Consider the following 55,971-nt stretch of genomic DNA (forward strand, 5'->3'; position numbering starts at 1 on the left):
TGTGCATGCGTGACGGGCAGCGACGCCCATCGCGGGCCTTGCGGGTGCTGACGGCGCTGCTGCTGTGCGCGATCGGCGCGGCCAGCCTGGCGCTGCAGCCGGCACTGGCGTGGGCCGTGGCAGCCACGCCGGCAGCTGCGCTTACTGGGCCGGCGACGGCGCCAGCTACCTGGCGCAATCCTTTGGGCAGCATGCGCGTGACCGGCTTTTTTGGCGTGGTGCGCCAGCTGACGCCGCAAGGCCATAGCGGCATCGATCTGGGTGCCAGGCGCGGCACGCCCGTGCATGCGGCGGCCGACGGCATCGCCAGCGTCAGCGAAGATGCGCGCCTTGGCAAGGCCGTGCGCATCGACCATGGCGGCGGCATCGAGTCGCTGTATGCCCATCTCGACCGGGTCACGCTCACGACCGGCATGGCCGTCACGGCAGGGCAGACCATCGGCACCGTCGGCGCCACCGGTCTGGCGACGGGGCCGCATTTGCATTTCGAGGTCACCCGCGACGGGCGCTTGCAGGATCCGCGACAGTGGCTGGCCGGCCTCGATGCCACCGCCACCGCGCGCGCCCTGCGCCTGCGCAAGGAACAATTCGGCCATTAGCGTGAGCTGGCCGCAGGTCGGCTGAGCGCGGGGACGCGCAAGCCGACCGCAAGCCGACACCACCACAGACCTTTCAGGATTTCCCATGCGATTGAGTATTCTATTGTGCAGCCTTGCGCTGCCGTTGACGGCGCACGTCCATGCCGAAGACGTCCTCCCTTCCGTGACGGTCAATGCCGGCAAAGTGGATCAGCGCCGCAACGACACCGTCGCCGCCATCGTCGTCGGTCACGAGGAACTGATACGCCAGGGCGACCGCGTCCTGGCCGATGCCTTGAAGCGCCTGCCCGGCATTTCCATCGGCGCGCCCGCCGGCACGGCTTCGGGCACGACTGGCGGGCAAATCCAGCTGCGCGGGCTGGGCCAGGGTTATACCCTCGTCATGCTCGACGGCGTACCCGTGCCGCCCGGTTTTTCGCTCGACTCCCTGGACCCGGAACTGGTCGAGCGCGTGGAAATCATGCGCGCCGCCACGGCGCAATTTTCCGCCCAGGCGATCGCCGGTTCCATCAACATCGTGCTGAAAAAATCGGGCAAGCGGCGCGAGCGCACCTTCAAGCTGGGGGCGTCCGGCAGTCATGGCATGCCCGCCGGCAGCGCCACCGTGCAGTGGGCGGACAAGGACGGCCGCCTGTCGTATGCGCTGGCCGGCACGCTCGCGCACACGGGGCGCCGGGGCTTGTTCGATGAATGGAACCGCGCATACGATGCGGATGGCAGACCCACGGTGGTGCGCCATATGCCGCTGACGGAACGCGTGACGAGCGATACGTTGGAGCTGGCGCCCCGTTTGCAATGGGCGCTGGCGGGCGAAGACAGCCTGGCCTGGCAAAGCCTGGTCACCTGGCGCCGCCTGGCCAGCCGCCGCCAGGTGGTGGAAACGTCTTACCTGGGCGGCCATTCCGACTATCCGGACAATGACGCCGCCTTCAGTCAGGACAGCGGCACCGTGCGCAGCGATCTGCACTGGCTGCGCAAGCTCGGACAGGGGGGGCGCCTCGATATGAAACTGGGCCTCGATGCCAATCACCGTGGCAGCGATTATCTGTTCCAGGGCGTCAGTGCCGCGCCCGGGCCGGCGAATGTGCGCAGGGTCGATGCGGGCGTGGACGATGTGGGCGTGCAGACCAGCGGTGCCTATCGCCGGACGCTGGGCGAGGGCCACGCACTGGCGGCGGGCTGGGATGCGGGTCACCGGCGGCGCACGGAGTTTCGACGCGAACGCCAGCTGTCGCCGGGCGGGCCACCCGTGCTGCCGGACGAAGACTATGCGGCCACGGTGCGGCGCCTGGCCCTGTTCGCGCAGGATGAATGGGAAGTCTCCGCGCGCTGGTCGCTGTATCTGGGGCTGCGCTGGGAAACCTGGCGCACGGCCAGCGCCACCGGTGGCGCCGGCCCCGTCGACGTGCGCGCGCAGGTATGGAGTCCCGTGCTGCAAAGCTTGTGGAAGCTGGCCGGCAAGGATCAGCTGCGCCTGGCCGTCACGCGCACTTACAAGGCGCCGCAGATTTTCCAGCTGATCCCGCGCCCCTACCTCAACGACAACGGCAATAGCCCCGTGAACCCCGACAACCAGGGCAACCCGGCGCTGCGTCCGGAACTGGCGTGGGGCCTGGACGCGGCCTACGAATACTATCCTGCGGAAGGCGCCATGCTGGGCGCCAGCGCTTCGCTGCGGCGCATCGGCGACGTGATGCTGGACCGGCTGTACCAGGACAAGGGGCGCTGGGTGGCCACGCCCGTCAATCAGGGCAGGGCGCAGGTGCGCGGCATCGAACTGGAGGCGAAGCTGCCGCTGTCGGCGCTGTGGGCGGGCGCCCCCGCGCTGGACCTGCGGGCGAACGTGGCGCGCAACTGGTCGACGGTGGACGCCATCGCCGGCCCGGACAACCGCCTCGATGGCCAGCTGCCGTGGAGCGCCAACCTGGGTGCGGATTACCGCCTGGCCACCAAGCCGTTGACCCTGGGCGGCAATCTGCATTACCAGGGCGGTGGACTGTCGCGCGCATCGAAGCAGCTGCTGGCCTGGCAGGGCGCCCGGCGCGAACTGGATCTGTACGCGTTGTGGAAGTTCAGCGACCAACTGCGCCTGCGCCTGTCGGGCGCCAATCTGCTGCGGCAGCTTGAGCGCACGCGCAGCCTGTATGCGGATGGCGCCGGCAGCCTGCTGCGCACGGTCGATACGCGCAGCTACCGCACGTTGCGCGTCATGCTCGAAGGCTCCCTGTAGGTTCTTAGTCGTCGATTTCCGCGACGACGTAATCCACGCCCTGCGCATCGAGCCAGGCGCGCAGGGCGGCCAGGCCGTGCCACGGGTCCGGGCGCAGGTGCTGGCAGACATACAGGCCGGCGTCCGTCAGCCTGGCTTCGGTATCGGGCCTGGCGCTGCCGGGCGGGCGCGGCGCCGGCGCCGCCAACTCTGGCAACTGCGCGAGGTGCTGGCGCTGTTCCTGCGTCAGGCTGGCCGTGATCCTGAATTCAAATCCCATGTTTTCTCCTTGAGGTGTGGGTTGCTGTTGCGTTTATTTCGTATCATCGAAAAAATTGCATATAGCTTGGCATTCTTTCCGTTTTTGTTTTCAAAATATCTCGTTCATACTGCATAGCACTGGCTCGGCACACACAGCGTGGCGCAAGGGCAGGAGCAGAAGCACCGTACAACGACATCCCTCTTCATATTCAATTATTTTCACTAAGGAAAACATCATGCCTGTCGCCACCGCCCAAGCCGCACAAAAACTGCTGACCCCGAACGATCATACCCTGATCATGATCGACCACCAGTCGCAGATGGCGTTCGCCACCCGTTCCATCGACCTGGCCCTGCTGCGCAACAATGCGGCCCTGGTGGCCAAGGCGGCGGCTGAATTCAAGGTGCCGACGATTTTGACGACGGTGGCCGCGAAATCGTTCTCCGGCCCGATCTTCGATGAAATCCAGTCCGTCTTCCCCGAACAGACGCCGATCGACCGCACCAGCATGAACACCTGGGAAGATGCGCGCATCGCCGACAAGGTGAATGGCTACGGCAAGGGCAAGATCGTGCTGGCCGGCCTGTGGACATCCGTCTGTATCGTCGGCCCCGCGCTGTCGGCGCTGGAGCAGGGCTTTGAAGTCTACGTGATTGCCGACGCCAGCGGCGACGTCTCCGATGAAGCCCATGCGATGGCCATGCAGCGCATGATACAGGCGGGCGCGCAGCCGATGACGTCCGTGCAATACTTGCTGGAACTGCAGCGCGACTGGGCCCGCGGCGAGACCTACGACGCGACGGTGGCGACGGCCGTGGCGCACGGCGGCGGCTATGGCCTGGGCCTGATCTACGCCAAATCCATGTTCAACGCCAGCGAAGGCCACTGAGATTTTATTGATATCGCGCCACCGCCGCCCGCCGGCGGGGCTGTGTTTTCACCTGATTCGGGAGTTCCCATGCACGCAAGCACGATTTTGCTCAATGGCCGTTTTCACACGGTCGACCGGACGCAGCCGCTGGCGTCCGCCGTTGCCATCGCCGATGGCAAATTCCTCGCCGTGGGCGACGTTGAAGACGTGATGCGCCATCGCGGCCCGGCCACGCAGGTGATCGACCTGGCTGGCCGCACGGTGATTCCCGGCCTGAACGACTCGCACCTGCACCTGATCCGGGGCGGCTTGAACTACAACCTGGAATTGCGCTGGGAAGGCGTGCCCTCGCTGGCCGACGCCTTGCGCATGCTGAAAGAACAGGCGCTGCGCACGCCGAATCCGCAATGGGTGCGCGTGGTGGGCGGCTGGACGGAGTTCCAGTTTGCGGAAAAACGCATGCCCACGCTCGATGAAATCAACGCGGCCGCTCCCGACACGCCCGTCTTCATCCTGCACCTGTACGACCGCGCCCTGCTGAACCGCGCCGCCCTGCGCGCCGTCGGCTACGATAAAAATACGCCGAACCCGCCCGGCGGCGAAATCGTGCGCGACGCTGCCGGCAACCCCACCGGCTTGCTGATCGCCCGGCCGAACGCCATGATCCTGTATGCGACCCTGGCGAGAGGCCCGAAGCTGCCTCTCGACTTGCAAGTGAATTCCACGCGCCAGTTCATGCGCGAACTGAACCGGCTCGGCATCACCAGCGCCATCGACGCGGGCGGCGGTTTCCAGAATTATCCGGAAGACTACGCCGTCGTCGACGAGCTGGCGCAAAAAGAGCAGCTGACCATCCGCATCGCCTACAACCTGTTCACGCAAAACAAGGGCGCGGAACTGCAGGACTTCCAGAAGTGGACCGGCATGGTCAAACCGGGCGACGGCACGGATTACTATCGCCATAACGGCGCCGGCGAAATGCTGGTGTTTTCCGCCGCCGACTTCGAGGACTTCCTCGAACCGCGCCCCGAGCTGGCGGCCGGCATGGAAGACGAGCTGGAAAAGGTCGTGCGCCACCTGGTCGAGCAGCGCTGGCCGTTTCGCCTGCACGCCACCTATGACGAATCGATCAGCCGCATGCTCGACGTGTTCGAAAAGGTCAACCGCGACACGCCGTTCGCCGGCTTGCACTGGCTGTTCGACCACGCGGAAACCATCAGTCCGAAAAATATCGACCGCGTCAGGGCGCTGGGCGGCGGCATCGCCATCCAGCACCGCATGGCTTTCCAGGGCGAATATTTTGTCGAGCGTTATGGTGCCGATGCAGCCAAGGCCACGCCGCCCGTGCAGCGCATGCTGGACGCGGGTGTACCCGTGGGCGGCGGCACGGATGCCACGCGTGTCGCCAGCTACAACCCGTGGACGGCGCTGTACTGGCTGGTCTCGGGACGCACCGTGGGCGGCCTGGCCCTGACGGAGGCGGCGGGCAGATTGTCGCGCGATACGGCGCTGGAACTGTGGACGGCGGGCAGCGCCTGGTTTTCCAGCGAGCAAGGCAAGAAGGGCCGCATCCGCGCGGGCATGCTGGCCGACTTGTCCGTGCTGTCGGCCGATTACTTTACAGTGCCGGAAGAGGCGATCAAGTCCATCGACTCCGTGCTGACCATGGTGGGCGGCAAGATCGTCTACGGTCAGGCGGAATTTGCGACCCTGGCGCCGCCCCCGATACCCGTATTGCCCGAATGGTCGCCCGTGCGCGCGGTGCCCGGTCATTACCGGCCCGCGGCCAGGCCGGCGCAAGCCTTGCTGCCGCACCAGTGCGCGGGCGCCTGCGGCGTGCATGCGCATGCCCACGACCGGGCGCGCAAGTCGGCCGTGCCGATCAGCGATTTTTCCGACTTCTGGGGCGCCTTGGGCTGCAGCTGCTTCGCCTTCTAGCCGGTGGTCAGGCGCTATTTGGAAATGCGCAGGATGGCTGAGGCGAGCCGCGTGAAGCAGGGGCTCAAGTCACTTTCGGTGGCCGCATAGCAGTACAGGCCCATGGGTTCGGCCGGCTTGCGGCAACGCGTAGGCGCATCGCTCGTGTTGGCCATGCAGCGCAGCAAGTCTGCGCCCAGTTCGCTGTCCGGCCCCTCCGGCGTGATCAGCGATGCGCCCATGCCCAAGGTGAAGACGAAAATGCCTTCCTGGCGCGCCTTTGCGGCCATCGCTTCGGCCAGGTTGCGCGAGGCGCGGTGTACATTTGTCCATTGCACCTGCGCCGAGGCGATGGAAGCGGTCACGACGCGTGGCGTGTTGGTCACGATGGGAAATTCGCGTGCATTCGGATCGTTGGGCAGGGTGTCCGGGTTATTCGCGTTATACCAGAGAGGGAGGGAAGTAATCGTGCCGGAGTCGCAGTCACCCTTCAACAGAGTGTTGGTCGTGCGCATCTTGTACAGGCCGGCCAGGGCGTCCGATTGAAATTTGGTGTAGGTGGCGAGTCCACCGGCGTCCTTGCATTTATTGCCCGAGTTCGGAAAGTACCCGGAAAAGGCGGCCGGCGAACCATCGGAAAAAAACACGATGACGCGCAGGCTGGAACGGTTGATCTGGTCGATACCTTTCAGCTGCTTGCGCGCCTGCCACATGCCTTCGGCCGAATTGGTGCCGCCTTCAAAGGAAAAATTCTTGATCGCCGCCGTGGTCGTGGTGCGGTTGAAGCCGCGCGTGATGGGATTGATGGCCAGATCGGTTTGCGCATCCGAGGCGAAATGCAGCAAGCCTACGCGGTCCACGGTGGAATTGAATTTATTCAGAAAGGAAATGCCCGCCGCCCGTACGGCAGCGGCATTGGGTTCCAGCGACCCCGAGGTATCCATCACCAGCACCATGTCGAGATCCTTGCGGATGGTTTGCGCGGCGGCTGCCACGTTCAGGGTCTTGAAGCCGAGTATGCCCATCAGCGAGACGGGCATCGAGGCGGTGGCGGAGACGTCGATGGTGACGGTGCCCTTGTCGAAGGTCACACCGACGGGGTTGAGTACGGGCGTGGAGAGCAGGAATTTGTCGGGATAGTTGATGTCAAAAAACTCCTTGGCCGATTGGCGCGCGTTGGCCGCCTGCACCGCCTGCGTATCGCCCAGGGTCACGCCGCGCGCCGCCGCCAGGCTGGCCGAGTCGACGGCCGCATTGAGCTTGGCCTTGACGAAATAGCCGAGCGCCGAATCGATGGCCAGGCCCGCCGAGGCGATCAGGACGACGGCCGACAGCGCCACCATGATCAGCACTTGGCCGCTTTGCCGCTTGTGTGGAATGCGCATCAGAATACCGTCATCGAATAAAGGTTGGGGCCGAGGACAGGGGTTGTGCTGTCGCCAATTTTCAATGTGCCAAACAGCATGTCGAAATTATAGAAAGTCTCGACGGCATAAATCAGTTCGCCATCGGACAACTGGCCCGACATCAGTGACACTGCGGGGGCACTTTCGGCCTGGGCGATATTGGTGCACGTGCCATTGCTCCAGCTACCGCATTGCCACACCTGGCTGGCGGGCAGGTAGCCGCTCACTTTCGCGCCGGCGTCCCAGCGGTACTGTTCCAGCACGATATTGCGCAAGCCGCTTTTCGCCGTGTAGCCCATGATCTTGGTAATGTAGATCATGCCGCGCTTGTTCATGTCCAGCGGCGGCGTGCTGGCGGCCAGCGCATTCATAATGGTCTGGCTCGATCCATTCAGGTCGGTGGTCGAGCGCGAGGCCAGGTTGGCGCCTTCGCGGCTGATGTTGAGCAGGATGATCTTGGCCTGAATGGCGCGCGACAGGTCGACCACCATGAACAGCAGCAGGGCCAGCAGTGGCAGCACGATGGCAAATTCCACGGCGGCGATGCCGCGCGCGGCGCGCCGCGCAGGAGAGTGGAAACGCATCATAGACCGCCAAAGCTTTCATTGCGCATGGTGGCGGCCACCACGTAGGGCGCCTTGCCGTCCTTGTAGAAGGCGGCCATCATCGGCGTGGCGAATGTCCAGTTGTATGCGACGGAGATCACGACTATATCGCCCGCGTTGCCGAACATGCCGGCACTGGTGCCGCTGACGCCGTTCACCGTGATGACGGGATTGACCTTGTCGTAGATGCCCATCGAACTATCCTTCATTTTTTGAATGACGGCCTGGTAGCGCTGCTGGTTGCTGCTGGCGGGATCAAGATCGCTGTTGCCAGTCACGGCATAGCGCGCCCCTTCACGCACCGCATGCTGCATGGTGAGATTGGCGAAATATGCCATGCTCAGTTCGATGATGCCTATCATGAACAGCAGGAAGACCGGTGCGATGATGGCGAACTCTACGATGGCGGAGCCGCATTGCCTGAATCTGCCTTGTGGGGACCGGAAGGGTGTGGCCTGGTTGAGCATCATGTCTGGTATCCGTATCAAGGCTCGCGCCGGCATCGGTGTGATGGCGGGCCTGTTGCCCATGGGCCACTCTTCATTGTATCTCGCTTCGAGCGCGCAAGGTTGGCATTAAAGTGCATATAAATCAAGTTTCTTGTAATTAATGTAGTTAATTGAATACGCCATACCCCTGACTAACGTTCCTGAGAGTAAGATGCGGAGGCTTGAGAAATTAAAAAATAATTAACCATTGTCCTGTCGATCCAGGCGAAGGTGTTTTTGAAAAGTGAATAAATCAGCATGCTGCAACAGCAACAACTGCAAGAGGAACCGAATGCCGATACGGCATTGCCAATGGTCGATCATGCAGATTTGATCATGATCTCTGGCATGCGCCTGCTGCTGTCGGTGACGGCCTTATTAACGCTGATCATCAACCCGGGCAAGCTGGGTGTGCCGAATCAGCTGGCCTGGTTGATCCTGTGTTCATACGTTCTGCATAGCGCAGTGCTGTTTGTTTTTCTTTATTTCAAGCATCCGGTAGTGCATGGCAAGGTGATATGCTGGCTCGACGTGCTGTGGTGCGGCCTGATCGTGTATGGTACCGGCGGCGTCGAAAGCTATTTTTTCCCTTTCTTTTTCTTCGTCATCCTGGCGGCATCGTTTCAGCGCGGACTCGATGAAGGCGCGCGCATCACGCTTGCCTCCTGTGTTCTGCTGGTGCTGGCATCGGTGGCGTCGACCCCTGAGCTGATTATTTCGCACCTGTTGCTGCGCACGACTTTTGTCATGGCGCTCGGCTACATGATTGCGTACTGGGGTGGCCTGGGGCTGTTGCAGAAGCGCCGCCTGGCGTTGTTGCGCGAGGTCAGCCAGCAATCGAATCCCCGCTTTGGCGTCGACCACACTGTGGCGTCGGTCTTGCAGAAAGCGCGTGCCTTTTTTGACGCCAGCAGCTGTATCCTGGTCATGCGCGAGGGCGATGCAGCGCAGTGGCAGTTGCGTACGGCGCTCGAAGAGAGAGGCGGACACGCGGGGCGTGTTAGCCAGCTGAGCGAAGCCGCGGTGGCGCCGCTGATGGTGTTCGATGCCAGCCAGAGCGTGCTGTACGCGCCGTCGTTGCGCGCGCGCCTGGGACTGGCGAGCGTGCTCACGGGAGTCGAACGCGGCAGTGCGAAGTGGCAGCGGCTCGATGCGCATGGGCCGCAGGGCGCGGCGCTGGCCGAACTGCTCGATGCGCGCTCCTTCATCAGCGTGCCCCTGCCTTTGCATAAGGGACTGGGCCGCATCTACGTGATCTCCGCGAAGAACCGGCTGACCCGGGCCGACGCCAGATTCCTGCTGCATATCGTGGCGCAAGTGTTCCCCCTGATTGAAAACATCGCCATTCTCGACAAGCTGGCCTCCGGCGCGGCGTACCGCGAGCGGCAAAAGATTGCGCGCGACTTGCACGATTCGACCATCCAGCCGTATATCGGCCTGCGCCATGGCTTGAGCGCCTTGCGCGCCAAGGCGGCCGCCGACAGCCCCTTGCTGGCCGATCTCGACCAGCTGATCGACATGAGTGGCCAGGTGATTGGCGACCTGCGCCGGATGGCGCAGACGGTGCGCGGCGGCGCGGAGCGGGAACAGGTGACCTTGCTGGTGGCGTTGCGGCGCCAGGCGGAGCAGCTCAAGAAGTTTTTTGGCATCACCATCGAGATCGTCTCGGACAGCGCGTTTGATCTCAGCGACCGGCTGGCAGCCGAAGTATTCCAGATCGTCAATGAAGGCATGAGCAATATCCGCAAGCACACCACCGCCCGCGAGGGCCGCGTGACACTCGTCTGCGATGCGCATGCCTTGTCGATCTCGATAGAGAATGCCGGCGAAACGTCGTCCCGCGTCGAGTTCATGCCTGCCTCTATTGCTGAACGCGCCATGGCGCTGGGCGGTCGGGTGCAGGTCAGCCAAGGCGCTGATGGCGCCACCGCCGTGCATATTGAAATTCCAGTCTGACGGCAAGAGCGTCACGGCTGACCCGTTAAAGGCCATCGTATGTCAAGTTTGCATCCCATCCGCGTCATGCTGGTTGATGATCATAAAACCATGTTGTGGGGACTGGAAAAACTGCTGGAAGAGGCGCAACCGGCAATGCAGGTGGTCGCCAGCACCAGCACGATAGGCGGCGCGCTGGAGCTTGCCGAGAGCTTGCGCCCCGATATTGTCGTGCTGGACGTGGACCTCGCCGGCGTGTGTTCCGTCGACTTCGTCCCCGCGCTGTTGGCCAATGGTGTCACGCGGGCGGTGATGTTCAGCGGCACGCGCGACCAGGAGGTGCTGGGCCGCGCCGTGCGCAGCGGCGCGCGCGGCGTGATCGGCAAGGAGGCGGCGGCGGAGCAGGTGATCGATACCATTGCCAGGGTACATCGGGGCGAATTGTGCCTGGACCAGGCCTTGCTGGGCAGTCTGCTGGGAGCGCTGATCAAGCCGGCGCCAGCGCCGGCGCCGCCCGATCCCGAAATGGCGCGCATTGCCCAGCTGACCCTCAAGGAACGCAAGATAGTCGCCATGATGGTCGAAGGCAATGGGGCACTCAACAAGACCATCGCGCAGCGCGCTTTCATTTCCGAGCAAACCTTGCGCAATCACTTGACATCGATTTACAGCAAGCTGGACGTTGCCAACCGCCTGGAACTGTATGTCTACGCGGTGAAGAACGGGATGGCGGCGCCCCAGGAATGCTGATGCCATTACAAATGTACTGATGCCGTGCAGGAAAATAGGCTCTTTTGTACTGGCAATAAAATGACTTTTGTCTGATTAGTATCAATGTGTCTTTCCATACAATACCGTTATCAGCAATCGGTGATTGTCGCTGAGTTAGCCAGACTGAAAATGCGAACGGTGACAGGAGCTGGAAATGCGCTTGAACGATGGTGGGACGGGTGAGCTTGCGTATTTCTTGCAAGATCAAAGTGGTAACTCATTTTTCGAACATGCTTTGCTGCTGTCGCTGATGGCCGTAGTGTTCCTGCTTGCGCTGCTGGCTATATGCAAGGGTTCATAAGTGAGCAATTTACTGCTTGCATCAGCAGTCCCACATGACGTTGTTAACACTTACTCTGAATGGATTAATCATGAATTTCATCAAAAATTTTATCGCTGAAGAAGATGGCGTTACCGCGATCGAATACGGCCTGATCGCTGCGCTGATCGCTGCCGTGATCGTTGTGTCCGTGACCTCGATCGGCACCAACCTCTCGACCGTGTTTACCAATATTGCCAAAAAGATTGCCGGAACTCCTTAAGCATATGGATCAGGGCAAGCCGCACGCCAAGCGTGTACTTGCCACTGTGATGGCCCGGATCATATTGCATGGCGCCGGGCCATTTTTGTTTGTACCGAGTCCTTGTCCTTCCTGTGCCGGATAATTCATGTACACCGATCTTTTCCTGAGCTGGTCGCCGGCAGTCCTGCTGGCCGTTCTGCTGCTGCTGGCCGTGTACCACGACGTGCGCAGCCGCCGCATTCCGAACCGCCTGGTGTTGGCCGGTGCGCTGGCCGGACTCCTGCTCAATACGCTGTTGCCGCCCGGTGCAGGACTGTTGACGGCCGCGCCCGGCGCGCTCGGCTTCTGGCCGGCCCTGGGTGGCTTGGCCCTGGGCCTGGCGCTGCTGATGCCGATGTACGCGATCAAGGCGCTGGGCGCCGGCGACGTGAAACTGATGGCGATGGTGGGCGCTTTTGTCGGCCCGCACAGCATCTTCTTTTGCCTGCTGAGCAGCCTGCTTGCGGGCGGCGTGCTGGCGCTGGCCGTGGCGGCGTTCCACGGCACGCTGCGCCAGGTTGCGAGCAACAGCTATTACCTGGTATTGAATAGCCTGATGCGCGCCATCGCTACGCAACGGCCCGATATCGATGCGCCTGCCAAGCCCAGCGGCCAGTTGCCCTATGCCATCGCCATTGCCAGCGGTACCTTGTTGTATCTGCTGCTGGCTGCCAGCGGCCAGCTGAGAAAGTTCGCATGATCCATGGCGTCTTCTGTACCTGTGCCCATGCCTGCTGATCTGCTTGCCGCGCCAGCGGCCCAGCGTGCCCCGCGCACCGTCGAAGAGACAGGCTTGCCCTTCTTTTTCCTGGTCGAACTGCTGGTGAAGGTGCTGTTCCAGCGGGGACAGCTGCACCTGCCCGAGCTGGCCAGCTATGTCAAGCTGGGCCTGGGCGTACTCGATCCCGTGATCGTTTTCATGCGGCAGGAAAAAATGTGCGAAGTCATGCGCCGTGGCGCCAGCGGCACGGATGCCGATATCCACTACCAGTTGACGGACAGCGGCCGCCAGCGTGCCCTCGAGTGCCTGGCGCGCAATGCCTATGCGGGCCCATGCCCCGTGCCGCTGGCCGCCTACAACGCGCAGGTGGCGGCGCAAAGCGTGGCCAACATGCACGTCACGCGCCCGCAGGTACAGGCCAGCTTCGACGGCGTGGTGGTCAATCCTGCCGTGCTCGACCAACTGGGCGCGGCCATGAATTCCGGGCGCGCCATTTTCATTTATGGCGCCGCCGGCAGTGGCAAGACGTATCTGGCCGAACGCCTGCAAGACTTGTTGCAAGGGGCCATTGCCCTGCCTTACGCCATCATGGTCGATGGCGAAGTCGTGCCCTTTTATGACCCGGTGCTGCATCTGCCGGCGGCGCAGCAGCCGGAAGCGCCGGCCGGCATCGAGCGCGCCGTGCAGCTCGACGCGCGCTGGGTACGCGGCGTGCGCCGTCCGGCCGTGCTCACCGGGGGCGAGCTGACCCTGGAAATGCTGGACCTGCGCTTCGACAACGTGACGCGTTTGTACCGCGCGCCGCCGCACCTGAAGGCCAACAACGGCATCTTCATCATCGACGACCTGGGGCGCCAGCGCTGTTCGCCGCTGGAACTGATGAACCGCTGGATCGTGCCGATGGACCGCGCCATCGACTACCTGTCGCTGCACAACGGGCACACCTTCCAGGTGCCGTTCGACGTGGTGGTGGTGTTTTCCTCGAATTTCCTGCCCGAGCGCCTGTCGGATGCGGCCTTCCTGCGCCGCCTGGGCTACAAGATCGAAGTGCCGGCACTCTGCGCAGCGCATTACGAAACAGTGTTTCGCCAAACCTGTGCCGCCTACGGCGTGGAGTTCGACGCCGCCGCCTTTGCCTTCCTGTTGCAGCGCCATGCGCGCGGTGCGACGCCCTTGCTGGCCTGTTATCCGCGCGACCTGCTGCGCCAGGTACGCGACCTGGCGCGCTACGAGGGCACGGCGGTGCAACTGAACGAGCAGGTGCTGGACTGGGCCTGGAATAACTATTTTGCCGGTGCGAATCAGCGCCATGGCGCCGATGACATGGCCGTGCAAGAGCGGCGTGAACCGAAATCAAGCTGAAGTCAGAGGAAAAACGATGCGAAATACCCGTGCTTTACTCATGTTGCTGCTGGCCCTGGTGCTGGCCGGTGCCGCCGTGCTGACGGCGGCGATCTGGATGGGCGGCCAGAGCACGCCGTCGAACCAGAAGATCGTCGTGGCCCTGGTCGATATCGGCGTGGGCACGAAGATCACTCCGCTCATGTTGCGCAGCATGGACTGGCCCGCAGGGGCGCAGCCGCCCGGTGCCTTTGCCGACAGCAAGGCGCTCGACGGGCGCATCACGCGCACGGCCATCAGCCTGGGCGAACCTGTGCTGGAAAGCAAACTGGCGCCGCCGGGTACGAGTGGCGGCCTGTCGTCCATCGTGGCCGACGGCAAGCGCGCCATGACCGTGCGCGTCAACGATGTGGTCGGGGTGGCGGGCTTTGCCTTGCCTGGCAACTTTGTCGACATCCTCGTCAATACCCAGGATGACCGCGCCAAGGCCAGCGGTGGCGCCGAACTGGCCATTTCCAAGATCGTGCTCGAACGCATCCTGGTGCTGGCCGTGGCGCAGGAATCGAACCGCGACGACAACAAGCCCAAGGTGGTCAATGCCGTCACCCTGGAATTGACGCCGGACCAGGTGGAAAAGCTCGACCTGGCGCGCAGCGTGGGCACCTTGTCGCTGGTGCTGCGCAACCAGATCGATCCGGCGCCCGTCAACACGGGCGGCGCCACCAAGGAATCGCTGCTGGGACTCAAGCCGCTGGTGCCGGTCGCCGCGCCGCGTGCGGCTGCGCCAGCGCCAGCGCGGCAGGCGCCGCGTGCTCCCGCACCACCGGCCGAGAGCGTCAAAGTGATCACGGGCATGGACACGCGTGTCCAGCAATTTTAAAAATTTCAGAACCAGGGATAGTTGATGACCTCATTTCGTACCCGTATCGTCAGGCCCCGCTTGACCTTGGCCCTGGCCCTGAGTGGCTTGACGGCAAGCTTGCTGTGGCAGCCCGGCGCCAGCGCCGCGCCCGCCGTGCGCAAGGTGGACGCCGTCAGTCAGGCAGCCCCGCTGTCGCTGGGGGCCGATATCGCCCGGCTGGGTCCGCCGATCCGCTTGTCTGTTGGCAAGTCGACCTTGCGCAGCCTGACGCGTGCCGTCTCGCAGATCGCCGTGAATGATCCGAAGGTGGCGGGCGCCAGGTTGCTGGGCAGTTCCAGCGAGCTGTATATCTGGGGCCTGGCACCGGGCAGCACCAACCTGATTCTGTGGGACAAGGATCACCGTCCTGTGATCGTCGATATCGAAGTCGGTGTCGATGCCGATGGCTTGCAGGCGCAGCTGGCGCTTGTGTTTCCCCGTGAAACAGATCTCAAGGCCAGCTCGGCCGGCGGCGCGATCGTGCTGACGGGCATGGTCTCGGATGCCGTCAAGGCCAGCCAGATCATGGCCATGGCCACGGCGTTCGCACAGCGTGGCGCCGGCGAAGCGGCGGCGCCCGTTGCGACAGCGGGTGTGATGCCAGCGCCCGCTGCTGCCGGTGCCGCCGGTGCTGGCGCCGCCGGTGTGAGCGTGATCAATATGCTGACCATCGCCGCGCCGCAGCAGGTGATGCTGGAAGTCAAAATTGCCGAGGTCTCGAAAACCCTCGTCGACCAGCTGGGCGCCAGCATCGGCGCGCGCGCCAGCAGCGGCAACTGGACCTACAGTTTCCTGTCGAACTTGTTGAGTGGCAACCCCAGCATGATCGATGGTTTCAATGGTAAAAACGGCAATTTCCTCACGCTCGATGCGCAAAAGCGCGACGGCCTCGTGAAAGTGCTGGCCGAACCGAACATCATGGCCATCAGCGGCCAGGAGGCCAGCTTCCTGGCTGGTGGCAAGATCTACATCCCCGTCTCGCAAGACAGCGCCACCAACAAGATCACCCTGGAAGAAAAGGAATTCGGTATCGCCGTCAAGTTCACGCCCACCGTGCTCGATGGCGGGCGCATCAACCTGAAGGTGGCGCCGGAAGTGTCGGAACTCAACAAGGACGGCATCGGCATCAGCACGGGCGGCACCGCTGGCAGCGCCATCCTGCCGGCGTTTACCACGCGGCGCGCCACCACCACCGTGCAATTGTTCGACGGCCAGAGCTTTGCCATCGGCGGCTTGATCAAGAACAACGTGACCACGAATATCAAGGCGCTGCCGATGCTGGGCGAGATTCCCGTGCTGGGCGCTTTGTTCCGCAGCAGCGATTTCCAGACTGACCGCACCGAACTGGTGTTCATCATCACGCCGCACCTGGTCAAGCCGCTGGCCGGCGACTACGTGCTGCCGACCGATGCCTATGTGGCACCTAGCCGCGCGCAGTTTTTCCTGCAAGGAAAGATGGAAGGCGACGCCAGGCAGCCGCAGCCTGCCGCCGACAAACAACCGGGCGCCGCAGCGGCGACCGGCTTCGACATTCAATAGGAGAGTGAGCATGCAGCGTCCTCCATTCCATTCCCTCCTGTGCGTGCTGCTGGCGTCGTTTGCCGCCAGCGGCTGCACCACCACGCCGCACTTCGACCGCAACTTTGGCCGCAGCGTCGATTTGCTGCGTGCCCAGCAAGTGATCAATCCGCAGGCGGGACTGAACCGTGACCCGGTGACTGGCCTCGATGGCAAGGCGGCAGTGGCGGGCTACAACGAGTACCAGAAGTCGTTCAGCGCGCCGGTGCCGCAATCGGGCGGCATGACGATCAGTCTCGGACGCCAATGAACATGTCACCGTTATCACAGAACAGGCAAGGCATATCGTGAAAATCGCCATCATATCCCGAGATGAAAAAGCATTGGCCGAGCTGGGCCGCCTGGTCGGCAACCGCAATCCGGCGGACGACGTCGACGCCCGCAGCGGACCGCTGGAGCAACTGTATTCGGCGCAAGAGCTGCCCGATGTGCTGATGTTCGACCGGCCCGGCAACGATGGCGCCGATCTGGCCGCCATCGAGCGCCTGAGCAATCAGTTTCCGCGCCTGGCGGTTATCCTGCTGTGTCCGCAGCAGTCGCCGGAATTCCTGCTGCAAGCCATGCGTGCCGGCGTGCGCGAAGTATTGCCGTCGCCGGCCGCAGCCGCCAGCATCTACCCGGCGCTCGAGCGCATCGAGGAAAAACTCGAGCGGCGCGACAATGGCAATGGCAAGGTGCTGGCTTTCATTTCCTGCAAGGGCGGCAGTGGCGCCACCTTCATCGCCACCAACCTCGGCTATGCCCTGGCAGCCAGCGGCCACAAGCGTGTTGCCCTGCTGGACCTGAACCTGCACTTCGGCGATGCCTCGCTGTTTGTCTCCGAGAGCAAGCCGCTGGCCACCCTGGCCGATGTGACGCGCGACATCCACCGCCTGGACCCGTCGTTCCTCGCTTCGAGCATGCTCAATGTGCTGCCCAATTTCAGCGTCCTGGCGGCACCGGAAGACCCGGCCCACGCCAGCGAAGTGCTGCCCGAACATATCGACGCCATCATCAAGCTGGCGCGGCGCCAGTATGATTTCGTGGTGCTCGACGTGGGGCGCAACCTCGATGCGGTCAGCGTGCGCGCGCTCGACCACGCGGACCTGATTTTCCCCATCCTGCAAACGACCTTGCCGTACATCCGCGATGGCAAGCGCCTGCTGGGCATGTTCCGTTCGCTGGAGTACGACAAGGACAAGGTGCGCCTGATCGTCAACCGGCACGACAAGGGCGGTGAAATCCGCCTGCAGGACCTGGAGGCGGCGTATGGCACCACGATCGACCGCACGGTGCCGAATCATTATGCGTCGGCCGCCGCATCGGTCAACCAGGGCATGCCGATCTTGCAGCTCGATAAGAACAGCCCCATCACGCGCTCGCTGCAGGAGTTTGCCGCCAGCCTGACGGGCGTCAGCGCCGAAGCCGTGCCGCAGAGCTGGCTGAGTCGTATGCTGCGGCGCGCCTAACACCACTCGAACAGGAATTCTCATGGCAACTTCTCCCGCCCCCAGTCTGTCGATCCGCGAGCGTCTCGGTAATGGCAAGATCGCTACCCTGACGCCGCAGCGCGCGCCGGCCATCGACAACCGCAGTTACCGCGAGCTGAAACAGCGCATTCACGCGCTGCTGCTCGAGCGCGTCGATCTGGAAAGCATGCAGCGGCTGACGCAGGAACAGATCCGCGACGAGTTGCGCAGCCTGGTCGAGCGCCTGCTCGACGAAGAAGCCGTGGTCATCAATGATGTCGAGCGCAAGAACCTGACGCGCGACATCCGCAACGAGATGCTCGGTTTTGGCCCGCTGGAAACCTTGTTGTCGGACCCGACCGTGTCGGATATCCTCGTCAATGGCCACAAGCAAGTGTATGTCGAGCGGCGCGGCAAGCTGGAATTGACCGATGTCGTGTTCAATGACGATGCGCATCTGATGAAAATCATCGACAAGATCGTCTCGCGCGTGGGTCGCCGCATCGACGAATCGAGCCCCATGGTCGATGCGCGCCTGCCCGATGGGTCGCGCGTCAACGCCATCATCCCGCCGCTGGCCATCGACGGGCCCGTGATGTCGATCCGGCGTTTTTCCGTCGATCCCCTGCGCCTGGCCGACCTGGTCGCCTACACCAGCATGACGGCCGAGATGGCCGAGGTGCTGCAGGGCCTGGGCAAGGCGAAGATGAATATCCTCATTTCCGGCGGCACGGGCAGCGGCAAGACCACCATGCTGAACGTGATTTCCGGCTTTATCGGCCATACCGAACGCATCGTCACGGTGGAAGACGCGGCCGAGCTGCAATTGCAGCAGCCGCACGTGGTGCGCCTGGAAACGCGCCCGCCGAATATCGAAGGCAAGGGGGAAGTGTCGCAGCGCGCGCTGGTGCGCAATGCCCTGCGGATGCGTCCCGACCGCATCATCCTGGGTGAGGTGCGCGGCGCCGAAGCGCTCGACATGCTGGGCGCGATGAACACGGGCCATGAAGGCTCGATGGCCACCATCCACGCCAACACCCCGCGCGATGCCATCACGCGACTGGAAAACATGATCAGCATGGCGGCCGCCAACCTGCCCAGCAAGGCCATCCGCCAGCAGATCAGCTCGGCCATATCGGTGGTGGTGCAAGTGTCGCGCCTGATCGACGGCAAGCGCAAGGTCACGTCGATCCAGGAAATCACGGGCATGGAGGGCGATGTCATCACGATGCAGGAAATCTTCAGTTTCAAGCAGACGGGGGTGGGGGAGAGCGGGGCGGTCGTCGGGTATTTCTCGGCCAGCGGCATCCGTCCCCATTTCCTGGAACGCCTGAAGAGTTTTGGCATCGGCATTTCCAGCGCGGTCTTCGAGCCGACCGGCAGCGGGCGCTGACGCGGCATGGGCTATCTCTCGTATCTGGTGTATCTGCTGATCTTCCTGGCGGTCATGCTGCTGGTCGGCGCCGTTTACTTCAACCTGCAGTCGCGCGGCGCCGGCGCCGGGCGCGTGGCGCGCCGCTTGCTGGCGATGAATACGGCCAGCGACGACGCGCAAAAGACCGTGTCGATCACCAAGAACCGGCAGCTCAGCTCGCATGCGGGCGTACAGGGCTTGCTGGAGGGACTACCCGGCGTGCAATGGCTGGATCGCTTGCTGCTGCAGTCGGGTAAGAACTGGAACGTGGGCAAGCTGCTCGGCTATTGCCTGTTGGGCTTGCTATTCGGGCTGCTGCTGGGCAGCCTCAGCCCCTTGCCCTGGTATCTGCGTCTGCTGCTGAGCCTTGCCTGCGCGGCGCTGCCGTTCTTGCTCGTGACCCGCGCCAAGGCCAGCCGGCTGGTGCGCATCGAGCAACAGTTGCCCGACGCCCTGGACATGATGAGCCGTGCCATGCGTGCCGGCCACGCCTTTCCCACGGCCCTGAAAATGGTCGGCGACGAGATGACGGGTCCCCTGGCCGATGAATTCCGCGCCGTGTTTGACGAAGTCAATTTCGGCGTGGCGATGTCCGATGCCCTGTCGGGCCTGGCGGCGCGCGTGCCCAGTACGGATCTGCGCTATTTCGTCATCGCCGTGCTGATCCAGCGTGAAACGGGCGGCAACCTGACGGAGTTGCTGAACAGTATCAGCGCCATCATCCGCGACCGCCTTAAATTGATGGGCCAGGTGCGCGTGCTGTCGGCTGAAGGGCGCATGTCCGCCTGGGTGCTCGGTTCGCTGCCCTTCGTCGCCGCGCTGATGATGCAGGTGATTAACCCGGAATTCATTTCCGTGCTGTATACGGACAGCGGTGGCCGCAAGATGGTCGGGGGCGCCTTTGGCATGCTGGTAGTGGGCGTCTTTGTGATTCGCAAGATTATCCGCATTCGCGTGTGAGGCCATGAGATGAGGCAGTTGACTATACGGAAGGTGGCGCGATGAGCGGCATGCAGATAGGCTTGTTGGTGGTGCTGTTCCTGATCGTGTTCGGCATCGTCCTGGTGCTGGCGCGTTTGTTTGCGGGCAACGCGGTGCAAATGCGCCTCGATACCCTGGACGTCCAGAAAATAGATACCGGCAAGGCCGGCCGGATGAACCAGCGCTGGCTGGGACACCTGATCAGTCTGACCCGTCCGCTGGTCAAGCTATCCTTGCCTGAAGAGGGTTGGGAAACGTCGCCCATCCGCATCCGCTTCATCAATGCGGGCTGGCGCAAGAGTACCGCACCAGCGCTGTTTTATGCGGCCAAGACGGGGCTGACCCTGCTGTTTCCGCTGCTGGCATATCTGCTGCTGCGCCATGGCGACCACCAGCTGTTCCTGTGGCTGGTGCTGGCCGCAGCCCTGGGCTATTACCTGCCCGACTTCTGGCTCAAGCATTGCCTGCAAGAGCGGCAGCGCGAAATCTTCGAAACCTTTCCCGATGCGCTGGACTTGATGACCGTCTGCGTCGAAGCGGGCCTGGCGATGGATGCGGCACTGGCACGCGTGGCGCAGGAAATCGGCATGAAAAGTGAGATCCTGGCCGAGGAGTTGCAGCTGGTGACGCTGGAGCTGCGCGCCGGCAGCGCCAAGGATAAGGCTTTGCGCAACCTGGCCCTGCGCACGGGCGTGGAAGACGTCGATGCGCTGGTGACCCTGCTGATACAGGCGGAGCGTTTCGGCACCAGCATCGCCGCCTCCTTGCGCGTGCAGTCCGACCAGCTGCGTACCAAGCGGCGCCAGAGGGCCGAGGAAACGGCGGCGAAGATCGCGCTCAAGCTGCTGTTCCCCCTGATTTTCTTCATTTTCCCGTCCTTGCTGGTGGTGCTCATGGGGCCGGCCCTGCTGCAGATCCGCCGCGCCCTGCTGCCAGCGATGGGGGCGGTATGAGGCCGCTATTGAGCAGGTTCGGGATGTCAGGCTTGTATATGCTGGCATTCCTGCTGTTGTCGGGCTGCACAGCCAGCCATGCTCCGTCGCAGTGGCAAGTCCAGGGCGTGCAGCGCATCAGTCATTCCGCCGGCCAGAATGCCGTCACGTATTTTGAACTGGGCAAGTTCTACCAGGCACGCGGCCAGCTGGTGCTTGCCGCGGAAGCCTTTGCCGCCTCGATCGCCCTTGATCCGCAGCAACTGGCGGCGCGCAATGCGCTGGCCGTGCTCGACGCGCGCCAGGGCCGGCTTGAACAGGCTGCCACGGCGCTGCTGGTGCTGGTGCGCGACTTTCCCGAGGCTGCCCAGCCCCTGAATAATCTCGGCTATGTGTATTACCTGCAAGGGGAGCTGGCGCAAGCGTCCAGCTTGCTCGAGCAGGCCATGGCGCGCGATGGCGGCACGGCACTGGCGCGCAATAACTTGCAACTGGTACAGGCGGCGCAGCTGGCGTTGGCGCCGGCCGCGCCAGCCGCGCCAGCCGTGGCCGTCGCGCCGGAGGCGCTGGCCGAGATCGAAATCATCAATGGCAATGGCATACGCGGCATGGCGGCGCAGATGCGCTTGCGCGTGCAGGCGCGGGGCATGGCGGTCAGCCGGCTGCGCAACCAGCCCGGTTTTCGCCAGGAACGCAGCCAGATCCTGTACGCCCCCGGCCACGCACGCCAGGCCGGCGCCTTGCGTCTAGCCCTGGCGCAGCGGGGGGAGGCCATGCAACTGGTGGCCGTCGCCAGCCAGGGGCGCGGCGCCGGCATCCGCCTGATTCTGGGACGCGACCAGGCTTGAACAAGATAGCAGTAACACATGATCAGCAGCAAAATAACAGGGAGAAGTACATGTCTGGATTGATGAGTAGCGGTGTGCCGGCGCGCTGGGCGCTGTGTCTGGCTGCCGGCACGGCAGTGACGTTGCTGGCCGGCTGTGGTGGGGGCGGTTCCGGCAGCAGTGATTGCAGCACCTTGGATCCGAGCCGCAATCCGAACCTGCCCGGCTGCGTGGTGCCACCCGTCACGCCGGTGGTTCCCGTGACACCCGTCGTGCCGGTACCGGCGACCTTGGCGCTGAGCCTGAAAGACGGGGCCGGCAAGGTGACCACCTCGGTCAGCCCGGGCAACAGCGCCACCGTGCAAGCCGTCGTGAAGGATGGCAAGGGTGCCGTGCTGCCGGGCGTCTTGCTGACCTTGAACAGCAGCGACAAGAGCGCCAGCTTCACCCCGGGTGCGGCCAGCGCCTTGACGGACGCGAACGGCGTGGCCAGCATCGTCATCGCAGCCGGCAGCCAGAGCGGCGCTTTTGCGCTGACGGCCAGCGCCACGGTGAACGGCAGCGTGTTGACGTCGAATATCAATTACACGGTGGTCTTCCCGACCCTGACACTGGGCGGCGTGGGCGTCGTGCCGGCGACCCTGTCGGCGGGCGGCACGGCTGGCCTGAGCGTGACGGTGATGAATGGCGCGGCCGTGTATGCGCCGGTACAGTCGGTCGTCTTCAGCTCGCCTTGCGCCGCAGCCGGCAAGGCGGCCATCAGCAGCCCCGTGAATACGGTCAATGGCGTGGCCAGCACGTCATACATCGACAAGGGCTGCGGCGCGCCCGACGTGATCACGGCCAGCACCGTCTTCAATGCCACCACCTTGAGCCAGACGGGCACCCTGACGGTGCAGACGGCCGCTGCCGGCCAGATCGGCTTTGTCTCGGCGCTGCCGCAAAACATCGCCCTGAAAGGCACGGGCGGTGCGGGCCGGCAAGAGTCATCCATCGTCACCTTCAAGGTACTCGACAGGAATGGCAATCCCGTCAGCGGCAAAGCGGTCAATTTCTCGCTCAACACCACGGCCGGCGGCCTGAGCCTCAATCCGGCGCAATCGACCAGCGGCGCCGATGGCAGCGTCAGCACCACGGTGGCTTCCGGCACGGTGAATACGCCGATCCGCGTCACGGCCACCCTGCAAGGCACCAGCCTGTCGACGGTCTCGGACCAGCTGGTGGTGTCCACCGGCGTTCCCGAGCAGGACAGCTTTACTTTGAGCACGTCCATGTTCAATACGGAAGGCCGGGATTATGCCGGCTGCACCGCGCCGACGGGTGCTACCATCACGGCGCGCCTGGGCGACCACTTCCACAATCCCGTGCCCGATGGCACGGCCGTCAGCTTCACGGCCGAAGGCGGCACCGTCGATGCATCTTGCCTGACGGGCTTGGTCAACACCACCCTGACGGACGGTACGGTGATCACGCAGAAGGGCATACCGGGTTCGTGCAGCGTGCGTTTCTGCCCCGGCAACCCCCGTCCGCTTGACGGCCGCGTGACCATCCTGGCGTACGCCTTGGGCGAGGAAAGTTTCGCTGATACGAATGGCAATAATCTGTTCGAGAATGACGAGACGTATGTCGACCTGGGCGAGCCGTTCCGCAATGACCGCGCCATTCTTGGCAGCAATGCCAATTTCAAGGATGACACTTACAGCACGGGCAATGCCGTGCGCGCCGATGGCGAACCGTATATCGACTCGAATGGCAGCGGCAGCTGGAATGCCGTGGGCGACAAGGAGTACAACGGCGTGCTGCGCGCGGCCTCCAGCGTCAACACCACGGCCGCCAACACCGTGCATATACGCCAGGCACTGGTGCAGGTGCTGTCCGGCAGCACGGCGCGTTTCACGCCGCTGGGCGCTGCCACCATTGATCTGGACAAGTGCGTCGATGGCACTGTGTTCGAGAACAAGGTTCACACCTTCCAGCTCGCCATCCGCGACGACAATGACACCGTGTTTGTGATCAATGGCAAGGATGTCACCAAGCGGGCGTTCGACTTGCCTGGCAATCCGCTGCCGGCCGGCACGACGATCAGCTTCTCGGCGAGCAATGGCAGCATCGTCAGCGGTGCCAGCTTTGTCGTGCCGAGCATGGACAGCGCCAGTTCCGCGAACTGGATCTATCCCGTGCAGATGATCAGCGACGTGACCCAGATCGGCACCGCGTGCCAGCCGAACAGCGTGCACAACGGCTTGTTGACCGTGACGGTACGCACGCCGAATGGCATCCTGACGTCGGCATCGTATGCCGTCAGCGACTGATCGCTATACCTATACCTGTAGGCAATAAAAAAGCTGCCGGAGTTTCCTCCGGCAGCTTTTTTTACATCAGTTTGGGTCTGGCAATCAGGCGAAAGGTGTCAGCAGGGTGATCATCTGGCCAAAGATCTTCGGGCTGGCGGCGATGACGTCGCCCTTGTACAGGTAGTCCGATTCGCCGGAAAATTCACCGACGATGCCGCCCGATTCCGTGATCATCAGGGCACCGGCAGCGATATCCCAGGGCTTCAAGCCTTTTTCGTAGAAGCCGTCCAGGCGGCCGCAAGCGACGTAGGCCAGGTCCAGCGCGGCCGAGCCGGCGCGACGCACGCCCTGGCTGCGTTCACCCATGATCGCGTACATCTTCAGGTATTCGTCCAGCGCGCGGGCGCTGCCGGCCACGTAGCCGGTGCCCAGCAGGGCGTTCGAAATGCGGTCCAGCTTGGTGACGCGGATGCGTTTTTCGTTCAGGTAGGCGCCGGCGCCCTTGGTGGCCGTGAACAGGTCGTTGCGTACCGGATCGTAGATGACGGCTTGCGTGACGACGCCGCGATGCGCGAGCGCGATCGAGATGCAGTACTGCGGGAAACCGTGGATAAAGTTGGTGGTGCCATCGATCGGGTCGATGATCCACTGATATTCATTCTCGTCGTGCGAGTTGGCGGAAGCTCCCGATTCCTCAGCCAGGAACGCGTGGTCCGGGTAGGCTTTGGACAGCACCTCGATGATGGCTTGTTCGGCCGCCTGGTCGACGTCGGTGACGAAATCGTTATGTTGTTTTTCCGTGACGACGACGCGGTCGAGGTCAAAAGAGGCGCGATTGATGACGGCGGCGCCGCGGCGGGCGGCTTTGATCGCCGTGTTGAGCATTGGGTGCATGTGAGCTTCCGTTAAAAGCACGCGACCGCCCATGGCCGCCTTGCGGCGCCGGTACGATAGAGTGCAAGAATGAATTAAAGAGCGGAGCGGTGCCGAAGTGGTTAAAATCCCGGCCTGGCGTCAGCGTTTTGTGACTCCGTTTCCCGAAATTTCCTGTATCGATACCGCGCAATAGCGCTATTTTAAATGAATCTGCCCGAAATCAACACGTCTCTTTTCAAACGCCTGCGATTTATTCTTGTCGAAACTAGTCGTCCTGGCAACATTGGCGGCGTCGCGCGCGCCATGAAAACGATGGGTTTTTCCGATCTGGTGCTGGTCAACCCGCGTTTCCCCGATGCCTTGACGGATGCGGAAGCGGTGGCCTTCGCCAGCGGCGCGCAAGATATTTTGTCCGGCGCGCGCATCGTCGGCTCGATTGTCGAAGCACTCGAAGGCTGCAATTACGCGGCGGCCGTGTCGGCCCGATTGCGCGAATTCTCGCCGCCCGTCACCGCCCCGCGCGCCATCGCGGCCCAGCTGGCCGCCAGCGAAGACTTGCACGCGGCCGTCATCTTCGGCAACGAGCGCTTCGGCTTGCCCAACGAGATCGTCGAGCAGTGCAATGTGCTGATCAACATTCCCGCCAATCCCGAATATTCCTCGCTGAACCTGTCGCAGGCGGCGCAGGTCGTCGCTTATGAATGCCGCGTGGCGGCCCTCGGCGATGGGCAGCTCGCCAGTCCCGTCGGTTTCCATGGCGACGCGGCCAGTCTGGCGCAGGTCGACGGCATGTATGCGCATCTTGAGCAGGCGCTGGTGGCCATCGATTTCCTCGATGCCGACAATCCGAAAAAACTGATGCCGCGTCTGAAACGCCTGTTTTCGCGCACGGGGCTGGAGACGGAAGAAGTCAACATCCTGCGCGGCATCGCGCGGCATATCCTGGCGGTAGCCAAAAAAGGCCCATGATCGAGACGCGGCTGCTGCGCCAGTTCATCGCCGTCGCCGAGGAACTGCACTTCCGGCGCGCGGCCGAACGGCTGCACATGGCGCAGCCGCCGCTGTCGCAAGCGATCCTGCGGCTGGAAGACTTGCTGGGCTACCCCGTATTCGAGCGCACGAATCGCAAGGTCAGCCTGACGCCAGCGGGCGATGCTTTCCTGGCCACGGCGCGCCAGGTGCTGGCCAGCCTGGAAGAAGGCGTTGCGTCCACGCGCCGCGTGGCGCAGGGCATCGAGGGGCACTTGCGCCTGAGTTTCATCCACATCACGCCGTATGCCCACGTATTGCATGCCTTGCGCGCTTTCCGCCTCGCCTCACCGGCCGTGCAATTCACCTTGCGCGAAGCGTCGACGCAGCAGCAGGTCGAGTGGCTGGAGCGGGGCGAGGTTGATATCGCCCTGCTGCGCGCGCCGGGGCGCAGCACGCCGGGCTTGCGCTTCGAGCGCCTGTCCGGTGAAGACATCGTCGTGGCGCTGCCATCCGATCACCGCTGCGCGGGCCAGGCGCGGGTAGATCTGGCGGAGCTGGCCGGTGACGATTTCGTCGCCTCGCCGCGCGCGCTGGGCCAGGGTTTTCATGATCAGCTGGCCAGCCTGTGCCTGCATGCGGGTTTCGTGCCGCACGTGGTGCAGCAGGCGCGCCGCTTGCAAACGGTGCTGGGACTGGTGGCGGCCGGTTTCGGCGTGGCCCTGCTGCCGGCCAGCCTGGGTGTCTGCGCGCCAGCGGGCGTGGTCATGCTGCCGCTGGCAAGCAGCGCGCCCGAGCCGCTGCGCCAGCTCGACCTGTACATGGCCTGGGACCCGCAGCGCACGTCTCCCGTGCGCGAGCGTCTGCTGGCGCAACTGCGGCTGTCCGCCACTCAATGAGACTTAAATTGAGACGTCAAGCGTCTCGTTTTAAGATAAATAAGATATTTTACAGATGATGGCCCAGGGGCCAGCATGGCGTTTTTGATTGTCGGGAATTGCCATGTCCATCGTTTCATCGCGCAGCCGTGCGCTGCCTCCCTCTATTTATTGGCTGTCGCTGTGCAGCTTTGCCTTCGGCTTGTGCGAATTCATCGCCGCCGGCTTGTTGTCGCCCATGGCGCGCGACCTGCACGCCAGCGTGGCGGCGACCGGCGGCGCCATCGCCGCGTATGCGCTGGGGGCGGCCATCGGCGCTCCCGTGCTGACGGCCATGCTGGCGCGCCGCCCCACGCGCCAGATTCTGGTGGCTACCATGCTCGTGCTGGCGGCCGGCAGCGTGGCGATGGAGGGGGCGCCGGCACTGGGCGCGCTGCTTTGTGTGCGCTTTGCCGTGGGCCTGGCGCATGGGGTGTTCATGGCCGTCGCTTCGCATGCGGCCACCAGCCTGGTCGACCCGTCCCGCGCGGGCAGGGCGCTATCCATCGTCTGGCTGGGCCTGACCCTGGCGCTGGCCGGCGGCGTGCCGCTGGGGACGTGGCTGGGTGCCGTCGCGTCGTGGCGCTGGGTATTTATGGCCATTGGCGTGCTGGCCCTGTGCGGCGGCGCCGGCTTGCGCTGCGCCATGCCGGCCGCGCGCCAGCAGCTTGCTGCCACGCCGGCCCTGGCCAGCCTGCGCGCCATCCTGCAGCCCCCCCTGCTGCTGACGGCCGGTGTGGCGGCGCTGGTCAGCGTGGCCACCTTCAGCTTTTTCACGTATATCTCGCCCTTCCTGCTGCAGTTGGGCGGACTCGATGCGGGCTGGCTGAGTGCCGCCATGCTGTGCTTTGGCGTGTGCGCCATCGGCGGCAACCTGCTGGGCGGCTGGTGCGCGGATCGCCCTTCCGCGTTGCGCGCCACCGTGCTGGCCCTGGCCGCGCTGGCGCTCAACCTGCTGGGGTTTTATGTGCTGCGCGACCAGCCACTGGCCATGCTGGCCCTGTGCGGCACTTTGGGCATGCTGTTCTTTGCCCTCGTGACCCTGTCGACCATGCGCCTCTTGCTCCTGGCACAACGGCATTGCCCGGGCAGCGACGCCGTGGCGGCGGGCCTGAATATCGCGGCCTTCAATGCGGGCACGGCCGCCGGTGGTGCGCTGGGCGCCACCTTGATCGTCGCTTTCGGCTTGCCCAGCATCGCCATCGGCGGCGCGCTGGCGGCGCTGCTGGCCATGCTGCTGCTGTGGTTCCAGTCGCGCAAACTAGACGCGCCGCTCTAGTTTTTGCGTTCAAACGCCCACTGCCTTTGGCGTACACTGGCTTGCAAAAGGCCGTACAAAACAAGGGGACACATGGGATTGCAACGCAGATCGTTTCTGAAACTGGGCGTGCTGGGCGCCTGTGCGCTGGCCGCCGGCGGCGCCGCCTACCGCGCGTTGCGGGGGCCGGCGGCGCCTGGCCGCTTCGTGCTCGATGGCGCGGCGCGCGCGGCGCTGGCGGCCATCGTGCCGGCCATGCTGGGCGAGGCCTTGCCGCACGGGGGCGATGCGCGCAGCAAGGCCCTCGACGGCGCCATCGCCGGCGTGGACACGGCCATCCATGGCTTGCCCCTGGCGGCGCAGCAGGAAGTGCAGGATTTGTTTGGCCTGCTGGCGCTGGCGCCCGCGCGGCGCTTCGTCGCCGGCGTGAAAGATGGCTGGCCCGAGGCCGACCCGGCCCAGGTGGCCGCCTTCCTGCAGTCGTGGCGTACGCACCGCCTGGCTACCCTGCAGACGGCCTACCTGGCCCTGCACGATTTGATCCTCGGCGCCTGGTACGCCGATGCCGCCCACTGGGCCACCATCGGCTATCCGGGACCGCTGCCCGAGCTGAGTTAAGAGAGCATCCATGAGTACATCCCCCATTCCCGACCCCATCGCCATCGGCGTGGCCGCCGGCTGGAACGTCACCGACGCCAGCACCCTCCGCACCGACCGCACGCTGGAGGCGGATGTCGTCGTCATCGGCAGCGGCGCCGGTGGCGGTGTGACGGCGGAAATCCTCGCGCTGGCCGGCCTGAAAGTGCTGATCGTCGAGGAGGGCGGCTTGAAGTCCTCGAAAGACTTCAAGATGCGCGAAGCGCAGGCCTATCCCACGCTGTACCAGGAATCGGCCGCGCGCAAGACGCGCGACAAGGCGATCAATATTTTGCAGGGCCGTACCGTCGGCGGTTCGACCACCGTCAACTGGACCTCGAGCTTTCGCACGCCGCCCGGCACCCTGGAGTACTGGCGCAAGCATTTTGGTTTGTCCGGCTATTCGGTGGACGCCATGGCGCCGTGGTTCGCCATGATGGAAAAGCGCCTGCACGTGAGCGACTGGGCCGCGCCGCCCAACGAAAACAACGATTTACTGCGCCGCGGCGCCACGGCGCTGGGCATCCCCACCGCCGCCATTCGGCGCAATGTGAACGGCTGCTGGAACCTCGGCTACTGCGGCATGGGCTGTCCGACGAACGCCAAGCAGTCGATGCTGGTGACGACGATCCCCTCGGCGCTGGCGCTGGGCGCGGGTCTGCTCGTGCATGCGCGCGCGGAGCGTTTCACCTTCAAGGGCGAGCGCATCGACAGCCTGCAAGTCACCGCGCTGGACGCCGCCGGGCAAGTGCCGACGGGCGTGCGTCTCACGCTGAAGGCGAAGCATTTTGTGCTGGCCGGCGGCGCCATCAACTCACCGGCGCTGCTGCTGCGCTCGCAGGCGCCCGACCCGCATGGCTTGCTGGGCCAGCGCACCTTTTTGCATCCGACGCTGATCTCGGCCGGCCTGTTCCCCCAGCGCGTTGATGCCTATGCGGGCGCGCCGCAGACGATTTATTCCGACCATTTCCTGCACACAGCGCCCATCGACGGCCCCATCGGCTACAAGCTCGAAGCGCCGCCTTTGCACCCGCTGCTGATGGCCACCACCATGGGCGGTTTCGGCGATGAACATGCGCGCACCATGCGCGAATTCCCCCATGCGCACGGTTTGCTGGCGCTGCTGCGCGACGGCTTTCACCACGACTCGGCGGGCGGCAGCGTGTCCATCGACAGCTTCGGCGCGCCCGTGCTCGACTATCCATTGACGCCTTTTATTTGGGATGGCGCGCGGCGCGCGTTGCTGTCGATGGCGGAAATCCAGTTCGCCGCCGGCGCGAAAAGTGTCTATCCCGTACACGAGCTGGCCCGCCACTACACCAGCTGGGCGCAGGCGAAGCAGGCCATCGGCGCTTTGCCGATGAAGGCGCTGTTGACCAGGGTGGTGTCGGCCCACGTGATGGGCGGCTGCGCCATGTCGGACGATGTGCGTCTGGGCGTGACGGGGTCCGACGGGCGCTACCACGGCGTGCGCAATCTGTCCGTGCACGACGGTTCGCTGTTGCCCACCTCGATCGGCGCCAATCCGCAACTGACGCTGTATGCACTGGCGGCGCGCCTGGCCAGCGGCCTGGCGCTGCAGTTGACGGGCAAGCCGGCCCCGGCGCCCATGCCTATCGCCGCCCCAGCTGCCGCAGCTGCCGCATGATCGCGCGCATCCTCAAGTGGCTGATGCTGCTGCAAGTGCTGGCCGTGCTGGGCGTGGCGTACCTGGCGATGCAGGCGTGGGATGTCGCCTCGCCGGCCATGGCCGTGCTGCTGGCGCTGGCCATGCTGCTGGCCGTGCGCGCGCTGATCGTGGCGCGCAACTTCTGGGAAAGCCGGCGCCTGGGCAGCCCCGTGCCGGCGCCATACCAGCTGGGTGCCCTGGGCGCCGCGCGGCTGTTTTTCGGCGAGCTGCGCGCCACCCTGTGGACCTCATCATGGGGCATGCTGCGTCCGCGCCTGCACGCGGCCGACTGCGTCACGCCTGGCCAGGGTTTGCCGGTGCTGCTGGTGCACGGCTATGTGTGCAACCGCGGCTACTGGACGCAGCTGAGCCGCCAGATGGCGCAGGCGGGCATCGTGCACAAGGCGGTCGACCTGGAGCCGATCGATGCAGACATCGAGGCGTTCGTGCCGCAGGTCGAGCAAGCCATCACCGAGCTGTGTACTCGCACGGGCAGCGACCGCGTGATTCTCGTCGCCCACAGCATGGGCGGCCTGGTGGCGCGCGCCTGGCTGCGCCATTACGGCGCGGCCCGCGTGGCGCGCATCATCACCATCGGCACGCCGCACCACGGCACGGCGCTGGCCAACCTGGCGGCGGGGACGAATGCGCGCCAGATGAGCCGTATCGATGGCGCGCCCAGCGGCTGGCTGGCGCAGCTGGCCGCCAGCGAGACGCCGGAAACGCGCGCACTGATCACGTCGATGTACTCGCATCACGATAATATTGTCGCGCCGCAAACTTCCGCGCACTTGCCCGGCGCGCGCAATCTGGCCTTCGGGGGCATCGGCCATGTGGCGCTGGCCAGCGATGCGCGCATACTGCGCCAGCTGTTAGCGGAAATCACTATCAAGGTCGAAGTCGCCCAGCCCCCTTCTTGCCCCCATTTTTCCTGAATCCTGTTGTGTTTTATCAGCATGGCAAGACTGTCTCTTTTGACTCTGCTATTGCCCAGGTTTAACAGGTGCAGGCCCAGAAAATGCTGTTTTCCTGTGGCGTCCTGTATTAAGCTAGCATCACGAAGGTGACGGTCAGCAATGATTGACGAGACCGTATGCGCCGAGCCATGCGCATCCGCATGCGAGATAGTTGCAGGGATGCATGGCAGGATGTTGTAGTATTGGCATGTTGCTGCGCAAGCGGAAAGATGAGTGCAGGCAAAAAATGAGACTATGCATTTTCATGGGAGGTGCTAATTGTCCGCACGTATCCTGATTATCGAAGATAACGCCACCAATATGGAATTGATGGTGTACCTGTTACGTGCCTTCGGGTACACGCCGCTGGCCGCCTATGACGGCGAAGAGGGCGTGCGCATGGCGCGCAGCGAATTGCCGGACTTGATCATTTGCGACGTGCATTTGCCCAAGCTCGATGGCTATGGCGTGGTGGCCGAGCTGAAGAAAGACCCGCTGCTGCGCAAGATCCCGGCCCTGGCCGTGACGGCGCTGGCCATGGTGGGTGACCGCGAACGCCTGCTCGAAGCGGGTTTCAATGGCTATATCGGCAAGCCGATCGAGCCGGACCTGTTCGTGGCGGAGCTGGAATCTTTTTTACCCGGGGCGCCGTCGACGCCAGTTAAAAACGACATAGCTACCATCTTGATCGTCGACGATCATGTGCTGAACCGCGAATTCCTGACCGCACTGCTGGGCTACGGCGGCCACCGCCTGCTGGAGGCGGCGAATGGCGTCGACGCGCTGGAAGTGCTGCGCACCGAGCGGCCGGACCTGATCATCTCCGACATCCTCATGCCGAACATGGACGGTTACGAATTCGTCACGCGCGTGCATGCCGATCCCGCGCTGGCCGACGTCCCCATCATTTTTTATACGGCCACTTACCGCGAACAGGAAGCGATCTTGCTGGCGCAAGCATGCGGCGTGCGCTGGGTGCTGCCCAAGCCGTCCGACCCTGAAGTCATCGTGCGCACGGTCAACGAGGCGCTGGGACTGATACCGGCGGCCTCCCAGGTGCCCGCCGTGCCGGGCGCGGGGGGGGCTGCTATCCCTCCCGCCACTGGCAAGCTGGCCGGCATCGAGCACCAGGTCAGCGGCTACCTTGACGAAGTCGAGTCCAGCAGCCAGCAAATTTCGCAGCTGGCCGGCCAGCGCGATGGCCATGCCGCCATGCCCGAAGACCTGGGCATCATGACGGAGCGCTTGTCGCGCTCTCTGTCGAGCCTGCAAGCGGTGAGCCTGCGCCTGACGGCCTTGATCGAGCTGGGCATCGAGCTGGGCGCAGAACGTGATCCGCGCGCCTTGATCGAGACGGGCTGCAAGGTGGCGCAGAATATCTGCGTCTCCAGGTACGCCTGCATCGGCGTGCTGGAAGAGGGCGCCGAAAAGCTCAGTTATTTTTCCTCCTGCGGCGCCGAGAAAAACCTCGAACACATCGCCAGCGCGCCGCGCACAGGCATCCTGAACCGTTTGCTGGAACAGCGCCAGCCCTACCGTGTCAATGGCTTGAAGGGCGACCCCGGCGCACTGGGCCTGCCCGACACGCACCCGCCCGTGCACTCCTTCCTGGGCGTCGCCATCGCTTCGCGCGAGCGTAGCCACGGCTGGCTCTACCTGGTGGATAAACTGGGGGCGAACGAGTTTTCCGAAGTCGACGAGCGGGTGGCCGCCACGGTGGCGGCGCAGATCGCCGTTGCCTACGACAACCTGCTGCTGTACGACGAGATCAAGCGCCACCACGAGCAGCTGACCCTGGACATGGCGGCGCGTATCCGCCTCGATGAAGACTTGCGCCGCTTTCGTCTGGCGATGGATGCCACGGCCGACGCGATTTTTCTCGTCGACCGCGCCGGCATGTGCTTCGTCGACGTCAACCAGACTGCCTGCCGCATGCTGGGCTTTGAACGCGAGGATTTTCTGCGCGTGGGGCCGGGGCGCGCGAACGAGGGCGAGATCCAGCTGGAAGAGCTGTACAACAAGCTGCTGGCGGGCGATCAGGGCGGCCCGATGACGGAATTGCAGCTGCAGCGCAAGGATGGCTCGCCGCTGTCGGTGGAAGTGCAGCGGCGTACCCTGCGCTCGGGGCAGAGCTGGATTCTGGTGGCCGTGGCGCGCGACATCACCGAGCGCAAGGATGCCGAGCAGCGCCTGATGAAGCTGGCCCATTTCGATACCCTGACGGGCTTGCCGAACCGCAGCCAGTTTTACGCCTCGCTGACCCATTCGCTGTCCCAGGCGGCCGAACACCAGTGGGCCGTGGCCGTGCTGTTCATGGACATCGACCGCTTCAAGAATATCAACGACACCCTGGGCCACACCATCGGCGACGACCTGCTGCGCCAGTTTTCCAGCCGCCTGGTCGATTGCCTGCGGGTGCGCGATACCATCGGCCGCTTTGGCGGCGATGAATTTGCCACCATCCTGGTGCTGCCAGAAGGCATCCAGCATACCGTGGGCGTGGTCGAGAAGATCCGCGACGCGATGCGCAAGCCCTTCGACTTGCAGGGCCACGAGGTGACGGTGACGGTCAGCATCGGCATTTCCGTGTTCCCCGAAGACGGCGTCGATGCGGACACCCTGATTCAGTATGCCGACACGGCCATGTACCGTGCCAAGGAGGCCGGGCGCGATGCCTTCCGCTTCTTCACGGCGGAAATGAACGCGCAATCGATGGCGCGGCTGGACCTGGAAAATGCCCTGCGGCGTGCCATCGACAACGAGGAATTCGTGCTGTTCTTCCAGCCCAAGGTGAATATCATCTCGGGACGCATCAGCGGCGCCGAGGCGCTGATACGCTGGCGCCGCCCCGGTCACGGCATGGTTTCGCCGGCCCTGTTCATCCCCTTGCTGGAAGAAACGGGGCTGATTGTGCGCGTCGGTAACTGGGTACTGGACGAAGCCTGCAAGAAGATCAGCGAATGGGGCGCCAGCAGCATCGGCCCCGTGCACCTGTCGGTGAATGTGTCGGGCATCCAGTTTTTCGTCGGCGGCCTGGAAGAAGAGGTGCTCAAGGCGATCAGCAAGCACGATATCGCACCCGACCTGCTGGAGCTGGAGCTGACGGAAAGCTCGCTGATGTCGAATGCGGAGGAAACCATCGCCGTGCTGCGCAACCTGAAGGCGCTGGGTATCCAGATTTCCATCGACGATTTCGGCACCGGCTATTCCAGCCTGGCCTACCTGAAGCGCTTCCCCATCGACAAGCTGAAGATCGACATCGCCTTCGTGCGCGAAGTGACCAGCAATCCGGACGACGCGGCCATCGTGCTGGCCATCATCAGCATGGCGCACAGCATGAAGCTGGAAGTGATCGCCGAAGGCGTGGAAAGCGATGCGCAGCTGGCCTATTTGCGGCGCCACGGCTGCGACGAGATGCAGGGCTATTATTTCAGCCGCCCCGTGCCACAGGAAGAATTCGAGCAGATGCTGATGGCGGGCAAGCTGCTGCAGGCGCCGCAGGATGCGGGCAGCGAAGAGCAGCAAACCTTGCTGATCGTCGACGACGATGTCTTCATGCTCGACGTGCTCAGCGACTTCCTGGCGCAGGACGGCTACCGCATCCTGACGGCGCAGACCGCCGCCGAGGGCTTCGACATCCTGGCGCGCCACAAGGTGCAGGTGATCCTGTGCGACCAGTGCATGCCGCTCATGAGCGGCACCGAATTCATGGAGCGGGTCAAGCACCTGTGCCCCGATACTTTCCGCATCATGCTGTCGGCTTTTGCCGACCTGACGCCCATCATGGCGGCCATCAACCGTGGCGCCGTCGACCGCTTCTATACCAAGCCGTGGAAAGGCGCCGTGCTGCGCGAGAACATCCGCGAAGGCTTCCGCCTGCACAAGCTGCTGCATGGCCCGGTGAAAGCGGCCGCCTAGACGCTTGCCACTGCGTGTGCTGGCGCACGTTGAGAAGCAGCTTTGTATCGAATTAGACTCCCGTCTCTAGTTTTGCTCTCTAGAATAAAAAGCATCCATGAAGTGGCATGGCATTTCATATGACGGGAGTGGGCGATGGTGAAGAAATTGAAGGAACTGACGCAAGACAAGGAATTGGCGAGCGCAGTGCGCTCGTCCGCGCAGCAGATCTGGCAAGCGGGCCTCGGTGCCTTCGCCAAGGCGCAGGAAGAGGGCGGGCGCGTGTTTTCCAAGCTGGTCAAGGAAGGCACGGAATTCCAGAAGCGCGCCGAAGACAAGGTGGCCGATGTCAGCGACGGCGTCAGCAAGCTGGCCGATGGCGTGGGCAAGCAGGCCAGCGGCTCCTGGGACAAGCTGGAACAGGTGTTTGAAGAGCGCGTCGCGCGCGCCCTGGCCACCATCGGCGTGCCGATGCAAAACGATATCGCCGCGCTGCACGCCAAGATCGATGCCTTGAGTTTGCAGGTGGCAGCGCTGTCGGGCAAGGCCGCGCCGGCGCCCAAGCCGAAGGCCGTGGCCAAGCCGGCCGTGAAGGCGGCGCCGAAAAGCGTAGCGAAAGCCGCGCCGAAGGCGGCCATCGCCAAGGGCCCGGCCAAGCCGGCAGTCAGGGCCGCACCGCGCACCGCAGCCAAGCCGGTGAGCAAGCCGGTGAGCAAGCCAGTGAGCAAGCCAGTGAGCAAGCCGGCGGCGAAGAAAAAAGCACCGCCGGCCTGAGCTGGCGCAGCGTTCCTCCAGCCTGCTCGCGCAGGCTTTTTTTTTGCCTGCGTTTTTCGCCAGCGCCGTGGGGCACAGTGTTTCATTACGGCTATCTTAGGTGGTATGCTTGCGGCAGAACACAGAGAGATTGCCCGCCATGCTACAAAAAGCACCACGCCGTACCCGCGAACGCATCCTGGAGTTGTCGCTACGCCTGTTCAATGAGTTTGGTGAGCCGAATATCACGACGACCGTGATTGCGGAAGAGATGAACATTTCGCCGGGAAACCTGTATTACCACTTCCGTAACAAGGATGATATCGTCAACTCGATCTTCGTCCAGTTCGAGGCGGAAATCGAACGCATCCTGACCGTGCCTGACGGGCGCCGTTCGAATATCGAGGATGTCTGGCTGTACTTGCACCTGATGTTCGAACTGATCTGGCGCTACCGCTTTTTCTATCGCGACCTTAATGATTTGCTGTCGCGCAACCGCAAGCTGGAACTGCACTTCAAGCTGATCCTGGCGCACAAGATCAAGGTGGCCACGCAGCTGTGCGAAGATTTGCGCAGCGAACAGTCTTTGGAAGCGTCGGACATGGAAGTCGCTGCGATGGCGACGAATATGGTGGTCGTCGCCACCTACTGGCTGTCGTACGAATATGTGCGCAACCCGCGCAAGTACAGCGAGCAGCAATCGATGTCCGATGCGCTGGCACGCGGCTGCTACCAGGTGTTGTCCCTGATCGGCCCGTATTTGCGCAATGAAACGCATTTGCTGTTTCGCAAACTGTCGGAAGAGTATGTGACCAAACTCAAGAACGACTGACGCGGCTGCTGGCGCCACGTCGTCATTTACAGGAGAGATATATGGCTTGGAAACAATTCCCCTATCCGGACGCAGCATATGTCTACACGCCGCAGACCCTGGAAGCGGCCTGGGCGCGCCTGCATGCGGGCGATGTGGAACCGTTTCCCACGCATCCGGCGCTGGTGCAAGCCTGGCTGGCCTTCCACGCGGGCGACTTCGAACGCGCCGTGAAGCTGGGCCTGGCCGTCGGCGTGCCCGGCTATGCGGTGGCGCACAAGGCGACCTGCATCTATGCCACGCACCTGGAAGTGGACGACCGCCAGAAACTCGACATGTACGAAGAAGTGGCGGAGCGCTGCGAGCGCCAGCAGAACGAGCAGCCGGACAACCCGGCCGGTTACTACTGGCATGCCTATAGCCTGGGCCGCTACGCGCTGGGCACATCCGTCGTCAAGGCCCTGGCGCAGGGCATGGGCGCGCGCGTGCGCAACAGCCTGGACCGCACGATGACGGTAGCGCCCATGCATGCGGAAGCGCATATTGCGTTTGGGATTTATCATACGGAAATTATCGACAAGGTCGGCGCCATGATCGGCAGCCTGACCTACGGCGCCAACAAGGAAGATGGCTATCAGCACTTCAAGACGGCGCTGGCCCTGACGCCGTATTCGGCGCTGGCGCACAGCGAGTATGCGCGCGCCTTGAACATGCTTGACGGAAAGAAAAAGCTGGCGGAAGCGCTGGCCCTGTATGAAAAGGCGGCCGAGTGCGTGGCACTGGACGCCAAGGAACGCCTCGAGGTCGAGGCGGCGATCGATGAATTGAAAGACTAGGGACTACTGTGATCAAGGCTTTATGTGTGTACTGTGGCGCCAACGCGGGCGTTTCGCCCGATTATGCGGTGGCGGCGCGCGAACTGGCGCGCGTGCTGGTGGCGGAAAATATTTCACTGGTGTATGGCGGCGGCAAGGTCGGCCTGATGGGCGTGATCGCCGATGAAGTACTGCGCCTGGGCGGCGAGGTGACGGGCGTGATTCCCACCCAACTGGTCGAACGCGAAGTGGGCCACATGGGCTTGACGCGCCAGTTCATCGTGAAGGACATGCATGAGCGCAAGGCGATGATGGCCAGCCTGTCCGACGCCTTCATCGCCATGCCGGGCGGCTATGGCACCCTGGAAGAGCTGTTCGAGATGCTCACGTGGGCCCAGCTGGGCTTGCACGCCAAGCCCATCGGCTTGCTCAATGTCGACGGGTTTTATGATGGATTGATTGCTTTCGTGCAAAACGGCAAGGAACAGGGCTTCATCCGCCCGCAGCACGCCGCCTTCCTGAATGCCGATGCCGATCCCGCAGCGCTGGTGCAACGCCTGAAGGAGTGCGCGCCCTAGGCCCTGGAAAGTGCTTGAGCGCCGCGCTTCACGACCACAGGCGCTGGCCCGACAGGTCGAGCTGGGTCAGGTACAGGCGCACGTCGAATTCGTACTGGTGGTATTGCGGTTCCATGTATGCGCACAGCTTGTAGAACGCCTTGTCATGTTGCTTTTCTTTTACATGCGCCAGTTCGTGTACGGCGATCATGCGCAGAAATTCCAGCGGCACTTCCTTGAACATGGTGGCCACGCGGATTTCATGCTTGGCCTTGAGCTTGCCGCCCTGCACACGCGAGATCGAGGTATGCAAGCCCAGCGCATGCTGGATCACGTGGATCTTGCTGTCGAACGCTACTTTGTTGATGGGTTCGGCATTGCGCAGGAATTCATTCTTCAAGTCTTGCACGTACTGGTACAACGCCTTGTCGTTGCGCACATCGTGCGCATTCGGGTAGCGTTTTAACAGCACTTCGCCCAGCTTGTCCTGCGCGATCAGTTGTTGCACTTGCGCTTGCGTTTGTTCGGAATAGGCGCTCAGGTATTTCAGGGATGGCTGCATGCGGGGAAGGGCGGGGCGGGGCGCGAATGTGTCAGTAAGGCGAGAATGTACCATACCGCTGCGCCCCGCGCTGCGCCAGTCCCGGCACGGGGCTGCCAGGGCCGCCCCGTGCCGTCGTCAAGCCGCGAGCCAGGCCAGCCAGGTCAGCCCTTGTCGTCTCCGTTCTTGTTGCCCTGCCGGCTAGCCTTCGACTGTTGCTCGGCGCTTCCGCCGTGTGCCGCCGTGCTGCCGCGGCTTTCATTGGCGCGCTGGGCCGATTGCCGGCTTTCGCCGCCCTTGCGGCCGATTTCCGCCATGTGTTCGCGGTTGCGGCTGACGGCTTCACCGCCTTTCTGCCCGGCCCGGCGTGCTTCTTCCGAGTCGAATTCATGCGCCGTACCCTTTTGATGGGCTGCCTGACCGCCCTTGCTGGCAATTTCGCGTTGCTGCTCCTCGTTCATGGCGGCAAAGCCGCGCTTGCTCGTGCCTTTGCTGCTGCCCGGTTCGCCGGCTTTCTGGCTGCTGCCAGCGCCTTTGCCCTGCTCATTACTGTTAGCCATGTCGCTCTCCTTGCTGTCGGGTGGGGGCACTGTTCAATGCGCCTGATCGGATTGCCTGCCGGTCTCGCGCCCGTGGCCCGCGCCATCGTGGCGGCCCGAGGCATGCATTTTTTCGAGCATCTCACGCTGGCGCTGCGTGGCTTTTTCCGTTTCTTCGGCCGTCTTGCGCACCACTTCATCGGCGAAGGCCACGGCCGTGCGGCTCGCTTCGGGCAGGTGGTTCTCTGCCGTGCGGTTCATCTCGACATGGGCGTTGGCGACCAGGTTGCCGAGTTGCTGCTGGTACTGGCGCAGCTTGTCGCTGCCCGGCTGCAACTGGGCGGCGGCCAGCGACATGAACTCGCCCGTGTCGCGCGCGCACAGCAGTTGCTGGCTGGCGCTGTTCCATTCCTGCAGCAGGTCTTGCGCCAGCCGCAGATGCAGCTCGCTCAGTTGCTGCGCCGTATCGAACAGCTTGCGCGATAGTTCTGTGGCGAAATTGCACTGGGTCTCCAGGTGGGACTTCAGGGCGGGGCTGAGACTTTGGGGGATACTGTTGGTGAACATGTTCTACCTCAATGAAAATCTGGTCCGAGAAACACCCGGTGTGCCGGATGCGACGTTTGCTGAAACAAGCAAAGAGATAGACGCCGGATGGCGCGCCAGGTTCCACGCCAGGTGCCGGTTTGGCGCGAGAATGGCGCCTGGGCGCCTGAAAAACGCGATGACTTTGTGCCAGATCAAAGGAACGTCAATCAGCTTGTCATCGCCGGCAGCCATGCAGCTTGCGTGGAAAATGCCAGCTAACAGGCCCGGCCGTGCGACAATAGCCGGCTCGCGGCAGCGCAGCCGATGGCCGGCGCGCGTGGCTGAGCCGAGCATAGCCCACCTTTTTTGCCTTATTCCGCGACCATGACGCATCCCGAATACATCCTGACCCTGTCCTGCCTGGACCAGCGCGGCATCGTGCACCGCGTGTCCGGCTTTCTGGCCGAACACGGCTGCAACATCCTCGATTCCGCCCAGTTCGGTGACCAGGAATCCCAGCTGTTCTTCATGCGCGTGCATTTCGCGCTGGAAGACGGCGCCGTCAGCGACGCCCAGTTGCGCAGCGACTTCGCCGACCTGTCGCAACTCATGCAGCTCAATGGCCAATTCCATGGCCAATTGCACGATGCGCGTGTCAAGCCGCGCGTCATGCTGATGGTGTCGAAGATCGGCCATTGCCTGAACGATTTGCTGTTCCGCTACAAGAGCGGCTTGCTGAACGTGGAAATCCCCGCCATCGTCTCGAACCACATGGAGTTCTACCAGCTGGCGGCCAGCTACAATATTCCCTTCCACCACCTGCCGCTGGCGGCCGGCGCGCCGGAAGCGGCCAAGCTGGCGCAGGAAGCGAAGATCATCGAGCTGATGGACACGCACAAGATCGACCTGGTGGTGCTGGCGCGCTACATGCAAATCCTCTCGCCCGGCCTGTGCCAGGCGCTTGACGGTCGCGCCATCAATATCCATCATTCCTTCCTGCCCAGCTTCAAGGGCGCCAAGCCGTATGCGCAGGCGCACCACCGAGGCGTCAAGCTGATCGGTGCGACGGCCCATTTCGTCACGGGCGATCTGGATGAAGGCCCGATCATCGAGCAGGATGTCGAGCGCGTTGACCATGCGATGGATGCCGAGACCCTGACGGCCATCGGCCGCGACGTCGAGTGCGTGGTGCTGGCACGTGCCGTGAAATGGTTCGTCGAGCACCGCATCCTGAAAAATGGCGACAAGACCGTGGTATTTCGCTGATACCGCCACCCGTACCATATTGACATCCACTTTACCGAGACAGAAACACGATGGCCCTCAAAGCAACAATTTTCAAAGCCGATCTGCAGATCGCCGACATGGACCGCAATTACTACCAGGATCACGCGCTGACCCTGGCGCGCCACCCGTCCGAAACGGATGAGCGCATGATGGTGCGCCTGCTGGCGTTCGCCATCCACGCCGACGAGGCGCTGACCTTCACCAAGGGCTTGTTCGACACGGAAGAGCCCGACCTGTGGCAGAAAGACCTGACGGGTGCCATCCAGTTGTGGATCGAAGTGGGCCAGCCCGACGAAAAGCGCATCCTGAAGGCCTGCGGGCGGTCGGAACAGGTGATCGTCTATAGCTATGGCGCAACCAGCCACATCTGGTGGAAGCAGATTGCCAACAAGCTGGAACGGGCGAAGAACTTGACCGTGATTAACCTGCCATCCGAGGCGGCGCAAGACATGAGCAAGCTGGCGCAGCGCAACATGCAGCTGCAATGCACGATCCAGGATGGCCAGATCTGGTTGACCGACAGCGTCAACACGGTCTTGATCGACCGCGAACCGGTGAAGCCGGCGCGCTGATTTTGACTGTTTGAAACGCAAAAAAGCCCGGATCGCTCCGGGCTTTTTGCGTTGCGGTAGCGCTTTTATGCGGCCGCGTCTTCGTCGTTGCTGACGATCACCAGCAGCTGCGCCTGCTGTGCGCCGATGCTGCGCGTGCGGTGCGGAATCAGGGCGTTGAAATACACGGAGTCGCCCGTGTGCAACTGCACGGTTTCCTGGGGAAACTCGATTTCAATCGTGCCATGGTGCACGAACAGGAATTCCTCGCCGGCATGTTCCTTGAAGGCGGAGGCGACGAAATCGGGCGCCGGATACACCATGAAGGGCAGCATTTTCTTCGGTGCCACGCCGGCAGCGATGCTGGCGAAATGCGGCAGCGGCGACATCGCGCCCGCGCTGCCCGGATCACCGGCGCGCGTGATGGTGACGGCCGCCTGCTGGTGGCTGTCGCTGAACAGCTGCTCCACGTCCACCTGCATGGCGTGCGACAGTTTCAGCGCCACGGCGATGGACGGAACGCTCAGGCCCCGCTCCACCTTGGACAGGTAACTCTTCGTCAAGCCACTCTTTTCCGCCAGCTGTTCCAGGGTCCAGCCCTTGTGTTTTCTCAGCAGTTTCAGACGCATAGCCATGGTTGCATCGGTCGATTTAAAAAAACTATTGTACCTCATGACACAATGTGTCCTAAAATACACTCAGTTTCCTTGGATTGGGTTGTGCGGCCACTGCCGTGCATGCCGGGAAGCGTAGTCAGCATGAGTGAAGGAAAGACGATGCAGCAAAATACTCCGTATGAAGTCGCCGCCCCGGGCGCCAGCCTGGCCTTGTCGAAAGACGCACTGGTGGCCATCGCCGAGCGGCGCCTGGCCAGCGTCACGCAGGACAGCCCGTGGTCGGCGCTGCAAACCCTGGCGCTGTCCTGCCGCATCCTGTTCGATGGCGGGCATGATTCCGGCCTGGCAGGGCAGATCAGCTGCCGTGGCGGCCAGGACGGCACGTTTTACACGCAACAGCTGGGCCTGGGCTTCGATGAAATCACGGCCAGCAATCTGATCGAGGTCGACCACGACCTGCGCGTGGTGCACGGCGAGGGCATTCCCAACCCGGCTAACCGCTTTCACAGCTGGATCTATCGCCAGCGCCCTGACGTGGCCTGCATCATCCACACGCATCCCACGCACGTGGCGGCGCTGTCGATGCTGGAGCAGCCGCTGATCGTGTCGCACATGGATACCTGCCCCCTGTTCGACGATTGCGCCTTCCTGCCCTCGTGGCCGGGCGTGCCGGTAGGAAATGAAGAGGGCGAGATCATCGCCGGCGCCCTGGGCGACAAGCGCGCCATCCTGCTGGCCCATCACGGCCAGCTGGTGGTGGGCCGCACGGTGGAAGAGGCGTGCATGCTGGCCTTGCTGATGGAGCGGGCCGCCCGCCTGCAATTGCTGGCCATGGCTGCCGGCACCATTTTGCCGCTGCCGCCGGCCCTGGCGCGCGAGGCGCACGACTGGATTTCCACTGCGCGGCGCGACAGCGTGACTTTCGCCTATTACGCGCGGCGCGCCCTGCGCCAGCATGCCGATTGCCTGGCTTAACGACATTCACTGGAGGACACCACATCATGCAAACCTTATTTCAAGGCATCATTGCCTACCCTGTTACCCCGTTCACGGCCGCCGGCGGCGATGTCGACTTGCCGCGCCTGCAGCAACTGATCGAGCGCCTGATCGCCGACGGCGTGCACAGCATCGCCCCGCTGGGCAGCACGGGCGAGAGCGCCTACCTGCAGGATGGGGAGTGGGATGCCGTGGCCGCCACCTCGCTGGCCACCGTCGCCAGACGGGTGCCCACGGTGGTGGGTATTTCCGACCTGACCACGGCGGGCGCCATGCGCCGCGCCCGCTTTGCGGAAAAGCAGGGCGCCGACGCGGTGATGGTCTTGCCGGTGTCGTACTGGAAATTGAGCGAAGAAGAAATCGTGCGCCACGTGGCGCGCATCGGCGATGCCGTGGGTATTCCGATCATGCTGTACAACAATCCGGCCACCAGCGGTATCGACATGTCGCCCGAGTTGATCGTGCGCATCTGGCGCGACGTGTCGAATGTGACGATGGTCAAGGAAAGCACGGGCGACATCCAGCGCATGCACCGGCTGGCGCAGCTGAGCGGGGGCGAGTTGCCGTTCTATAACGGCAGCAACACCCTGGCCTTCGCCGCGCTGGCGGCCGGCGCCCGCGGCTGGTGCACGGCCGCGCCCAACCTGCATGCAGGCTTGCCGCTGGCCCTGTATGCGGCCGTGCAGGCGGGCGACTTGCCACAGGCGCGCGAACTGTTCTTCCGGCAATTGCCATTGCTGCAATGTCTGATGAAAGGGGGCTTGCCGCCCACCGTCAAGGCGGGGCTGGCACTGCGGGGTTTTGATGTGGGTACGCCGCGTGCGCCGCTGCAGCCGCTGGGCGAGGCGGCCACGCGCGAACTGGCTGCCGTGCTGGCCAGCCTGACGGCCTAATTCGGTGCAGCGCCCAGGCGCTTGATGCTGCTCGAGCGCTGCATGCTGCGACTGATGCGCGGATCGCCGTAGTAGCTCACTTCGCCCGAGCCGCCGATGCTGATGCTCAAGTCGTCCTTGGCCCATACTTGCGCCTCGCCCGAGCCGCCGATGCTTACCTGCACCTCGCGCGCGGCCAGGCGGCCCGCCTGGATATTGCCCGAGCCGCCGATCGACGCCGTCAGCTGCTCCGTCTTGCCGCTGGCCTTGAAGTTGCCGCTGCCGCCGATGGCCACCGCCACCTGGCGGCTGTCGAGCTCGCGCGCATCGATGGAGCCCGAGCCGCCCACGTCGAAGCGCAGCTTCTCGGCGCGCAAGCCTGTTGCCGTGATGCTGCCCGAGCTGCCCACACTGATGCGCTCCACCTGGCGCGCCTGGATCACAATGGTCAGGCTGCTCTGGCGGAAGTTGGCGTTGCGCTTGGCAGGCCGGATGCGCAGGGTGCCGTTTTCCACCGCCGTATCGATCAGCGGCAGGATATTGTCATCGGCTTCGATGGTGACGCTGTCCGTGTTGCCAATGCGCAATTCGACCGTACCCGGCACATTCAGCGCCACGCCATGGAAGCTGCCCACTTCGCGCGTCTGTTTTTGCAGCTTGCCGCTGCCCTGAATGCTGTTGCCGGAGATCCAGTCGAGCGGCGACGCCAGCGCCGGCGCGGCCGGGATGGCCAGGGCGCAGACGGCCAGCAGCAGGGCGGCGCTAGCGTGGCGGCGGTGGCGTGACTGGAAAAGTGGCTGTGTCATTCTTGCTCCCTGTTTTGAATTGGACTGCCTGCATGGTATGCCAGCCGGTGGCGCCTGCGCAGCGCGCTGCGACAGACTGCGCCAGCAGCGGCATGGAATGCAGGAGGATGCGACAGGATGGCATGAGGTATCATGCCGGTATTGGACATACGACGAGCGGTACGCGCCGCTCACACTACTGGAATTACATGCTGATCATCACCATCAAACAGGGCAAGGAAAAGAGCTTGCTGGGCCAATCGTGGATTTACGCGTCCGCGATTGAAAAAGTCGAAGGCAAGCCGCAGGAAAAAATGAAGCCCGGCTCGACGGCCATCGTGCAGAGTTCTTCAAAGCAGTTCATCGCCCGCGCCGCCTACAATTCGAAGTCGCAGATCCGCGCGCGCATCTGGAGCTTCAAGGAAGACGAACCGGTCGACCACGCGCTGATCAAGCGCCGCGTCAAGGCCTCCATCGAGAAAAAGCTGCCGGCCATCAAGAAGGCGGGCGAGAACCAGCTGTTGACCCTGATCAAGGGTGAAGACGAGGGCTTGCCGGGCCTGGTGGTACAGCTGTTTGGCGGCGTGCAAGGTTATCTGATCTGCGAATTCAATGCCGGTGGCGTCGATGCGTGGAAAGTGGCCATCGTGCAATCGCTGATGGCGTCCACCGCTTGCGTGAACGTGTACGAGCGCTGCGACGACCTGATGCGCAAGGGCGAAGGCTTGCCCCTGATCGACGGCGCCCTGGCCGGCGAAGAGCCGCCCGATGAAGTCATGCTGACGGACAATGGCGTGCGCTATGCGCTGGATTTGAAAACGGGACATAAAAGCAAGTTCCGTTGAGAACGGCTGCCTGACAAGAAAAAAGCCGGCGCGAGCCGGCTTTTTCATGTCCGCTACTCCAATGGCACGCTGCGGTAGCGATTCACTTCCAGAGCGCTCACCGCCGGCGCATCATTGCCCCACGACGCGCGCAGATACGTCACCACGGCCGCCACCTCGGCATCATCCATGACGGGGCCGAACGGCGGCATGCCGTAGGGGCGCGGGTTGCCGCGGGTCCCCGGCGCGAAGCCGCCGTTGAGCACGAGGCGGATGGCGTTGACGGCCGAGTCCGTCGTCAGCGCGCGGTTGCCGGCCAGCGGCGGGTAGCCGGGTGGCACGCCCTTGCCGTCGGCCTGGTGGCAGCTCGCGCATTGCGCTTCATACAGTTTCGCGCCCAGCGCCAGTTGCTGCCGAACTTGCTCCGAGGTGTCGCGCGGCGCCTTTTTCGACGGCTGCGCGGGGCCGGGCAAGCTTTTCAGGTACACGGCCATCGCTTGCACGTCAGTGGTGCCCATGTGCTGCAAGCTTTGCCGCACCACCTCGGCCATGGGGCCGAAGACGGTGGCGCGCGGCGAGACGCCCGTTTGCAGCAATTCCACGATATGCGCCGTGTCCCAGTCGCCCAGGCCCGCTTCCGCGTCCGACGTCAGCGAGGGCGCATACCAGCCCAGCACGGGGATCAGGCCGCCCGACAGGCCGTCGTCGCTGCCGCCCAGGGTGGTGCGGCTGCTATGGCAGGCGCTGCAGTGGCCCAGGCCCTGCACCAGGTAGGCGCCGCGGTTCCATTCCATGCTTTGCGTCGTGAGCGGCTGGTACACGCCCGGCTTGAAATACAGCGCGCGCCAGGCGGCCAGCGCGATCTGCTGGTTGTAGGGGAAGCGCAGCGCGTGCGGCGCGTTCGCCTGCTTGTGCGGCGGCACGCTCTGGAAATAGGCGTACAGGGCGTCGCTGTCTTCGCGCTGCACCTTGGTGTAGCTGGTGTAGGGAAAGGCCGGATACAGCAGCCGGCCGTCTTTCGACTTGCCGTTGTGGATGGCGCGCCAGAAATCGTCTGCCGTCCAGTTGCCGATGCCCGTTTCCTTGTCGGCCGTGAGGTTGGGCGAGAGCACCTTGCCGAACGGCGTCTGCAAGGCCCGTCCGCCCGCGTAGGGCACGCCGCCGCGCGTCGTGTGGCAGGCCATGCAATCGCCCGCCTTGGCCAGGTAGGCGCCGCGCGCGACCAGTTGTTGCTGGCTCAGGGTGCTGGCAACGGCGGGCGGGCCGATGTCGTCGTCCGGGTACAGCAGGAACTTGGCGCTGCCGCCGGCGATCAGCACCAGGCCGGCCGCGATCATCCATTTCTTCATGGCGCCACCTGCGCGGTAGAGCCTGGCACGCCGCCGCAGTGCAGCGGCAAGGGCAGGGCGATGCTGCTGGCGGGACGCGCGTCGGCGCTGGCCACCTGCGTGCCCAGCCAGGCCGAGACGGCGCCCACGTCCGCGTCCGACAGGCGCTGCGCCACTTGCGCCATGCAGTCGGGCGCATGGGCGCGGCGGATGCCGTTCTTCCAGGAGCCCAGTTGGGCGTTGATGTAGTCGCGCGGCAAGCCCAGCAAGCCGGGGATGGCGGGCGCCACGCCGGCCAGTTTCTCGCCATGGCAGGAGATGCAGGCGGGAATCTTTTTCCCACTGTCGCCGTGCAGCACCAGCTGTTTGCCGCGCGCCAGGGCTGTCGCACCGGCGCTGCTGGGCTGGGCCGGCGGCGGGGCGGGGTGCTGCGCCGCAAAATACTCGGCGATTTCGCGCAGGTAATCGTCCGGCAAGTGCTCGACCATGTAGTTCATCATCGGATACTGGCGCCTTCCCTCGCGGAAATTGAGCAGCTGGTTGTACAGGTAGCCGGCCGGCTTGCCGGCGATGCGGGGAAAGAAGGCGTCGTGGCGTTCCTTGGGTGCATGGCAGGCCGTGCACGCCTTGATGCGCTGTTCCAGACTGTCGTGGCCGGCTGGTACGCTGGCCGGTGCGGCCAGCGCCATGCCGGGCAAGGCGCAAGCCAGGGCCAGCACCAGCACGAGGGGGGAATGCAGTAGCATGGGAAGTTGCATGGGAAAAATCACCTGTCTCATCGGTGGGTATGGCATGCCGGTGTTGCTGCCCGGATGTTGTTACCCTAGCATATAACGGGCGCTGTCACTGTGACAGGATCAGTTGTGCAATAAAAATACGGATCAGTTTGAGGAGCAAGGTTGAAACGATATGAAGAATTGGCGGAAGAAGTCGCCGCCATGATCAGCACGCAGCTGTTGTTGCCTGGTGATAAGTTACCTTCCGTGCGCCAGCAGCATGCGCGCAGGGGCGTGAGCCCGTCGACGGTGTTCCAGGCGTATTATTTGCTCGAAGCGCGCGGCATGATCGTCTCGCGCCCCCGCTCCGGCTATTACGTGGCGCCGCAGCGCGCCGCGCTGGCGCCCGAGCCAGACAGCTCGCGCCCGCTCGACGCCAGCACCACCGTCGATGTCAGCGACCTGGTCTTCGAGGTGCTGGGTGCCGTCGGCGCGCGCGATATCGTGCCCTTCGGCTCGGCGTTTCCCAGTCCGCATCTGTTCCCGATGGAACGGCTGGCGCGGGCCGTGTCGGCCAGCATGCGCCGCCTCGACCCGTGGAGCACGGTCACGGATTTATCCCTGGGCAATGCGGAATTGCGCCGCCAGATCGCCCTGCGCTATCAGCTCGACGGCGTGCTCGTCTCCAGCGACGACATCGTCATCACGAATGGTGCGCTGGAAGCGCTGAACCTGTGCCTGCAAGCCGTCACGCGGCCCGGCGACACGGTGCTGATCGAGTCGCCCAGCTTCTATGCCTGTCTGCAGGCGCTGGAGCGGCTGGAGCTCAAGGCCGTCGAGATCGCCACCAGTCCGCGCGACGGCGTCGATCTGGCGGCGCTGGAAGAGTTACTGCAACGCCACCAGCCCAAGGCGTGCTGGCTGATGACGAGTTTCCAGAATCCCCTGGGCAGCCTGATGCCGCCCGAAAAGAAGCGCGCATTGGTGGCACTGCTGGCGCGCCATGGCGTGCCGCTGATCGAGGATGATGTGTATGGCGAGCTGTATTTTGGCAAGCAGCGCCCCGGTCTGACGAAAAGCCATGACAGCGCGGGCCTAGTCATGCATTGCAGCTCGTTCTCGAAGACCCTGGCGCCCGGTTTCCGCCTGGGCTGGGCCGTGGCGGGCCGCTACGCGCGCCAGGTCGAGCGCTTGAAACTGACGACCAGCCTGTCGGCGCCGATACCGCTGCAGATGGCGCTGGCCGATTACCTGGCGCAGGGCGGCTACGACCGCCATTTGCGCCAGCTGCGGCTGACCCTGGCGGCGCAGCAAAACACCATGCTGCAAGCCATCGCCGTGCATTTTCCGCCCGGCACACGGGTGACGCGGCCGCAGGGCGGCTATTTCGTCTGGGTCGAGATGCCTGCCGGCGTCGATGCGCTGGCCTTGCACCGCAGCGCGCTGGCGGCCGGCATCAGCATCGCGCCCGGCCCCATCTTTTCCGCCACGCGCGCGTTTCGCCATTGCATCCGTCTCAACTACGGCCACCCGTGGAGTCCGCAGCTGGAAGAAGCCATCGCCACGCTGGGGCGGCTGGCGCTGGCGGCGGCAAGCGGCGCGTGAAAAAAAGTCCCTTGCGCCAGCAAGTGTTTCATTTCAAAAAGAAATATTGCTGTTATATTGGTGTATCTATAACTAATGATGGGAATAATAATGGATAACACGCAGCCCGAAGTGGGTCGTACGCAAGATACGACGCTGGCCATTTTGTCCCACGTTGGCGGCTTGTTCACCAGCTGGGTGGCGCCGCTGATCATTTATTTGATCAAGAAGGATGATGCGGATAAATTTTCGGCCGAGAACGCCCGCGAAGCGCTGAATTTCCAGATCACCCTGATCATCTGGTATTTCGCCTGCTTCATCCTGTCGTTCGTGCTGATTGGCCTGTTCCTGTTCTGGGTGGTGGCGCTGGCCAACCTGGTGTGCTCGATCGTCGCAGCCGTCAAGGCCAGCAATGGCATCACTTACCGTTATCCCTTGACCTTGCGCCTCGTCAAATAAGCTTGCGCCGGCCGCCGGGTTTCATCCCGGACGGCCGGGCAGTATCAGGAATGACGCAAAGTCGGGCGCCACCGTGCTGGTGGCGCCTGTTTCGTGCGACCACAGCACGACCACCGGCTCACCGGTGCGTCCCGTTTGCGCATAATCAAAACAATAGTAATCGCCCGTGCCGAACTGGGCAAAGGGCAGCAGGGAAGCGGCATCGCTGCCGTTCGCGCCCACATTCTCCAGCCATTCCTGCCAGCTCGTGTTGTAGTGGCGCGCTATCGATTCCCACGTCTTGCGCGCATTCGCTTCGTCGTAGACGGGAAACACGCTCAAGGCGCCCAGCGCGCGGCCATTGTTTAGCAATAACCATTGCACGTAGGACGCGGGCAGCGTTCGCCCCAGCGCCTGTTCGGCGGCGGCGATCGCTGCCAGGCTGGTACCGATGGACTTGTTCTTGCTCATGCTGCAGGATGGCGCGCCGGCTCAGGCGGCGATAGGCGGCGGGACAGGCGGCGTGCTGGCGCGCGGGGCTTTTTGCTGTGTTACTTTACCGCCATCGGCGATCCAGCGGCGGTACACGCGCAGGGCCACTTGCGCATCGTCGGCCGCGTACAGGATCTGCTTTTCCGTCAGGCGCGAGGTGGCCCAGTTGGTGGTGGAGATCTTTTTCGACTTCTGCAGGTGCAGGCCGAAGAACTTGGCCACGGCCGTCTTCGCGCCCAGGTCGTTGCGCTGGCCGCCGCGTAGAGCCACGGACAGGTCCAGCACCTGAGCTGGAACAATGCCCAGCTTGTTGCGCAGGCGCTTGACGTCGTCGGACAGGCCAAAGCCCACCTTCAGGGTGGTGGTCGATTCGAGGATGGCTTTGAGTTCGGCCAGGGCCGGCGCCGGCGTACTGCCCACCTGGAACAGGTAGGCGATGTCGTCGGTGGCCAGCTGGATCAGGTGCGGTCCCGTGGAGGACTCGCCCTTGACAAACGTCGGCTTCGATTCCGTATCGAAGCCGATGGCGTCCGCGGCCAGCAGGGCGGCCATGGCCGCTTTTGCATCATCACTGGTGCGTACCAGCTTGACGTGCTCAAGTGCAATGCCTCGATACGGGGGCAGTGGCGGTGCGGCAGCTGTGTCCATGAAACCGGATCAGCCTTTGCGCGAGAATTTCGCGGTCAGCAGATTCAGTTTTTCCAGGCGCAAACGGTTCGCTTCTTCGGCGGCGGCCGCGTCGCGTTCGGCTTTCTTGCGCTCGGCTTCTTTCTTGAAGCGCTGCTGCAATACTTGCGTGGCGTGGTCGCGGTGGGTTTGCGTCACTTCCGCGCCGGCCGTGCCGTCGAGGTCGTAGCGGATCTTGGCTTTTTCCATCATGCGCAGGTAGCGCAGCGAACCCGTGTGGATGCCCAGCGCCGTGCGCATCAGCTTGCGGTCCAGGTCCGGCAGGCGCGCCAGGATCTGCTTGTCGATACCGATCGACAAGGGCAGGCAATCGCGGAATGGCGGGAATTGCTCCTGGAACTGTTTCAGCAGGGCGCGCGCGGTCAGGCCGGCAGGTGCCGGCGTGGTCGCTGCGGCCGGTGCCGCCGCTGGGGCTGCATCGACTGGCGTGTCAGGAGTGGTGGCTTGCTGGTCTGGCGTGGAGCTGGTCATCGACATCATTGGTTGGGCTATAAAAGGGGAGCATAGCACGCGCCACAGGCAAGTGCATTGTCTTTTTTGGCAACTTGCGCAGAGATAAGCGGGGCGGTACTACAGTGCACGCAGCGCGAAATGCGGGAAATGTGTATAATGTCGGCTTGCGCTGATGACTGGACCCCGTATTTGACGGTCTGGCTCAGGTGTGCAGGGGATAGGAGCAGTGCGGTGCAGGGCCATCATTATTGGTATTTCTGATATCAGATATTTTGCTTATCAATTATCCAGATAACTGGCCTTCGTGCATAATCTTGCTCTCCGCTGTGTCTTCACTGAACAACAATAGATTCAAGCCCGTTCTGGTACGGGCTTTTTTTCATTCCGCAATGTACATCGCTTATTTATCTGATCCGGCTTCGGCCCCGCCGCCCTCATTACGGGATGCGCGGGCTTTGAGCGCCCCGATAAGCAGGCGCCGCTGCCGTTAACGGCAGCCGCAACAATACGCTCCATCGAGTCCGGTTTCGCAGGCTTAGGTGGAATCATTCACTTCGCGCCGACACCATCTGGTCTCGCATTAAGAGATATCTCATGAAGAATACGCCAAAAACTTTAACGTTGTCCGCCAAGGCGCCACGCCCAGCTGCGGCACCACTTGCCGTACCCAAAACGACTTTATCTTACTTCATCGATAATGCGCAAGCGAATCCGGAAGCTACCGTCACGACGGCGCCCACCGTCGTCACCGTGGTGAAGAAAAGCCGTTCGCGCCTGGCAGCCGTGCCACCGGCCGAGTCGGCTGCGGAAGCGCCCGTTGCCGAAGCGGCCGCCGAAGCCGTTGCCGAGGTGGCCGATGCTGCAGTGGCCAAAACGCCGAGCGTGAAGATCGCCCCTGGCGCCAAGGCCCCGGTCGCGCCGCGCAAGGTCAGCGAAAGCGCCGCCACGAATAAAGTGGTGACGGCAGCCCGTTCGAAAGTCGTGCGCGCCAAGCCTGAAGCGGCGCCCGTGACCATCATCACCGGCGCACAAGTGGTCAGCAAGACCACGGACGCCGATGCCCTGGCCGCCATCGATACCTCGAATTACTTCTTGCCGACCGTCAAGGTGCCAGGCCGCCGTGGCCGCAAACCAAGCGAATTCACGCCGGAAAACGATGAAGTGGCAGCACTCAACGCCGTCGAACGCGCCGAGCTGAAGGCCGTGTCGAAAGCGCGCGACCGCAAGGCCAAGGGCGGCCTGGCGGACGCATTGGGCGATCCGGAAGCCTCGGCAGCGGACCTGGAACGCCGCCGCAAGCAGATCACGGGCTTGATCAACATGGGCAAGGAACGCGGCTTCCTCACCTATGCCGAGATCAATGACCAATTGCCGGAAAACATCATCGATCCGGAAGCGATCGAAGGCATCATCGCCACTTTCAATGACATGGGCATCGCCGTCTACGAGCGTGCCCCTGACGCGGAAAGCTTGTTGTTGACCGACAACGTCGCCACTGTCACCAGCGACGATGAAGTGGAAGCGGCTGCCGCGACCGCCCTGTCGACGGTCGACTCCGACTTCGGCCGCACCACCGACCCCGTGCGCATGTACATGCGTGAAATGGGTGCCGTGGCGCTGCTGACGCGCGAAGGCGAGATCGAGATCGCCAAGCGCATCGAGGGCGGCCTGAAAGACATGATCCAGGCCATTTCCGCCTGCCCTACCACCATCGGCGAGATCGTTGCCTTGTCGCAAAAAATTGCGCGCGACGAAATCAAGGTCGATGAAGTGGTCGACGGCTTTGTCGACTTGAACGAAAGCAATGCCCCGGCGCCCGCCGCCGCTCCCGCGCCCGCCGCCGCCAGCGGTGACGACGAGGAAGAGGAAGAAGAAGCCGAGGAAGAAGATGGCGACGCGAATGGCGGCGCGGCCGGTTTCTCCAGCGAGCAACTGGCGCAGCTGAAAAAGAATGCGTTGGAGAAATTCAACGTCATTTCGACGCAGTACGACAAGATGCGCAAGGCGCCCGAGGGTTACAACTCGAAAGCCTACATCAAGGCGCAGGAAGCCATTTCGCAAGAATTGCTGGGCATCCGCTTCACGGCCAAGGTCGTCGAAAAGCTGTGCGACACCCTGCGCGGCCAGATGGAAGAAGTGCGCCACATCGAGCGCGCCGTGCTGGAACTGTGCGTGAACAAATGCGGCATGCCGCGCGCCCACTTCATCAAGGTGTTTCCGGGCAATGAATGCGACCTGGAATGGGTCGACCGCGAAGTCGATTGCAAGTATCCGTACAGCGCCATCCTCAGCCGCAACGTGCCTGCCGTCAAAGAACTGCAAAAGAAGATGATCGACCTGCAAGCGCGCGTGGCCCTGCCGCTGGCCGACTTGCGCAAGATCAACAAGCAGATGGCTGCCGGCGAGAAGCGTGCGCGTCACGCGAAACGCGAAATGACGGTCGCCAACTTGCGTCTGGTTATTTCGATCGCCAAGAAATACATCAACCGCGGCTTGCAATTCCTCGACCTGATCCAGGAAGGCAACATCGGCTTGCTGAAGGCGGTCGATAAATTCGAGTATCGCCGCGGCTACAAGTTCTCGACTTACGCCACCTGGTGGATCCGCCAGGCCATCACGCGTTCGATCGCCGACATGGCCCGCACCATCCGCGTACCGGTGCACATGATCGAAACGATCAACAAGATGAACCGCATCTCGCGCCAGATCATGCAGGAAACGGGCAGCGAGCCCGACCTGGCGACCCTGGCCGTGAAGATGGAAATGCCGGAAAACAAGGTGCGCGAGATCATGAAGATCGCGAAAGAGCCGATTTCCATGGAAACGCCGATGGGCGAAGATGGCGATTCGCAACTGGGCGACTTCATCGAAGACAACACCACCCTGGCACCGCTGGACGCCGCACTGCATGCGTCGATGCGCAACGTGATCAAGGAAGTGCTCGATTCCCTGACGCCGCGCGAAGCGAAAGTGCTGCGCATGCGTTACGGCGTGGAAATGTCGAACGACCACACGCTGGAAGAAGTGGGCAAGCAGTTCGACGTGACGCGCGAGCGCATCCGCCAGATCGAGGCGAAAGCCATGAGCAAGCTGCGCCAGCCCTCGCGTTCGGACAAGTTGAAAACGTTTTTGACGCAGAATTAAGCAGTCACAAAAAAAAGAGGCGCAAGCCTCTTTTTTTTCGTCCATCCGTAGCGTTGGCTTACATGAAATGCGTGCGCGCGCCCAGCAGGCCCATGCGATAGTTGCGCTGCAATTTGTACAGCACCACGCCGCTGGCGGAGATGAGAATGGTGATGAGCAGCCAGTCCAATGGATTGCTGCGCTGCGGTGCGGGCGCCGCTTGCGACGGTACGGCGAAGGCCTGGAACTTGTGCCCCGTGTAGATGGCGCCGACCACCAGGCCCGCATCGGTGATCTTGTTGGTCAGGTACAGGCCGTCGTCGCGGCGGCGTACCGTCATCACGCCTTCCTTGTAGACAAAGGTCATCGGCTCAAAGCCTTTGATGCTGACGCTGCCGACGACGTGTCCGGCCGCGTTGACTGCCGTGGCGTAGCTGTCGCCCTGGCCGATCATGGCGCCCAGGTCGAGCATGCGCTTGCCATCCCAGGCAAACGCGTGCCAGCGGCGCTTCTCCGTTTCCGACGCGCCCACGACCAGGCCGGCGTCATTGATGGCGGTGGCTGAACTGATGCGTCCGCCGGGCAGGGTGCCGATTTCCTGCATGCCCGTGCCGGGACGGTAGACGAAGGCGCGGCGGTAGCCGTCGCTGCGCTGCGCCGTGCCGACCACCACGCCATGGCTGTTCAGGCCGCTGGCATAGCTGCTGGCGCCGCCCAGGGTACCCAGGTCCTGCAGGCTGTGGTCGGCTTTCGTGACAAAGGCGTGGAAATCGCCGGCGCTGGTGTCGGCATAGCCGGCGATCATGCCGTCGCGCGTGATGGCCGTGGCATAGCTGCTGGTGCCGCCCAGGGTGTCCAGGTCGCGCATGCCGCCCGCCGCGTCGTAGCGGAAGGCGTGCCATGCGCCGCTGGCCGTTTGCGCCGAGCCGACCACCACGCCATGGGTATTGATGGCCTTGGTAAAGCCTTCATTGCCGCCCAGGGTGCCCAGTTCGCGGATGCGGCCATGCTGATAGGTCACGGCGCGGCGCCGTCCTTCTTCTTCCATGATGATGCCGGCCACCAGGCCGGCCGGGTTCAGGTCGGAAGCGATGCTGCCATTGCCATCCCTTTCACCAAAGCCGCGTTCGGCATACATGGTGGCGCTGGCGGTGGGGATGGCGGCAAGCAGGAGCAGGCCGAGCATTGGGGCAGGGAAGCAGGCGAACCGTGGCGGCATGATAGTTTCCTCAAAGAAAAAACTTACTATACTTTTTTATGTGGAGAAAAAATATTTAATTTGCTACTGTTTTTGCTAATTTTTGTGTTTTGGCATGATCGACATGCTGCTGGCCTGCCTGCCGGGGCAGGTGGATGGCCAGCGCCGTGCCGCGGCCCGCCTGGCTGTCGATGCGCAGTTCGCCGCCCAGCGCATGCACACGTTCGCGTATGCT

At 63.4% G+C, this 55,971-nt stretch carries 55 protein-coding genes (2 of these 55 running past the window's edge); 38 read left to right on the forward strand and 17 right to left on the reverse strand.

Annotated features, from left to right (window positions below; genetic code table 11):
* Positions 1-599, forward strand: partial view of a M56 family metallopeptidase gene (locus ACP7EG_RS19365; RefSeq protein WP_426088918.1) — the 3' portion only. 835 nt of this gene lie to the left of the window's left edge; the window shows 599 of its 1,434 coding nt (coding positions 836-1,434); its start codon lies off the left edge, out of view; it ends in the stop codon at positions 597-599.
* A gap of 85 nt (positions 600-684) precedes the next feature.
* Complete coding sequence (locus ACP7EG_RS19370; protein ID WP_426088919.1) at positions 685-2,829, forward strand: TonB-dependent receptor plug domain-containing protein; 2,145 nt, start codon at positions 685-687, stop codon at positions 2,827-2,829.
* A gap of 4 nt (positions 2,830-2,833) precedes the next feature.
* On the opposite strand, the gene ACP7EG_RS19375 is transcribed toward ACP7EG_RS19370, so the two are convergent.
* On the reverse strand, positions 2,834-3,088 hold the full coding sequence (locus ACP7EG_RS19375) for a hypothetical protein (protein ID WP_353658126.1): 255 nt from the start codon (positions 3,086-3,088) through the stop codon (positions 2,834-2,836).
* A 217-nt stretch (positions 3,089-3,305) separates the two neighbouring features.
* On the opposite strand from ACP7EG_RS19375, the gene ACP7EG_RS19380 reads away from it, so the two are divergent.
* Together ACP7EG_RS19380 and ACP7EG_RS19385 are read left to right on the forward strand one after the other, a co-directional pair.
* The gene (locus ACP7EG_RS19380) at positions 3,306-3,959 is read left to right on the forward strand and encodes a hydrolase (RefSeq protein ID WP_426088920.1); all 654 of its coding nucleotides are present in this window, start codon (positions 3,306-3,308) and stop codon (positions 3,957-3,959) included.
* A gap of 69 nt (positions 3,960-4,028) precedes the next feature.
* Positions 4,029-5,879, forward strand: coding sequence for an amidohydrolase (locus ACP7EG_RS19385; RefSeq protein WP_426088921.1), 1,851 nt, complete (start codon positions 4,029-4,031; stop codon positions 5,877-5,879).
* 14 nt (positions 5,880-5,893) lie between these two features.
* Here the strand turns inward: ACP7EG_RS19385 and ACP7EG_RS19390 are convergent, their stop codons facing one another.
* From ACP7EG_RS19390 to ACP7EG_RS19400, 3 genes are read right to left on the reverse strand one after another with little or no spacing between them, the layout of a single operon-like run.
* Positions 5,894-7,243, reverse strand: a complete 1,350-nt coding sequence (locus ACP7EG_RS19390; protein ID WP_426088922.1) for a VWA domain-containing protein — start codon at positions 7,241-7,243, stop codon at positions 5,894-5,896.
* Positions 7,243-7,851, reverse strand: a complete 609-nt coding sequence (locus ACP7EG_RS19395; protein ID WP_426088923.1) for a TadE/TadG family type IV pilus assembly protein — start codon at positions 7,849-7,851, stop codon at positions 7,243-7,245. The genes ACP7EG_RS19390 and ACP7EG_RS19395 overlap by 1 nt, the downstream gene beginning before the upstream one ends.
* A complete protein-coding gene (locus tag ACP7EG_RS19400) occupies positions 7,848-8,339 on the reverse strand; it encodes a TadE/TadG family type IV pilus assembly protein (protein WP_426088924.1) in 492 nt (163 codons plus the stop codon). The genes ACP7EG_RS19395 and ACP7EG_RS19400 overlap by 4 nt, the downstream gene beginning before the upstream one ends.
* A gap of 276 nt (positions 8,340-8,615) precedes the next feature.
* On the opposite strand from ACP7EG_RS19400, the gene ACP7EG_RS19405 reads away from it, so the two are divergent.
* From ACP7EG_RS19405 to ACP7EG_RS19475, 15 genes are all read left to right on the forward strand, one after another.
* On the forward strand, positions 8,616-10,313 hold the full coding sequence (locus ACP7EG_RS19405) for a sensor histidine kinase (RefSeq protein ID WP_426088925.1): 1,698 nt from the start codon (positions 8,616-8,618) through the stop codon (positions 10,311-10,313).
* A gap of 39 nt (positions 10,314-10,352) precedes the next feature.
* Positions 10,353-11,042, forward strand: coding sequence for a response regulator (locus ACP7EG_RS19410; protein ID WP_426088926.1), 690 nt, complete (start codon positions 10,353-10,355; stop codon positions 11,040-11,042).
* A gap of 175 nt (positions 11,043-11,217) precedes the next feature.
* A complete protein-coding gene (locus ACP7EG_RS19415; protein ID WP_165829357.1) occupies positions 11,218-11,364 on the forward strand; it encodes a hypothetical protein in 147 nt (48 codons plus the stop codon).
* 70 nt (positions 11,365-11,434) lie between these two features.
* A complete protein-coding gene (locus tag ACP7EG_RS19420) occupies positions 11,435-11,605 on the forward strand; it encodes a Flp family type IVb pilin (protein WP_426088927.1) in 171 nt (56 codons plus the stop codon).
* A gap of 127 nt (positions 11,606-11,732) precedes the next feature.
* Positions 11,733-12,326 carry an A24 family peptidase gene (locus ACP7EG_RS19425; RefSeq protein ID WP_426088928.1) on the forward strand — a complete coding sequence of 198 codons (594 nt, stop codon included), beginning with the start codon at positions 11,733-11,735 and terminating at the stop codon, positions 12,324-12,326.
* Positions 12,327-12,353: 27 nt separating this feature from the next.
* Positions 12,354-13,709 (forward strand): ATP-binding protein, encoded by a 1,356-nt coding sequence (locus tag ACP7EG_RS19430; RefSeq protein WP_426088930.1) that lies wholly within the window; start codon positions 12,354-12,356, stop codon positions 13,707-13,709.
* 16 nt (positions 13,710-13,725) lie between these two features.
* Positions 13,726-14,568: a Flp pilus assembly protein CpaB gene (gene cpaB, locus ACP7EG_RS19435; RefSeq protein WP_071078605.1), complete on the forward strand. Its 843-nt coding sequence runs from the start codon at positions 13,726-13,728 to the stop codon at positions 14,566-14,568.
* Positions 14,569-14,592: 24 nt separating this feature from the next.
* Positions 14,593-16,128 (forward strand): type II and III secretion system protein family protein, encoded by a 1,536-nt coding sequence (locus ACP7EG_RS19440; protein WP_426088931.1) that lies wholly within the window; start codon positions 14,593-14,595, stop codon positions 16,126-16,128.
* A gap of 10 nt (positions 16,129-16,138) precedes the next feature.
* Entirely contained in the window at positions 16,139-16,417 is a 279-nt protein-coding gene (locus tag ACP7EG_RS19445; protein WP_426088932.1) for a pilus assembly protein, read from the forward strand.
* A 37-nt stretch (positions 16,418-16,454) separates the two neighbouring features.
* On the forward strand, positions 16,455-17,615 hold the full coding sequence (locus ACP7EG_RS19450; RefSeq protein ID WP_426088933.1) for an AAA family ATPase: 1,161 nt from the start codon (positions 16,455-16,457) through the stop codon (positions 17,613-17,615).
* Between the two features lie 46 nt (positions 17,616-17,661).
* Positions 17,662-19,008, forward strand: coding sequence for a CpaF family protein (locus ACP7EG_RS19455; RefSeq protein WP_426089118.1), 1,347 nt, complete (start codon positions 17,662-17,664; stop codon positions 19,006-19,008).
* Positions 19,009-19,014: 6 nt separating this feature from the next.
* Positions 19,015-19,989 (forward strand): type II secretion system F family protein, encoded by a 975-nt coding sequence (locus ACP7EG_RS19460; protein WP_426088934.1) that lies wholly within the window; start codon positions 19,015-19,017, stop codon positions 19,987-19,989.
* A gap of 41 nt (positions 19,990-20,030) precedes the next feature.
* Positions 20,031-20,963, forward strand: coding sequence for a type II secretion system F family protein (locus tag ACP7EG_RS19465; protein ID WP_426088935.1), 933 nt, complete (start codon positions 20,031-20,033; stop codon positions 20,961-20,963).
* A 23-nt stretch (positions 20,964-20,986) separates the two neighbouring features.
* A complete protein-coding gene (locus ACP7EG_RS19470) occupies positions 20,987-21,790 on the forward strand; it encodes a LytR C-terminal domain-containing protein (protein WP_426088936.1) in 804 nt (267 codons plus the stop codon).
* Between the two features lie 50 nt (positions 21,791-21,840).
* A complete protein-coding gene (locus tag ACP7EG_RS19475; RefSeq protein ID WP_426088937.1) occupies positions 21,841-24,081 on the forward strand; it encodes an Ig-like domain-containing protein in 2,241 nt (746 codons plus the stop codon).
* A gap of 84 nt (positions 24,082-24,165) precedes the next feature.
* On the opposite strand, the gene ACP7EG_RS19480 is transcribed toward ACP7EG_RS19475, so the two are convergent.
* Positions 24,166-24,948, reverse strand: coding sequence for an inositol monophosphatase family protein (locus ACP7EG_RS19480; RefSeq protein ID WP_035826389.1), 783 nt, complete (start codon positions 24,946-24,948; stop codon positions 24,166-24,168).
* A 195-nt stretch (positions 24,949-25,143) separates the two neighbouring features.
* Between ACP7EG_RS19480 and ACP7EG_RS19485 the strand changes: the two genes are divergently transcribed.
* From ACP7EG_RS19485 to ACP7EG_RS19535, 11 genes are all read left to right on the forward strand, one after another.
* Positions 25,144-25,908: an RNA methyltransferase gene (locus ACP7EG_RS19485; RefSeq protein ID WP_426088938.1), complete on the forward strand. Its 765-nt coding sequence runs from the start codon at positions 25,144-25,146 to the stop codon at positions 25,906-25,908.
* Complete coding sequence (locus ACP7EG_RS19490) at positions 25,905-26,807, forward strand: LysR substrate-binding domain-containing protein (RefSeq protein WP_426088939.1); 903 nt, start codon at positions 25,905-25,907, stop codon at positions 26,805-26,807. Before ACP7EG_RS19485 ends, ACP7EG_RS19490 begins: the two co-directional genes overlap by 4 nt.
* 103 nt (positions 26,808-26,910) lie before the next feature.
* Positions 26,911-28,104, forward strand: a complete 1,194-nt coding sequence (locus ACP7EG_RS19495; protein ID WP_426088940.1) for an MFS transporter — start codon at positions 26,911-26,913, stop codon at positions 28,102-28,104.
* A gap of 72 nt (positions 28,105-28,176) precedes the next feature.
* Entirely contained in the window at positions 28,177-28,701 is a 525-nt protein-coding gene (locus tag ACP7EG_RS19500) for a hypothetical protein (protein ID WP_071078589.1), read from the forward strand.
* Between the two features lie 10 nt (positions 28,702-28,711).
* Positions 28,712-30,367, forward strand: a complete 1,656-nt coding sequence (locus tag ACP7EG_RS19505; RefSeq protein WP_426088941.1) for a GMC family oxidoreductase N-terminal domain-containing protein — start codon at positions 28,712-28,714, stop codon at positions 30,365-30,367.
* Positions 30,364-31,323 carry an esterase/lipase family protein gene (locus tag ACP7EG_RS19510; protein WP_426088942.1) on the forward strand — a complete coding sequence of 320 codons (960 nt, stop codon included), beginning with the start codon at positions 30,364-30,366 and terminating at the stop codon, positions 31,321-31,323. The genes ACP7EG_RS19505 and ACP7EG_RS19510 overlap by 4 nt, the downstream gene beginning before the upstream one ends.
* A gap of 300 nt (positions 31,324-31,623) precedes the next feature.
* A complete protein-coding gene (locus tag ACP7EG_RS19515; protein WP_426088943.1) occupies positions 31,624-35,262 on the forward strand; it encodes an EAL domain-containing protein in 3,639 nt (1,212 codons plus the stop codon).
* Positions 35,263-35,397: 135 nt separating this feature from the next.
* On the forward strand, positions 35,398-36,015 hold the full coding sequence (locus tag ACP7EG_RS19520) for a phasin family protein (RefSeq protein WP_426088944.1): 618 nt from the start codon (positions 35,398-35,400) through the stop codon (positions 36,013-36,015).
* Between the two features lie 139 nt (positions 36,016-36,154).
* The gene (locus tag ACP7EG_RS19525) at positions 36,155-36,826 is read left to right on the forward strand and encodes a TetR/AcrR family transcriptional regulator (protein WP_034758777.1); all 672 of its coding nucleotides are present in this window, start codon (positions 36,155-36,157) and stop codon (positions 36,824-36,826) included.
* Between the two features lie 41 nt (positions 36,827-36,867).
* Positions 36,868-37,641, forward strand: coding sequence for a hypothetical protein (locus ACP7EG_RS19530; protein WP_426088945.1), 774 nt, complete (start codon positions 36,868-36,870; stop codon positions 37,639-37,641).
* A gap of 11 nt (positions 37,642-37,652) precedes the next feature.
* Complete coding sequence (locus ACP7EG_RS19535) at positions 37,653-38,198, forward strand: TIGR00730 family Rossman fold protein (protein WP_289951239.1); 546 nt, start codon at positions 37,653-37,655, stop codon at positions 38,196-38,198.
* A gap of 28 nt (positions 38,199-38,226) precedes the next feature.
* Here the strand turns inward: ACP7EG_RS19535 and ACP7EG_RS19540 are convergent, their stop codons facing one another.
* The 3 genes from ACP7EG_RS19540 to ACP7EG_RS19550 all read right to left on the reverse strand — a co-directional run bounded on the left by ACP7EG_RS19540 (position 38,227) and on the right by ACP7EG_RS19550 (position 39,824).
* On the reverse strand, positions 38,227-38,739 hold the full coding sequence (locus tag ACP7EG_RS19540) for a YgjP-like metallopeptidase domain-containing protein (protein ID WP_096234633.1): 513 nt from the start codon (positions 38,737-38,739) through the stop codon (positions 38,227-38,229).
* Between the two features lie 143 nt (positions 38,740-38,882).
* Positions 38,883-39,278, reverse strand: coding sequence for a KGG domain-containing protein (locus ACP7EG_RS19545; RefSeq protein ID WP_426088946.1), 396 nt, complete (start codon positions 39,276-39,278; stop codon positions 38,883-38,885).
* 33 nt (positions 39,279-39,311) lie between these two features.
* Positions 39,312-39,824: a phasin family protein gene (locus ACP7EG_RS19550; protein ID WP_426088947.1), complete on the reverse strand. Its 513-nt coding sequence runs from the start codon at positions 39,822-39,824 to the stop codon at positions 39,312-39,314.
* Between the two features lie 345 nt (positions 39,825-40,169).
* Between ACP7EG_RS19550 and purU the strand changes: the two genes are divergently transcribed.
* Complete coding sequence (gene purU, locus ACP7EG_RS19555; RefSeq protein ID WP_426088948.1) at positions 40,170-41,051, forward strand: formyltetrahydrofolate deformylase; 882 nt, start codon at positions 40,170-40,172, stop codon at positions 41,049-41,051.
* 50 nt (positions 41,052-41,101) lie between these two features.
* Entirely contained in the window at positions 41,102-41,644 is a 543-nt protein-coding gene (locus ACP7EG_RS19560) for a YaeQ family protein (protein ID WP_034758748.1), read from the forward strand.
* 65 nt (positions 41,645-41,709) lie between these two features.
* Here ACP7EG_RS19560 and ACP7EG_RS19565 read toward each other — a convergent pair whose 3' ends face one another.
* On the reverse strand, positions 41,710-42,258 hold the full coding sequence (locus ACP7EG_RS19565; protein ID WP_426088949.1) for a helix-turn-helix domain-containing protein: 549 nt from the start codon (positions 42,256-42,258) through the stop codon (positions 41,710-41,712).
* A gap of 141 nt (positions 42,259-42,399) precedes the next feature.
* Between ACP7EG_RS19565 and ACP7EG_RS19570 the strand changes: the two genes are divergently transcribed.
* Positions 42,400-43,215, forward strand: coding sequence for an aldolase (locus ACP7EG_RS19570; RefSeq protein WP_426088950.1), 816 nt, complete (start codon positions 42,400-42,402; stop codon positions 43,213-43,215).
* A 26-nt stretch (positions 43,216-43,241) separates the two neighbouring features.
* Entirely contained in the window at positions 43,242-44,129 is an 888-nt protein-coding gene (locus tag ACP7EG_RS19575) for a dihydrodipicolinate synthase family protein (RefSeq protein ID WP_426088951.1), read from the forward strand.
* On the opposite strand, the gene ACP7EG_RS19580 is transcribed toward ACP7EG_RS19575, so the two are convergent.
* Complete coding sequence (locus tag ACP7EG_RS19580; protein WP_426088952.1) at positions 44,126-44,914, reverse strand: head GIN domain-containing protein; 789 nt, start codon at positions 44,912-44,914, stop codon at positions 44,126-44,128. The two genes, ACP7EG_RS19575 and ACP7EG_RS19580, sit on opposite strands and share 4 nt — an antisense overlap.
* Positions 44,915-45,102: 188 nt before the next feature.
* Here ACP7EG_RS19580 and ACP7EG_RS19585 point away from each other — a divergent pair, with 188 nt between their 5' ends.
* The gene (locus tag ACP7EG_RS19585; protein ID WP_426088953.1) at positions 45,103-45,738 is read left to right on the forward strand and encodes an SAM-dependent methyltransferase; all 636 of its coding nucleotides are present in this window, start codon (positions 45,103-45,105) and stop codon (positions 45,736-45,738) included.
* Between the two features lie 53 nt (positions 45,739-45,791).
* Here the strand turns inward: ACP7EG_RS19585 and ACP7EG_RS19590 are convergent, their stop codons facing one another.
* Together ACP7EG_RS19590 and ACP7EG_RS19595 are read right to left on the reverse strand one after the other, a co-directional pair.
* Positions 45,792-47,066, reverse strand: a complete 1,275-nt coding sequence (locus ACP7EG_RS19590) for a c-type cytochrome (RefSeq protein WP_426088954.1) — start codon at positions 47,064-47,066, stop codon at positions 45,792-45,794.
* Complete coding sequence (locus tag ACP7EG_RS19595) at positions 47,063-47,791, reverse strand: c-type cytochrome (RefSeq protein WP_426088955.1); 729 nt, start codon at positions 47,789-47,791, stop codon at positions 47,063-47,065. Before ACP7EG_RS19595 ends, ACP7EG_RS19590 begins: the two co-directional genes overlap by 4 nt.
* Before the next feature lie 153 nt (positions 47,792-47,944).
* Between ACP7EG_RS19595 and ACP7EG_RS19600 the strand changes: the two genes are divergently transcribed.
* Together ACP7EG_RS19600 and ACP7EG_RS19605 are read left to right on the forward strand one after the other, a co-directional pair.
* On the forward strand, positions 47,945-49,366 hold the full coding sequence (locus ACP7EG_RS19600; protein WP_426088956.1) for a PLP-dependent aminotransferase family protein: 1,422 nt from the start codon (positions 47,945-47,947) through the stop codon (positions 49,364-49,366).
* A gap of 90 nt (positions 49,367-49,456) precedes the next feature.
* A complete protein-coding gene (locus tag ACP7EG_RS19605; RefSeq protein WP_205704538.1) occupies positions 49,457-49,804 on the forward strand; it encodes a DUF4870 domain-containing protein in 348 nt (115 codons plus the stop codon).
* A 21-nt stretch (positions 49,805-49,825) separates the two neighbouring features.
* Here ACP7EG_RS19605 and ACP7EG_RS19610 read toward each other — a convergent pair whose 3' ends face one another.
* From ACP7EG_RS19610 to ACP7EG_RS19620, 3 genes are read right to left on the reverse strand one after another with little or no spacing between them, the layout of a single operon-like run.
* Complete coding sequence (locus ACP7EG_RS19610) at positions 49,826-50,254, reverse strand: SMI1/KNR4 family protein (protein ID WP_426088957.1); 429 nt, start codon at positions 50,252-50,254, stop codon at positions 49,826-49,828.
* A gap of 21 nt (positions 50,255-50,275) precedes the next feature.
* Entirely contained in the window at positions 50,276-50,923 is a 648-nt protein-coding gene (locus tag ACP7EG_RS19615; protein ID WP_426088958.1) for a 3'-5' exonuclease, read from the reverse strand.
* A 9-nt stretch (positions 50,924-50,932) separates the two neighbouring features.
* Positions 50,933-51,442, reverse strand: a complete 510-nt coding sequence (locus ACP7EG_RS19620) for a ProQ/FINO family protein (RefSeq protein ID WP_071078564.1) — start codon at positions 51,440-51,442, stop codon at positions 50,933-50,935.
* 567 nt (positions 51,443-52,009) lie between these two features.
* Here ACP7EG_RS19620 and rpoD point away from each other — a divergent pair.
* The gene (gene rpoD / locus ACP7EG_RS19625; RefSeq protein ID WP_426088959.1) at positions 52,010-54,559 is read left to right on the forward strand and encodes an RNA polymerase sigma factor RpoD; all 2,550 of its coding nucleotides are present in this window, start codon (positions 52,010-52,012) and stop codon (positions 54,557-54,559) included.
* Positions 54,560-54,617: 58 nt separating this feature from the next.
* On the opposite strand, the gene ACP7EG_RS19630 is transcribed toward rpoD, so the two are convergent.
* Both ACP7EG_RS19630 and ACP7EG_RS19635 read right to left on the reverse strand, forming a co-directional pair.
* Positions 54,618-55,757: an HAF repeat-containing protein gene (locus ACP7EG_RS19630; RefSeq protein ID WP_426088960.1), complete on the reverse strand. Its 1,140-nt coding sequence runs from the start codon at positions 55,755-55,757 to the stop codon at positions 54,618-54,620.
* A gap of 55 nt (positions 55,758-55,812) precedes the next feature.
* Positions 55,813-55,971, reverse strand: the 3' end of a protein-coding gene (locus ACP7EG_RS19635; protein ID WP_426088961.1) for a PAS domain-containing sensor histidine kinase. 1,638 nt of this gene lie beyond the right edge of the window; only the last 159 of its 1,797 coding nucleotides appear in the window; the start codon falls outside the window, past its right edge; the stop codon is at positions 55,813-55,815.

It is taken from the genome of Janthinobacterium sp. PSPC1-1 (genome assembly GCF_049897625.1).
Taxonomy (GTDB): Bacteria; Pseudomonadota; Gammaproteobacteria; order Burkholderiales; family Burkholderiaceae_D; genus Janthinobacterium; species Janthinobacterium tructae.

Excerpts from the sequence above, each read along its gene's own strand:
- ACP7EG_RS19525 (WP_034758777.1), top strand. The coding sequence starts at position 36,155 with ATGCTACAAAAAGCACCACGCCGTACCCGCGAACGCATCCTGGAGTTG.
- ACP7EG_RS19410 (WP_426088926.1), top strand. The coding sequence starts at position 10,353 with ATGTCAAGTTTGCATCCCATCCGCGTCATGCTGGTTGATGATCATAAA.
- ACP7EG_RS19560 (WP_034758748.1), top strand. The coding sequence starts at position 41,102 with ATGGCCCTCAAAGCAACAATTTTCAAAGCCGATCTGCAGATCGCCGAC.
- ACP7EG_RS19480 (WP_035826389.1), bottom strand. The coding sequence starts at position 24,948 with ATGCTCAACACGGCGATCAAAGCCGCCCGCCGCGGCGCCGCCGTCATC.
- ACP7EG_RS19550 (WP_426088947.1), bottom strand. The coding sequence starts at position 39,824 with ATGTTCACCAACAGTATCCCCCAAAGTCTCAGCCCCGCCCTGAAGTCC.
- ACP7EG_RS19430 (WP_426088930.1), top strand. The coding sequence starts at position 12,354 with ATGCCTGCTGATCTGCTTGCCGCGCCAGCGGCCCAGCGTGCCCCGCGC.
- ACP7EG_RS19420 (WP_426088927.1), top strand. The coding sequence starts at position 11,435 with ATGAATTTCATCAAAAATTTTATCGCTGAAGAAGATGGCGTTACCGCG.
- ACP7EG_RS19540 (WP_096234633.1), bottom strand. The coding sequence starts at position 38,739 with ATGCAGCCATCCCTGAAATACCTGAGCGCCTATTCCGAACAAACGCAA.
- ACP7EG_RS19530 (WP_426088945.1), top strand. The coding sequence starts at position 36,868 with ATGGCTTGGAAACAATTCCCCTATCCGGACGCAGCATATGTCTACACG.
- ACP7EG_RS19445 (WP_426088932.1), top strand. The coding sequence starts at position 16,139 with ATGCAGCGTCCTCCATTCCATTCCCTCCTGTGCGTGCTGCTGGCGTCG.
- ACP7EG_RS19490 (WP_426088939.1), top strand. The coding sequence starts at position 25,905 with ATGATCGAGACGCGGCTGCTGCGCCAGTTCATCGCCGTCGCCGAGGAA.
- ACP7EG_RS19505 (WP_426088941.1), top strand. The coding sequence starts at position 28,712 with ATGAGTACATCCCCCATTCCCGACCCCATCGCCATCGGCGTGGCCGCC.
- ACP7EG_RS19610 (WP_426088957.1), bottom strand. The coding sequence starts at position 50,254 with ATGAGCAAGAACAAGTCCATCGGTACCAGCCTGGCAGCGATCGCCGCC.
- ACP7EG_RS19385 (WP_426088921.1), top strand. The coding sequence starts at position 4,029 with ATGCACGCAAGCACGATTTTGCTCAATGGCCGTTTTCACACGGTCGAC.
- ACP7EG_RS19475 (WP_426088937.1), top strand. The coding sequence starts at position 21,841 with ATGTCTGGATTGATGAGTAGCGGTGTGCCGGCGCGCTGGGCGCTGTGT.
- ACP7EG_RS19565 (WP_426088949.1), bottom strand. The coding sequence starts at position 42,258 with ATGGCTATGCGTCTGAAACTGCTGAGAAAACACAAGGGCTGGACCCTG.
- ACP7EG_RS19575 (WP_426088951.1), top strand. The coding sequence starts at position 43,242 with ATGCAAACCTTATTTCAAGGCATCATTGCCTACCCTGTTACCCCGTTC.
- ACP7EG_RS19590 (WP_426088954.1), bottom strand. The coding sequence starts at position 47,066 with ATGAAGAAATGGATGATCGCGGCCGGCCTGGTGCTGATCGCCGGCGGC.
- rpoD (WP_426088959.1), top strand. The coding sequence starts at position 52,010 with ATGAAGAATACGCCAAAAACTTTAACGTTGTCCGCCAAGGCGCCACGC.
- ACP7EG_RS19395 (WP_426088923.1), bottom strand. The coding sequence starts at position 7,851 with ATGATGCGTTTCCACTCTCCTGCGCGGCGCGCCGCGCGCGGCATCGCC.
- ACP7EG_RS19500 (WP_071078589.1), top strand. The coding sequence starts at position 28,177 with ATGGGATTGCAACGCAGATCGTTTCTGAAACTGGGCGTGCTGGGCGCC.
- ACP7EG_RS19585 (WP_426088953.1), top strand. The coding sequence starts at position 45,103 with ATGCTGATCATCACCATCAAACAGGGCAAGGAAAAGAGCTTGCTGGGC.
- ACP7EG_RS19405 (WP_426088925.1), top strand. The coding sequence starts at position 8,616 with ATGCTGCAACAGCAACAACTGCAAGAGGAACCGAATGCCGATACGGCA.
- ACP7EG_RS19390 (WP_426088922.1), bottom strand. The coding sequence starts at position 7,243 with ATGCGCATTCCACACAAGCGGCAAAGCGGCCAAGTGCTGATCATGGTG.
- ACP7EG_RS19415 (WP_165829357.1), top strand. The coding sequence starts at position 11,218 with ATGCGCTTGAACGATGGTGGGACGGGTGAGCTTGCGTATTTCTTGCAA.
- ACP7EG_RS19460 (WP_426088934.1), top strand. The coding sequence starts at position 19,015 with ATGGGCTATCTCTCGTATCTGGTGTATCTGCTGATCTTCCTGGCGGTC.
- ACP7EG_RS19400 (WP_426088924.1), bottom strand. The coding sequence starts at position 8,339 with ATGATGCTCAACCAGGCCACACCCTTCCGGTCCCCACAAGGCAGATTC.
- ACP7EG_RS19495 (WP_426088940.1), top strand. The coding sequence starts at position 26,911 with ATGTCCATCGTTTCATCGCGCAGCCGTGCGCTGCCTCCCTCTATTTAT.
- ACP7EG_RS19620 (WP_071078564.1), bottom strand. The coding sequence starts at position 51,442 with ATGATGTCGATGACCAGCTCCACGCCAGACCAGCAAGCCACCACTCCT.
- ACP7EG_RS19485 (WP_426088938.1), top strand. The coding sequence starts at position 25,144 with ATGAATCTGCCCGAAATCAACACGTCTCTTTTCAAACGCCTGCGATTT.
- ACP7EG_RS19615 (WP_426088958.1), bottom strand. The coding sequence starts at position 50,923 with ATGGACACAGCTGCCGCACCGCCACTGCCCCCGTATCGAGGCATTGCA.
- ACP7EG_RS19465 (WP_426088935.1), top strand. The coding sequence starts at position 20,031 with ATGAGCGGCATGCAGATAGGCTTGTTGGTGGTGCTGTTCCTGATCGTG.
- ACP7EG_RS19545 (WP_426088946.1), bottom strand. The coding sequence starts at position 39,278 with ATGGCTAACAGTAATGAGCAGGGCAAAGGCGCTGGCAGCAGCCAGAAA.
- ACP7EG_RS19375 (WP_353658126.1), bottom strand. The coding sequence starts at position 3,088 with ATGGGATTTGAATTCAGGATCACGGCCAGCCTGACGCAGGAACAGCGC.
- ACP7EG_RS19605 (WP_205704538.1), top strand. The coding sequence starts at position 49,457 with ATGGATAACACGCAGCCCGAAGTGGGTCGTACGCAAGATACGACGCTG.
- ACP7EG_RS19470 (WP_426088936.1), top strand. The coding sequence starts at position 20,987 with ATGTCAGGCTTGTATATGCTGGCATTCCTGCTGTTGTCGGGCTGCACA.
- purU (WP_426088948.1), top strand. The coding sequence starts at position 40,170 with ATGACGCATCCCGAATACATCCTGACCCTGTCCTGCCTGGACCAGCGC.
- ACP7EG_RS19370 (WP_426088919.1), top strand. The coding sequence starts at position 685 with ATGCGATTGAGTATTCTATTGTGCAGCCTTGCGCTGCCGTTGACGGCG.
- cpaB (WP_071078605.1), top strand. The coding sequence starts at position 13,726 with ATGCGAAATACCCGTGCTTTACTCATGTTGCTGCTGGCCCTGGTGCTG.
- ACP7EG_RS19440 (WP_426088931.1), top strand. The coding sequence starts at position 14,593 with ATGACCTCATTTCGTACCCGTATCGTCAGGCCCCGCTTGACCTTGGCC.
- ACP7EG_RS19580 (WP_426088952.1), bottom strand. The coding sequence starts at position 44,914 with ATGACACAGCCACTTTTCCAGTCACGCCACCGCCGCCACGCTAGCGCC.
- ACP7EG_RS19630 (WP_426088960.1), bottom strand. The coding sequence starts at position 55,757 with ATGCCGCCACGGTTCGCCTGCTTCCCTGCCCCAATGCTCGGCCTGCTC.
- ACP7EG_RS19425 (WP_426088928.1), top strand. The coding sequence starts at position 11,733 with ATGTACACCGATCTTTTCCTGAGCTGGTCGCCGGCAGTCCTGCTGGCC.
- ACP7EG_RS19595 (WP_426088955.1), bottom strand. The coding sequence starts at position 47,791 with ATGCTACTGCATTCCCCCCTCGTGCTGGTGCTGGCCCTGGCTTGCGCC.
- ACP7EG_RS19510 (WP_426088942.1), top strand. The coding sequence starts at position 30,364 with ATGATCGCGCGCATCCTCAAGTGGCTGATGCTGCTGCAAGTGCTGGCC.
- ACP7EG_RS19520 (WP_426088944.1), top strand. The coding sequence starts at position 35,398 with ATGGTGAAGAAATTGAAGGAACTGACGCAAGACAAGGAATTGGCGAGC.
- ACP7EG_RS19380 (WP_426088920.1), top strand. The coding sequence starts at position 3,306 with ATGCCTGTCGCCACCGCCCAAGCCGCACAAAAACTGCTGACCCCGAAC.
- ACP7EG_RS19570 (WP_426088950.1), top strand. The coding sequence starts at position 42,400 with ATGCAGCAAAATACTCCGTATGAAGTCGCCGCCCCGGGCGCCAGCCTG.